At 45.6% G+C, this 57,671-nt stretch carries 59 protein-coding genes, 1 other RNA gene, 1 pseudogene and 3 other annotated features (2 of these 64 running past the window's edge); of the genes and pseudogenes, 55 read left to right on the top strand and 6 right to left on the bottom strand.

Annotated features, from left to right (window positions below; translation table 11 throughout):
- The 17 genes from QNH15_RS16960 to QNH15_RS16880 form a co-directional block, all read left to right on the top strand.
- On the top strand, nt 1-389 hold the 3' portion of the coding sequence (locus QNH15_RS16960; protein WP_283889427.1) for an SPOR domain-containing protein. Its footprint begins 631 nt before the window's first position; only the last 389 of its 1,020 coding nucleotides appear in the window; its start codon lies beyond the left edge, outside the window; it ends in the stop codon at nt 387-389.
- 231 nt (nt 390-620) lie between these two features.
- Entirely contained in the window at nt 621-1,208 is a 588-nt protein-coding gene (locus QNH15_RS16955) for a Maf family protein (protein WP_061972606.1), read from the top strand.
- A 32-nt stretch (nt 1,209-1,240) separates the two neighbouring features.
- The gene (radC, locus tag QNH15_RS16950; protein ID WP_074440576.1) at nt 1,241-1,912 is read left to right on the top strand and encodes a RadC family protein; all 672 of its coding nucleotides are present in this window, start codon (nt 1,241-1,243) and stop codon (nt 1,910-1,912) included.
- Nucleotides 1,913-1,983: 71 nt separating this feature from the next.
- Nucleotides 1,984-3,024: a rod shape-determining protein gene (locus tag QNH15_RS16945; RefSeq protein ID WP_283889426.1), complete on the top strand. Its 1,041-nt coding sequence runs from the start codon at nt 1,984-1,986 to the stop codon at nt 3,022-3,024.
- A gap of 15 nt (nt 3,025-3,039) precedes the next feature.
- Nucleotides 3,040-3,915, top strand: a complete 876-nt coding sequence (mreC, locus tag QNH15_RS16940; RefSeq protein ID WP_283889425.1) for a rod shape-determining protein MreC — start codon at nt 3,040-3,042, stop codon at nt 3,913-3,915.
- The gene (mreD, locus tag QNH15_RS16935; protein ID WP_283889424.1) at nt 3,915-4,418 is read left to right on the top strand and encodes a rod shape-determining protein MreD; all 504 of its coding nucleotides are present in this window, start codon (nt 3,915-3,917) and stop codon (nt 4,416-4,418) included. The genes mreC and mreD overlap by 1 nt, the downstream gene beginning before the upstream one ends.
- A gap of 85 nt (nt 4,419-4,503) precedes the next feature.
- On the top strand, nt 4,504-5,178 hold the full coding sequence (gene minC / locus QNH15_RS16930) for a septum site-determining protein MinC (RefSeq protein ID WP_283889423.1): 675 nt from the start codon (nt 4,504-4,506) through the stop codon (nt 5,176-5,178).
- Nucleotides 5,179-5,197: 19 nt separating this feature from the next.
- The gene (gene minD / locus QNH15_RS16925) at nt 5,198-5,992 is read left to right on the top strand and encodes a septum site-determining protein MinD (RefSeq protein ID WP_283889422.1); all 795 of its coding nucleotides are present in this window, start codon (nt 5,198-5,200) and stop codon (nt 5,990-5,992) included.
- 141 nt (nt 5,993-6,133) lie between these two features.
- Nucleotides 6,134-6,883, top strand: a complete 750-nt coding sequence (locus QNH15_RS16920; RefSeq protein WP_283889421.1) for a M23 family metallopeptidase — start codon at nt 6,134-6,136, stop codon at nt 6,881-6,883.
- Nucleotides 6,876-7,733, top strand: coding sequence for a M50 family metallopeptidase (locus tag QNH15_RS16915; RefSeq protein ID WP_283889420.1), 858 nt, complete (start codon nt 6,876-6,878; stop codon nt 7,731-7,733). Before QNH15_RS16920 ends, QNH15_RS16915 begins: the two co-directional genes overlap by 8 nt.
- Before the next feature lie 38 nt (nt 7,734-7,771).
- Complete coding sequence (locus QNH15_RS16910; protein WP_283889419.1) at nt 7,772-9,262, top strand: Rne/Rng family ribonuclease; 1,491 nt, start codon at nt 7,772-7,774, stop codon at nt 9,260-9,262.
- A 52-nt stretch (nt 9,263-9,314) separates the two neighbouring features.
- Nucleotides 9,315-9,390: a sequence feature (ribosomal protein L21 leader region), on the top strand.
- 13 nt (nt 9,391-9,403) lie between these two features.
- A complete protein-coding gene (rplU, locus tag QNH15_RS16905; RefSeq protein WP_061972615.1) occupies nt 9,404-9,712 on the top strand; it encodes a 50S ribosomal protein L21 in 309 nt (102 codons plus the stop codon).
- A 5-nt stretch (nt 9,713-9,717) separates the two neighbouring features.
- Nucleotides 9,718-10,056, top strand: coding sequence for a ribosomal-processing cysteine protease Prp (locus tag QNH15_RS16900; protein WP_061972616.1), 339 nt, complete (start codon nt 9,718-9,720; stop codon nt 10,054-10,056).
- Nucleotides 10,057-10,097: 41 nt separating this feature from the next.
- Entirely contained in the window at nt 10,098-10,388 is a 291-nt protein-coding gene (gene rpmA / locus QNH15_RS16895) for a 50S ribosomal protein L27 (RefSeq protein WP_090234715.1), read from the top strand.
- Nucleotides 10,389-10,509: 121 nt separating this feature from the next.
- Nucleotides 10,510-11,061: a Spo0B C-terminal domain-containing protein gene (locus QNH15_RS16890; RefSeq protein WP_283889418.1), complete on the top strand. Its 552-nt coding sequence runs from the start codon at nt 10,510-10,512 to the stop codon at nt 11,059-11,061.
- A gap of 19 nt (nt 11,062-11,080) precedes the next feature.
- Complete coding sequence (obgE, locus tag QNH15_RS16885; RefSeq protein WP_061972619.1) at nt 11,081-12,364, top strand: GTPase ObgE; 1,284 nt, start codon at nt 11,081-11,083, stop codon at nt 12,362-12,364.
- A gap of 104 nt (nt 12,365-12,468) precedes the next feature.
- Nucleotides 12,469-12,912: an ACT domain-containing protein gene (locus QNH15_RS16880; protein WP_061972620.1), complete on the top strand. Its 444-nt coding sequence runs from the start codon at nt 12,469-12,471 to the stop codon at nt 12,910-12,912.
- Nucleotides 12,913-12,952: 40 nt separating this feature from the next.
- Here QNH15_RS16880 and QNH15_RS16875 read toward each other — a convergent pair whose 3' ends face one another.
- Nucleotides 12,953-13,471, bottom strand: coding sequence for a transcription repressor NadR (locus tag QNH15_RS16875; protein ID WP_283895617.1), 519 nt, complete (start codon nt 13,469-13,471; stop codon nt 12,953-12,955).
- Nucleotides 13,472-13,494: 23 nt separating this feature from the next.
- Entirely contained in the window at nt 13,495-14,634 is a 1,140-nt protein-coding gene (locus QNH15_RS16870) for an IscS subfamily cysteine desulfurase (RefSeq protein ID WP_283889417.1), read from the bottom strand.
- A gap of 99 nt (nt 14,635-14,733) precedes the next feature.
- On the opposite strand from QNH15_RS16870, the gene nadB reads away from it, so the two are divergent.
- The 12 genes from nadB to yajC all read left to right on the top strand — a co-directional run bounded on the left by nadB (nt 14,734) and on the right by yajC (nt 26,575).
- Nucleotides 14,734-16,308, top strand: a complete 1,575-nt coding sequence (nadB, locus tag QNH15_RS16865; protein ID WP_283889416.1) for an L-aspartate oxidase — start codon at nt 14,734-14,736, stop codon at nt 16,306-16,308.
- A complete protein-coding gene (nadC, locus tag QNH15_RS16860; RefSeq protein WP_283889415.1) occupies nt 16,262-17,146 on the top strand; it encodes a carboxylating nicotinate-nucleotide diphosphorylase in 885 nt (294 codons plus the stop codon). Before nadB ends, nadC begins: the two co-directional genes overlap by 47 nt.
- The gene (gene nadA, locus QNH15_RS16855) at nt 17,103-18,206 is read left to right on the top strand and encodes a quinolinate synthase NadA (protein WP_283889414.1); all 1,104 of its coding nucleotides are present in this window, start codon (nt 17,103-17,105) and stop codon (nt 18,204-18,206) included. Before nadC ends, nadA begins: the two co-directional genes overlap by 44 nt.
- A gap of 144 nt (nt 18,207-18,350) precedes the next feature.
- Nucleotides 18,351-20,408, top strand: a complete 2,058-nt coding sequence (locus tag QNH15_RS16850) for a LysM peptidoglycan-binding domain-containing protein (RefSeq protein WP_283889413.1) — start codon at nt 18,351-18,353, stop codon at nt 20,406-20,408.
- A complete protein-coding gene (locus tag QNH15_RS16845) occupies nt 20,395-21,387 on the top strand; it encodes a phosphotransferase (protein WP_283889412.1) in 993 nt (330 codons plus the stop codon). Before QNH15_RS16850 ends, QNH15_RS16845 begins: the two co-directional genes overlap by 14 nt.
- Nucleotides 21,388-21,474: 87 nt before the next feature.
- Nucleotides 21,475-22,071, top strand: coding sequence for a YhcN/YlaJ family sporulation lipoprotein (locus QNH15_RS16840; protein ID WP_283889411.1), 597 nt, complete (start codon nt 21,475-21,477; stop codon nt 22,069-22,071).
- A 186-nt stretch (nt 22,072-22,257) separates the two neighbouring features.
- A complete protein-coding gene (gene ruvA / locus QNH15_RS16835) occupies nt 22,258-22,851 on the top strand; it encodes a Holliday junction branch migration protein RuvA (RefSeq protein ID WP_283889410.1) in 594 nt (197 codons plus the stop codon).
- Nucleotides 22,852-22,864: 13 nt separating this feature from the next.
- A complete protein-coding gene (gene ruvB / locus QNH15_RS16830; protein WP_061972629.1) occupies nt 22,865-23,863 on the top strand; it encodes a Holliday junction branch migration DNA helicase RuvB in 999 nt (332 codons plus the stop codon).
- Nucleotides 23,863-24,060, top strand: a complete 198-nt coding sequence (locus QNH15_RS16825) for a DUF2905 domain-containing protein (RefSeq protein WP_170834309.1) — start codon at nt 23,863-23,865, stop codon at nt 24,058-24,060. The genes ruvB and QNH15_RS16825 overlap by 1 nt, the downstream gene beginning before the upstream one ends.
- A 43-nt stretch (nt 24,061-24,103) precedes the next feature.
- Nucleotides 24,104-25,165 carry a tRNA preQ1(34) S-adenosylmethionine ribosyltransferase-isomerase QueA gene (gene queA, locus QNH15_RS16820; protein WP_283889409.1) on the top strand — a complete coding sequence of 354 codons (1,062 nt, stop codon included), beginning with the start codon at nt 24,104-24,106 and terminating at the stop codon, nt 25,163-25,165.
- A complete protein-coding gene (tgt, locus tag QNH15_RS16815; protein WP_090234691.1) occupies nt 25,143-26,285 on the top strand; it encodes a tRNA guanosine(34) transglycosylase Tgt in 1,143 nt (380 codons plus the stop codon). The genes queA and tgt overlap by 23 nt, the downstream gene beginning before the upstream one ends.
- Nucleotides 26,286-26,314: 29 nt before the next feature.
- Nucleotides 26,315-26,575, top strand: coding sequence for a preprotein translocase subunit YajC (gene yajC / locus QNH15_RS16810; RefSeq protein WP_090234688.1), 261 nt, complete (start codon nt 26,315-26,317; stop codon nt 26,573-26,575).
- Between the two features lie 49 nt (nt 26,576-26,624).
- Here the strand turns inward: yajC and QNH15_RS16805 are convergent, their stop codons facing one another.
- Nucleotides 26,625-27,002 (bottom strand): TIGR04086 family membrane protein, encoded by a 378-nt coding sequence (locus QNH15_RS16805; protein ID WP_347343349.1) that lies wholly within the window; start codon nt 27,000-27,002, stop codon nt 26,625-26,627.
- 170 nt (nt 27,003-27,172) lie between these two features.
- Here QNH15_RS16805 and QNH15_RS16800 point away from each other — a divergent pair, with 170 nt between their 5' ends.
- The gene (locus QNH15_RS16800; RefSeq protein ID WP_283889408.1) at nt 27,173-27,847 is read left to right on the top strand and encodes a DUF421 domain-containing protein; all 675 of its coding nucleotides are present in this window, start codon (nt 27,173-27,175) and stop codon (nt 27,845-27,847) included.
- Nucleotides 27,848-27,873: 26 nt separating this feature from the next.
- Here the strand turns inward: QNH15_RS16800 and spoVB are convergent, their stop codons facing one another.
- Nucleotides 27,874-29,424 (bottom strand): stage V sporulation protein B, encoded by a 1,551-nt coding sequence (spoVB, locus tag QNH15_RS16795; protein ID WP_283889407.1) that lies wholly within the window; start codon nt 29,422-29,424, stop codon nt 27,874-27,876.
- 133 nt (nt 29,425-29,557) lie between these two features.
- Here spoVB and QNH15_RS16790 point away from each other — a divergent pair, with 133 nt between their 5' ends.
- The 11 genes and pseudogenes from QNH15_RS16790 (at nt 29,558) to QNH15_RS16740 (ending at nt 42,887) form a co-directional block, all read left to right on the top strand.
- On the top strand, nt 29,558-29,809 hold the full coding sequence (locus QNH15_RS16790; RefSeq protein ID WP_283889406.1) for a post-transcriptional regulator: 252 nt from the start codon (nt 29,558-29,560) through the stop codon (nt 29,807-29,809).
- A 195-nt stretch (nt 29,810-30,004) separates the two neighbouring features.
- Nucleotides 30,005-32,201, top strand: a pseudogene (gene secDF / locus QNH15_RS16785) (protein translocase subunit SecDF).
- Between the two features lie 77 nt (nt 32,202-32,278).
- Nucleotides 32,279-34,618 carry a single-stranded-DNA-specific exonuclease RecJ gene (recJ, locus tag QNH15_RS16780; protein ID WP_283889405.1) on the top strand — a complete coding sequence of 780 codons (2,340 nt, stop codon included), beginning with the start codon at nt 32,279-32,281 and terminating at the stop codon, nt 34,616-34,618.
- A 20-nt stretch (nt 34,619-34,638) separates the two neighbouring features.
- Nucleotides 34,639-35,151, top strand: a complete 513-nt coding sequence (locus tag QNH15_RS16775) for an adenine phosphoribosyltransferase (RefSeq protein ID WP_283889404.1) — start codon at nt 34,639-34,641, stop codon at nt 35,149-35,151.
- Between the two features lie 154 nt (nt 35,152-35,305).
- Complete coding sequence (locus tag QNH15_RS16770; RefSeq protein WP_283889403.1) at nt 35,306-37,486, top strand: RelA/SpoT family protein; 2,181 nt, start codon at nt 35,306-35,308, stop codon at nt 37,484-37,486.
- A gap of 19 nt (nt 37,487-37,505) precedes the next feature.
- The gene (dtd, locus tag QNH15_RS16765; protein ID WP_283889402.1) at nt 37,506-37,949 is read left to right on the top strand and encodes a D-aminoacyl-tRNA deacylase; all 444 of its coding nucleotides are present in this window, start codon (nt 37,506-37,508) and stop codon (nt 37,947-37,949) included.
- A 58-nt stretch (nt 37,950-38,007) separates the two neighbouring features.
- Nucleotides 38,008-38,181, top strand: coding sequence for a hypothetical protein (locus QNH15_RS16760; protein WP_061972646.1), 174 nt, complete (start codon nt 38,008-38,010; stop codon nt 38,179-38,181).
- A 75-nt stretch (nt 38,182-38,256) separates the two neighbouring features.
- Nucleotides 38,257-38,492, top strand: a binding site (T-box leader).
- An 86-nt stretch (nt 38,493-38,578) separates the two neighbouring features.
- On the top strand, nt 38,579-39,847 hold the full coding sequence (hisS, locus tag QNH15_RS16755) for a histidine--tRNA ligase (RefSeq protein ID WP_283889401.1): 1,269 nt from the start codon (nt 38,579-38,581) through the stop codon (nt 39,845-39,847).
- A gap of 14 nt (nt 39,848-39,861) precedes the next feature.
- Complete coding sequence (aspS, locus tag QNH15_RS16750; RefSeq protein ID WP_283889400.1) at nt 39,862-41,649, top strand: aspartate--tRNA ligase; 1,788 nt, start codon at nt 39,862-39,864, stop codon at nt 41,647-41,649.
- Between the two features lie 89 nt (nt 41,650-41,738).
- Nucleotides 41,739-41,916, top strand: a non-coding RNA gene (ssrS, locus tag QNH15_RS16745) — 6S RNA.
- A 203-nt stretch (nt 41,917-42,119) separates the two neighbouring features.
- Nucleotides 42,120-42,887 (top strand): tRNA threonylcarbamoyladenosine dehydratase, encoded by a 768-nt coding sequence (locus QNH15_RS16740; protein ID WP_283889399.1) that lies wholly within the window; start codon nt 42,120-42,122, stop codon nt 42,885-42,887.
- A gap of 29 nt (nt 42,888-42,916) precedes the next feature.
- On the opposite strand, the gene QNH15_RS16735 is transcribed toward QNH15_RS16740, so the two are convergent.
- Together QNH15_RS16735 and QNH15_RS16730 are read right to left on the bottom strand one after the other, a co-directional pair.
- A complete protein-coding gene (locus QNH15_RS16735; RefSeq protein ID WP_347343348.1) occupies nt 42,917-43,651 on the bottom strand; it encodes an RsfA family transcriptional regulator in 735 nt (244 codons plus the stop codon).
- A gap of 116 nt (nt 43,652-43,767) precedes the next feature.
- Nucleotides 43,768-45,102 (bottom strand): AAA family ATPase, encoded by a 1,335-nt coding sequence (locus QNH15_RS16730; RefSeq protein WP_283889398.1) that lies wholly within the window; start codon nt 45,100-45,102, stop codon nt 43,768-43,770.
- Between the two features lie 147 nt (nt 45,103-45,249).
- Here QNH15_RS16730 and QNH15_RS16725 point away from each other — a divergent pair, with 147 nt between their 5' ends.
- The 14 genes from QNH15_RS16725 to QNH15_RS16660 all read left to right on the top strand — a co-directional run.
- On the top strand, nt 45,250-45,957 hold the full coding sequence (locus QNH15_RS16725; RefSeq protein ID WP_283889397.1) for a YczE/YyaS/YitT family protein: 708 nt from the start codon (nt 45,250-45,252) through the stop codon (nt 45,955-45,957).
- Nucleotides 45,890-46,309, top strand: coding sequence for a cysteine metabolism transcriptional regulator CymR (cymR, locus tag QNH15_RS16720; RefSeq protein WP_061972664.1), 420 nt, complete (start codon nt 45,890-45,892; stop codon nt 46,307-46,309). Before QNH15_RS16725 ends, cymR begins: the two co-directional genes overlap by 68 nt.
- A 24-nt stretch (nt 46,310-46,333) precedes the next feature.
- Entirely contained in the window at nt 46,334-47,473 is a 1,140-nt protein-coding gene (locus QNH15_RS16715; protein ID WP_283889396.1) for a cysteine desulfurase family protein, read from the top strand.
- 37 nt (nt 47,474-47,510) lie between these two features.
- Nucleotides 47,511-48,635 carry a tRNA 2-thiouridine(34) synthase MnmA gene (gene mnmA, locus QNH15_RS16710; protein WP_283889395.1) on the top strand — a complete coding sequence of 375 codons (1,125 nt, stop codon included), beginning with the start codon at nt 47,511-47,513 and terminating at the stop codon, nt 48,633-48,635.
- A 106-nt stretch (nt 48,636-48,741) separates the two neighbouring features.
- The gene (locus QNH15_RS16705) at nt 48,742-49,383 is read left to right on the top strand and encodes a tetratricopeptide repeat protein (RefSeq protein ID WP_283889394.1); all 642 of its coding nucleotides are present in this window, start codon (nt 48,742-48,744) and stop codon (nt 49,381-49,383) included.
- Nucleotides 49,384-49,428: 45 nt separating this feature from the next.
- Nucleotides 49,429-51,729, top strand: coding sequence for an SF1B family DNA helicase RecD2 (gene recD2, locus QNH15_RS16700; RefSeq protein WP_283895613.1), 2,301 nt, complete (start codon nt 49,429-49,431; stop codon nt 51,727-51,729).
- 43 nt (nt 51,730-51,772) lie between these two features.
- Nucleotides 51,773-52,243 (top strand): PRC-barrel domain-containing protein, encoded by a 471-nt coding sequence (locus QNH15_RS16695; protein ID WP_283889393.1) that lies wholly within the window; start codon nt 51,773-51,775, stop codon nt 52,241-52,243.
- A gap of 23 nt (nt 52,244-52,266) precedes the next feature.
- On the top strand, nt 52,267-52,464 hold the full coding sequence (locus QNH15_RS16690) for a hypothetical protein (RefSeq protein WP_283889392.1): 198 nt from the start codon (nt 52,267-52,269) through the stop codon (nt 52,462-52,464).
- 10 nt (nt 52,465-52,474) lie between these two features.
- On the top strand, nt 52,475-52,660 hold the full coding sequence (locus tag QNH15_RS16685; RefSeq protein ID WP_283889391.1) for a DUF3918 family protein: 186 nt from the start codon (nt 52,475-52,477) through the stop codon (nt 52,658-52,660).
- Nucleotides 52,661-52,769: 109 nt separating this feature from the next.
- Entirely contained in the window at nt 52,770-53,852 is a 1,083-nt protein-coding gene (locus QNH15_RS16680) for an AI-2E family transporter (protein ID WP_283889390.1), read from the top strand.
- A gap of 25 nt (nt 53,853-53,877) precedes the next feature.
- Nucleotides 53,878-54,095: a binding site (T-box leader), on the top strand.
- Nucleotides 54,096-54,176: 81 nt separating this feature from the next.
- Complete coding sequence (gene alaS, locus QNH15_RS16675; RefSeq protein ID WP_283889389.1) at nt 54,177-56,813, top strand: alanine--tRNA ligase; 2,637 nt, start codon at nt 54,177-54,179, stop codon at nt 56,811-56,813.
- 61 nt (nt 56,814-56,874) lie between these two features.
- Complete coding sequence (locus QNH15_RS16670; RefSeq protein WP_061972686.1) at nt 56,875-57,147, top strand: IreB family regulatory phosphoprotein; 273 nt, start codon at nt 56,875-56,877, stop codon at nt 57,145-57,147.
- Nucleotides 57,147-57,575: a Holliday junction resolvase RuvX gene (gene ruvX, locus QNH15_RS16665; RefSeq protein ID WP_061972688.1), complete on the top strand. Its 429-nt coding sequence runs from the start codon at nt 57,147-57,149 to the stop codon at nt 57,573-57,575. Before QNH15_RS16670 ends, ruvX begins: the two co-directional genes overlap by 1 nt.
- 9 nt (nt 57,576-57,584) lie before the next feature.
- On the top strand, nt 57,585-57,671 hold the beginning of the coding sequence (locus QNH15_RS16660) for a DUF1292 domain-containing protein (RefSeq protein WP_061972691.1). 210 nt of this gene lie beyond the right edge of the window; 87 of the gene's 297 nt are visible here — the first part of the coding sequence; it begins with the start codon at nt 57,585-57,587; its stop codon lies beyond the right edge, outside the window.

The raw sequence follows: 57,671 nt of genomic DNA, 5'->3' as shown, positions 1-57,671 counted from the left end.
ATCAATTACAGGGTGTTGATGTGTGGCAGAAACAACTGGATGCCTCGTATTCCAACTTGAAAATCACGCAAAAAATGGATGAGCCTTTTATCGTTAACGGCAAGATTCTGCTGCAAAATGTGATCACACTTTCCCAGGTGCCTGAACTCAGTAAAAAGGCAAAAGCATCCATTAAGCAGGATTATGAAGGATGGAAGCAGTATGGTGATAAGCAGGATGAAAAATGGCCGTCGAAGCAGAAAAAAGCGGCAAAGGCTTATGAAATGCAAATCTCCACAGCTCTGGGTAAGCTGACCGGTACGCATTCAAAGGAAGTTGACTGGCAACTTCAGCAAGCAGTGCTCGACAGTTTCATTTCCTATACGAAGCTCCTCGATGCCTTAAAATAGAACAAATGAAAAGCCCAGAGATGATGTCTCGGGCTTTTTTTGTGAGGATAAATCCGACATTTTTTAAAAGATATTGTAAAATGAAGACATAAACAGGAAAGTATTGGCGAAAAACTAAAGGAACGAATATGAAACGGATTGGTTATTGTCTAACTGTGGAGATTTTGATATGCTTAATTCAGTCTCCTGTCAACAGACGGTACATAGCCGTTCATGTAAAAGGGTGATTAAATGAAACGCCTCATATTAGCCTCTTCTTCACCTCGAAGAAAAGAACTTCTTTCAATGAACCTTCTCTCGTACGAAGTTATTCCAAGTACTATTCAAGAGGTCATGGATCCCTCATTTTCACCTGAAGAGCTTGTTTGTTCGCTTGCCAGGCAAAAAGCGGAAGATGTATTCAGGCTGTACCCGGATCATGTCGTGCTCGGCGCAGATACGATTGTCGTGAACAATGGCACCGTTTTGGGAAAACCAGCGGGAAGAAAAGAAGCCATTGATGTTCTTCGTTCGCTGTCGGGCCGTACACACACTGTCTATACTGGGGTTTCAATTCTTGCAAAAGAAAGGGAACAGATATTTTTTGTCTCTACTGACGTTACGTTTTGGGAGCTGTCAGATGCAGAGATTGAAAATTATGTGAACAGCGGTGAACCGTTTGATAAAGCCGGCAGCTATGGGATTCAGGGGCTGGGCGCAAGGCTCGTCCAGTCGATCGCCGGAGATTTTTACAGCGTGGTGGGATTGCCCGTATCCAGAGTGGTAAGAGAGCTTGAAAGCTTTGGAATCAGCGCAGTCAGTCAGGAAGACGAAAAATAAGGAGGAATACGTAAGTGGCAGAAATACCGCTTATGATTCGTGATTATCCTGTTGAAGAACGCCCGCGTGAGCGAATGCTGACCAGCGGGCCGGGAACCCTGGCGAACCATGAACTTTTGGCGATTTTACTGAGGACCGGATCCAGAAGGGAGTCCGTTCTTCAGCTGGCAAACCGCATCATTCAGCATTTTGAAGGACTGCGCTTGTTAAAAGATGCAACAATAAGTGAACTGAAAGAAATTCATGGCATTGGAGATGCGAAAGCCGTCGAGCTTCTCGCAGCCATCGAACTTGGAAGGCGTATCAGCAGACTGCCGTTTGATGAACGGTTTGCGATCCGTTCGCCTGACGATGGCGCACAATATTTGATGGATGAACTCCGCTTTTTGCAGCAGGAGCATTTTGTCTGTCTGTATTTAAATACGAAAAACCAAGTGATTTACAAAAAAACGATATTCATTGGAAGCCTGAATTCATCGATTGTCCATCCAAGGGAAGTATTTAAAGAAGGATTCAAACGGTCGGCGGCTTCCATTATTTGTTTTCACAATCATCCAAGTGGTGATCCTGCTCCAAGCAGGGAAGACATCGAAGTAACCAAAAGATTAGTAGAATGCGGCAAAATGCTTGGTATAGAGCTTTTGGACCATATTATTATTGGCGATTTAAAATACGTAAGTTTAAAAGAAAAAGGTTATGTTTAACATTGTCATTTGCGCTTTTGTTAGCGTATAATCATATTTATGAGTTTTGCTTGATGAAAGGAGTTACATAAATGTTTGGTGGATTTTCAAGAGATTTAGGGATTGATTTAGGGACTGCAAACACTCTTGTTTACGTGAAGGGTAAGGGTGTTGTTGTGCGTGAACCTTCCGTAGTAGCATTGAGAACAGATACAGGGTCAATTGAAGCAGTAGGTAACGATGCAAAGAACATGATCGGCCGTACACCAGGAAATATTGTGGCGGTTCGTCCAATGAAGGATGGAGTTATCGCTGATTTTGAAACAACCGCAACCATGATGAAGTACTTTATCCAGCAGGCACAGAAAAACCGTTCTGTTTTTGCGAGAAAACCGAATGTCATGGTATGTGTTCCTTCGGGGATCACAGCCGTTGAAAAACGCGCAGTAGAAGATGCGACCAAGCAAGCAGGAGCCCGCGAAGCCTACACCATTGAAGAGCCTTTTGCGGCTGCAATTGGTGCCGATCTTCCGGTATGGGAGCCAACAGGAAGCATGGTAGTGGATATTGGCGGAGGTACAACTGAAGTGGCGATCATTTCCCTTGGCGGAATTGTCACAAGCCAATCCATCCGAATTGCCGGAGACGAAATGGATGACGCGATCATTCAGTACATTAAGAAAACCTATAATCTTATGATTGGTGAGCGTACAGCTGAAACTCTTAAGCTTGAAATTGGCTCTGCAGGCACAGCTGATGGTATTGAAAACATGGATATCCGTGGCCGTGACCTTTTGACCGGTTTACCAAAAACCATCACGATTACTGCTGAAGAGGTTTCCAGCGCACTGAGAGATACGGTAAACAGCATCATGGAGGCTGTTAAAGTTACACTTGAAAAAACCCCTCCTGAACTGGCTGCCGATATTATGGACCGTGGAATCGTGTTAACTGGAGGAGGAGCGTTGCTTCGCAACCTGGACAAGGTGATCAGTGAAGAAACCAAGATGCCTGTAATCGTTGCTGAAAACGCTTTGGATTGTGTTGCTGTTGGAACCGGACGTGCGCTTGAAAATCTGCACCTTTTCCGTTCAAAGGCAGGAATTACTTCCCGTTCGAAAACAAAGGTTTAAGAAGGTGTTTGGATCGTGCCACAATTTTTCTCGAACAAGCGGCTTATCATTCTTCTTGCGAGTATCATAGTTTTGGTGGCAATGATCGGCTTTTCTATGAAAGATCGCAAGGAATTAAGCTGGCCGGAACAATTTTTAAAAGATACGGTTGGCGTAAGCCAGTCGCTGTTTTATAAACCCGCTAACTCTATAGCGGGTTTCTTTGAGAACTTATCTGAAATGAAAAATATGTATTCCGAAAATAAGAAGCTGAAATCAAAGCTCGACGAGTATGCGGAGCTTTCTGTCAGCGTTCAAGATTTAAAACAAAAGAATCGAAGCTTAAAAGGCCAGTTGGAAAAGGAAGCGGAACTTACTGAATATCAAGTGAAGGAAGCGACCGTGATTGGGAGATCCCCCGACCGCTGGAACAAATTTATTTTTGTGAATCAAGGCTATAAAGATGGGGTGAAAACGGATATGGCTGTCGTTTCACCACAAGGCTTTATTGGAAAAGTGACCAGAGTAGCTGCTTTCCATTCTACGGTTCAGTTGATCAGCGGCAATGATCAGAACAACCAAATATCTGCAATCGTAGAAGGAAACAAACGCATTTTTGGTACGATTGAGGGCTATGATTCCAAAAAACAATCCTTGTTGTTTAAAGAGATACCTATCAACGCGTCCATTAAAAAAGGGCAGAAGGTGATCTCATCCGGGCTGGGTGAAGCTTTTCCAAGAGGTTTGCTGATTGGAACGGTTACTGATATTAAGGCGGATGAAACCGATCATACGAAAATCGCCTATGTTAAACCCGCTGCCGATTTGTATGATCTCAGCCATGTGACAATTCTTAAACGATCCATGCAGCAGTTGGATAAAAACGAATTTAAAGCAAAGGAGGAAGAATAATGAGCAGAATTCTTCTTCCTTTTATCACCTATATTGCATTTTTAGCGGAAAGCACGGTGATGCAGGTGCTGGCGCCGGAACATTATGGCTGGGATTTTTTAATGATTCCCCATTTTGCCATGGTGTTGATTATTTTGATGTCCTGCTATTTGAAACCATCGTTTGGTATTGTGTACGGTATGATTTTCGGGCTGTTCGCGGATTTGATTTATACCGACCTCATTGGGGTATACATGTTTTCAACCGCGTTGGTTGCCTATTTCATAGCTGTACTGTCCCGCTATCTTTTCAGTAACTTTTTTGTTACGATTTTATTGAGCATTTTGGGAGTTGCCGGCTTGGAATTTCTGGTATACGGTTTAAACTCTCTGATCGGGATAGCCGATGTGAAAATGGCTGACTTTTTCTACGACCGGCTTTTGCCGACGTTGATATTAAATGCTGTATTTACGATTATCGTTTTTTATCCCTTTGCTAAGCTTCTTAGAAAGATAGAAGGATAAAAAACGCTTTCTGAAAACTGATGGAATGAAAAAAGGATTCCACAATAAGTTGTCGAATGAAAGTATGTTGAGGTGAACGATGGCAATGGCACAAAAACTCCAACATAATGTAACCATAAAAGGTACAAAAGACGGTCTCGTTCTGCTATTGGATGACTTGTGTTCTTTTGAGCACCTTGTCGAAGAGCTGAATGATAAATTATCCGACGATCATGGGCAGTTGCTGAATGGACCGCTTATTTCAGTCATTGTCAAAACAGGTAACAGATATCTGACCGATCAGCAATCAGGGCTCATCCGCGAAATTATCGGGCAAAAGAAAAATCTCGAAATCAAGCGGTTTGAAACCAATGTCATTACGGTTGCCGAAGCGGAAGAAATGAAAAAAGAAGCACAGATCATGCGTGTTTCAAAGGTGGTTCGCTCGGGTCAGGTCCTTAGTGTGCAGGGGGATCTTTTGCTGATTGGCGATGTAAATCCCGGAGGTACAATCGTGGCAACAGGCAACATTTTTGTATTGGGTTCCCTGAAGGGGATTGCCCACAGCGGTTCCTCTGGCAACAGGGAAGCCGTTATTGCCGCTTCAGTCATGAAGCCCACCCAGCTCCGAATTGCCGATATGATCAACCGGGCGCCGGATCATTACCCTGAACACGGGCATGAAATGGAGTGCGCCTTTATTTCCGATGAGGAAGATCAGATCTTGATTGACCGGATCAGCATCGTACATAAAATCAGGCCAGAGCTGAATCGTTTATAGTAAGAAAGGGGAATGAATCATGGGAGAGGCAATAGTCATTACTTCTGGGAAAGGGGGAGTCGGGAAAACCACGACTTCTGCAAATATTGGTACATCCCTCGCCCTTTCTGGCAAAAAAGTGTGTCTAGTTGATACAGACATCGGTCTTCGCAATCTTGATGTTCTGATGGGACTTGAGAACCGGATCATCTATGATTTGGTCGACGTTGTGGAAGAACGCTGCAAGCTTCATCAGGCGCTCATCAAAGACAAGCGGTTTGAATGTTTATTCCTCCTTCCGGCTGCACAGACCAAAGATAAAAGCTCCGTTCAACCGGAACAAATGAAAAAGATTATCTCGGAATTGAAGCAGGATTATGATTATGTCATCATTGACTGTCCGGCAGGAATAGAACAAGGATTCAAAAATGCGGTAGCGGGCGCCGACAAATCCATTGTGGTTACCAATCCTGAAATTTCATCGGTACGTGACGCAGACCGCATCATCGGTCTTCTCGAGCAGGAGGATGTGGAAGCACCGAAACTTATCGTCAACCGTGTACGGAATCACCTGGCCAATAGCGGGGATATGCTGGATGTGGATGAGATTGTGTCCATTCTTGCCATCGAGCTCATCGGTGTTGTGGTGGATGACGAAAATGTAATTAAAGCAGCAAATAAGGGTGAGCCCATTGCGATGAGTCCGAGCAGCAAGGCTTCCATTGCCTATCGGAACATTGCAAGACGAATCCTTGGGGAATCCGTTCCCCTTTCCACCATAGAAGAGGAAAAAGGATTTTTTTCCAAAATCAAAACATTGCTTGGCATGAGGTAAACGACAGCCTTCACACGTGTAAGAAATGGATGACGCGTATGAAGGCTTTTTCTGTGCATGTCTGATTTCATGGCGCACAAAAGTCATAAGCCCCCCGGACAAGTCATATGATGTGGTAAACAAGATACGGGGGAATCAGGAATGAGAAATAGCGCAGATGAAATCCGGCGGAGATATGCAGACAAGATTGCCCGGGAGGAACAGGAACCGTTCAAGACCAGCCTTTACACGGGGCCATCCACTCCGGTTCAGGAGAAAAAGAAAGGTCCCCGGTTTAACGGTTCATTTTTTTTATTTCAGCTTATGGCAGGGGTGTGCCTGTTTTTGGGCGCGGGCATTTTGTTTAAAAACGATGGCCAGCAGGCCGTGAAGGGCCAGGAGATTGTCAAGAAAATGTATCATAATGAATTCCAGTTTGCTGCTGCCCAAAAGTGGTATGAAAATCAGTTTGGTAAACCGCTCGCTTTGCTTCCGGACAAACAGGCTGCACCGCAAAAAGAGCTTGCGGGCACTGAGAAAACGGACAATTATGCGGTTCCTGCTTCCGGAAAAGTCTACCAATCCTTTGAAGCCAATGGAAAAGGAATTATGGTAGAAACGGGAAAATCAATAAACGTGGATACCGTAAAAGAAGGATATGTCACATTTATCGGAAAAAAAGACAAACTTGGGAAGACGGTCATCATTCAGCATAGCAATGGCGAGGAATCCTGGTATGGCCACCTTGACAGCATTGATGCGAATGTGAAGCTGTACAGCTACATGGAACGAGAAAAACCGCTCGGAAAGGTGTCGCCTAGTGAAGACGGAAAAACAGGAAAGTTTTATTTTGCCATAAAGAAAGGAAACACCTTTGTTGATCCGAGCAAGGTGGGCATTCATTTTGAATAATGCATTTCTTCAGTTTTTGGCCAAAATACGGATCAATCCGCTCTTCTGGCTGACCATCGGACTTTCTATTATAACTGGTCACTTCAGGGAAATCCTGTTGCTGTTTTTCGCAGTGTTTATTCATGAGATGGGTCATTATGCGGCGGCCCATCTTTTTCAATGGCGTGTAAAAAAGATTGAACTATTCCCTTTTGGAGGGGTGGCGGAAGTGGAAGAGCATGGAAACCGACGGTTCTCCGAGGAGATTATTGTGACCATCTCTGGCCCCATCCAACATCTGTGGATGATGGCTGCTGCTTATCTTGCTTTGCAACTGGGGTGGTGGGATTCAACAAGCTGTGACTGGTTCATGAAGATGAACCTTACTCTTTTAGTATTTAATTTGCTGCCGATTTGGCCGCTTGATGGCGGGAAGCTCATTTTTATTGCAGCCACCAGCATTTTTCCATTTAAAAAAGCGCATACTGTATTTTTACTATGCTCCTTTTCCATGCTTCTCATCTTATTCCTTTCCTTCCTTCCAAGAGATCCATTTCATCTCAATTTGTGGATTGTAGCCATCTTTTTGGGGGTATCCCATTATATTGAATGGAACCGGAGACCCTATGTTTTTCTACGATTCTTGATGACCCGGTCAGAGGGGAAGGGGGATAAAGCATTGACCACGCCCATTCATGTTTCGCCCGATGCCGAACTATATGATGTTATCAGCCTTTTTCGCAAAGGAGTCCGTCATTTTATCGTGATTCAAACAAACGAAAAGAACAGAGTGGTCGAAGAAAAGCTTGTGTTGAACACCTTTTTTTCCTCCAATCAGGTCAGATGTGCAATCGGCCATCTTTTTCGTTAAAATGAAAAGCATCAGTGATGTTAGTGAGGATAATGTATATGAAGAGAATTATCATAAATGCCGTCACCCAAATGAAACGGATAGCGGTCATTGAAAATGGGAAAGTCGCAGAATTGCAGATGGAAGCAGTAGCGGGTCTTCCTGTACCCGGCAGCATCTACAAAGGCAGAGTTAAGCGTGTTCTGCCTGGCATGCAGGCGGCCTTTGTGGATATCGGCTCAACCAAAAATGGATTCATTCATCGTGATGATCTTTTATCTTATCAGCAGTCCCGGCTGTCTCCTGAAGAAAAGAAGGGGATGACTATCAGCTCTTTTGTCCAGGAAGGGGAGGAACTGATCGTACAAATCGTGAAAGAAGAAACGGATTCCAAGGGAGCCAGGTTGACTGGAATGCTTTCCATTCCAGGATCGCGCCTGGTTTTCTTGCCGAATGCGTCACACATTGGCGTTTCGAAAAAAATGAGCCGCAATGAAAAGGAAAAGTGGCGCCTGTATGGCCAAACCCTGGTCAGGGGAGAAGATGGTCTCATTTTCCGTACATCATGCGCAGGCCAACCAGAAGAAGAAATTGAGGCCGAGTTTAGGGGGCTCATTGAACGTCATCGCCAGGTTGAAAACTCGGCTGAACAAAAAGAAGCGCCGGCTCTCCTGCATGATGAAGCCGATTACCTGAATAAACTGATCCGCGATCACGGGTATGACGAAACGCTGGAAATTGTGATTGACGATGGTGCAGAGTTTAGAAGATTGCTGATGCTAGCCAAGCCATTTCCGTCTCTGCAAAAGAAAATCATCCTGTACAGCGGCAAAGAAAACATCTTTTCTTACTACGGTGCGGAAACCACTTGGGAAAAGGCCGTCCGGCCGCATGTCTGGCTGAAAAATGGAGGTTCGTTACGGATCGATTACACGGAAGCGATGACAGTGATTGATGTTAACACCGATAAGTTCACCGGAAAGGCGAGCCGAAGGGAAACCGTCCTGCAAACCAATCATCAAGCGGCAGAAGAAATTGCCAAGCAATTAAGGCTGCGAAATATATCAGGCATGATTGTGATCGACTTTATAACAATGGCAGAAGCGGAAGACCAAAAACAGGTGGAAGAAGCGCTGAAAAGGGCGCTGCAGGCAGACAGGGTAACCACCGTGATTCATGGCTTTACCCGTATGGGTGTATTTGAAATGACCCGAAAAAAAGAAAGACAGTCCCTCCACCATGCTTTAACGGAACCCTGCGGTATCTGCCAGGAGTCCGGAAGAGTGCTTTCGGCCAAAACGGTCGCGAATCAGGCCGAGATTGCGTTAAGAGAGTACAGGTATATGGATGAGGAAGCGTTATGGATTGAAGCGACTGCTGATGTTTTGTATCACTTAAAGGGTCTGCATGATGAAAATTTGCACCAGCTTGAGTCCAAGCTTTCCTTTGCCATTTTTTTAACAGAGTTCCGTGAAAAACAAACCGCTCCGTCTTTTACGATCCGGCATATCGGTTCGGCGGAAGATATACAGCAAAGAATAAAAAGATAAATTGACACAGGTGTATCGCACATGGTATGATTCTTCTGTTAGTTTATTGGAGCACCCGCTCCAACCGCACAGGAACAGGTTTCCAAGCTTTACATAAAGCACCTGTGATGGCGAGTCTGAGTTTACAAGGAGGTGCACGTGATGTACGCAATTATTCAAACTGGTGGTAAACAAGTAAGAGTTGAAGAAGGTCAAGCGATCTATGTTGAAAAGCTTGATGTGGAAGCTGGCGATGTAGTAACATTTGAGGATGTTCTTATGGTTGGTGGAGACAGCCTGAAGGTAGGAGCTCCTTTGCTAGATGGAGTAACTGTAACAGGTAAAGTTGAAAAACATGGCCGCGGACAAAAAGTGATCGTTTACAAGTTCAAAGCAAAAAAGAACTACCGTCGTAAACAAGGTCACCGTCAGCCTTACACTAAAGTAGTTATCGACAAAATCAACGGTTAATTCCCATGATTAAGGTAACCATTTACCGGGATGAACGGAAAAGCATTACATCGTTTTCCATGAGTGGACATGCCGATTCAGGGCCGTACGGACAGGATCTTGTTTGTGCCGGCGCATCTGCAGTTTCATTTGGGGCGATCAATGCGGTGGAAGTTCTGTGCTCCGTTACACCTGATGTGGAAACACATGAGGATGGGGGCTATCTGATTTTTCGCACACCGGATCATCTTGAAGACCATATCCATGAAAAAGTACAGCTTCTTCTGGAAGGTATGGTTGTTTCCTTACAAACAATCGAAAACGACTATGGTCGATTTATTTCTTTGCAGGAAAAGCAGGCATAATGCAGGCTTACTGTAAAACACCGAATGAGGAGGTGGGACGAATGCTAAAATTAAACCTTCAATACTTTGCTTCCAAAAAGGGAGTAGGTAGCACAAAGAACGGTCGTGATTCCATCTCTAAGCGCCTTGGTGCTAAGAGAGCGGATGGCCAAATGGTAACAGGAGGATCTATTCTTTACCGTCAGCGCGGTACGAAAATCTATCCTGGTACAAACGTAGGCCGCGGTGGAGATGACACTCTTTTTGCGAAAGTGGACGGAGTTGTTCGTTTTGAGCGTCTTGGACGTGACCGCAAACAAGTAAGTGTATACCCAGTTGCAAACGAAGCGTAAGAAGATAGCTCTAACCGGGTTGGTTAGAGCTTTTTCTTTTGCTTACAAGGTTGTGCAACCGGGAAATTTAGGTTAAACTGCCAGTGAAGCAGGGAAAGACACGTTAACAGGAGTGCAATGTATGAGTAGAGATTGGTCGACTTTAGAAGTATTGAGGCATGCCCGCCATGACTGGCTCAATCAGCTCCAGCTTATTAAAGCGAACTTGTCGCTCGGCCGGACTGAACGGGCAAACGAAATTATTGAAGAGATCATTCTTTTTTCTAGACATGAATCAAGCCTTATGAATTTAAAGGTTCCTGAATTGGCCGAATACCTGATCACGTTCAACTGGCTGAAACACCCCATTATTCTGGAAACCAGGGTATCCGGCGAGGCAAAGAATCTGTCTTTTGCAGAGAATGAGCTTCTTGATGTCTGCCGTTTCCTTTTTGATATGATAAGCCAAGCGGTCAGTCCGCTGGCTGAAAACCGGCTGGTCTTTACGATTGCGAACCAAAAAGACTTTTCCTCATTTATGTACCGGCTGACTGGCAGCATACATAACGAAGAAGCGGTTAAAAAAGGCTTTGAACATTTTCAGAAAACACATAAATTATTCGACATTATCGAAAGCTATATTCATTCAGATGAAGTATTTCTTGTATTACAGCTAGAAAACGCAAAGAACTAGTAAAAGGAGGCGAGCAAACATGTTCGTGGATCGGGTCAAGGTCTATGTAAAGGCAGGAGACGGCGGAAACGGGATGGTTGCATTTCGCCGTGAAAAATACGTACCCAACGGCGGTCCAGCCGGAGGGGACGGCGGAAAAGGCGCTAATGTGATTTTTGAAGTCGAAGAAGGGCTGCGCACCCTCATGGACTTTCGATTCAACAAGCATTTTAAGGCAACACGAGGCGAGCACGGCATGTCCAAAGGCATGCATGGAAAAAACTCAGAAGATATGATTGTTAAAGTTCCACCGGGGACTGTTGTAACCGATGCAGAGACAGGACAAGTTCTGGCTGATCTCGTCCACCATGGACAGCGTGCGGTTGTTGCCAAAGGGGGACGTGGCGGAAGAGGAAATACCCGTTTTGCGACGCCCGCAAACCCGGCACCGGAACTTGCTGAAAATGGGGAACCGGGTGAGGAAAGAGACGTTATATTGGAATTGAAGGTCTTGGCCGATGTTGGCCTGGTCGGATTTCCGAGCGTTGGTAAATCAACTCTATTGTCGGTTGTTTCTGCAGCCAAGCCAAAGATTGCCGAGTACCACTTTACTACGATTACACCAAACCTTGGTGTGGTGGCTGTGGATGATGGCCGGAGCTTTGTGATGGCTGACCTTCCGGGATTAATTGAAGGTGCCCATGAGGGTGTCGGGCTCGGACATCAGTTCCTGCGCCATATCGAAAGAACAAGGGTTATTTTGCATGTCATTGATATGTCGGGCATGGAAGGCAGAGATCCATATGAGGACTTTGTCAAAATTAATGATGAACTGAAACAATACAATTTACGGCTTACCGAACGTCCACAGATCGTTGTGGCCAATAAAATGGATATTCCTGGAGCAGAAGAGAACCTTGAAGCATTTAAAGAAAAGCTTGAGGAGGACATCCCGGTTTATCCCATCTCTGCTGTTACACGCCAGGGATTACGTGAGGTTTTGTATATAACCGCCAACCTTCTGGAAACGACACCGGAGTTTCCGATGATGCACGAAGAAAAAGAAGAAAGCCGTGTCCTTTACAAGCACGAAAAAGAAGAAGCCGGCTTTTATATCACGCGGGATTCCGCAGGGACATTTATTATCAATGGACCGAAGATTGAGCGTTTGTTCAAGATGACTGACTTTACACGTGATGAGACGGTTAAACGATTTGCCCGTCAAATGCGTTCTATGGGTGTGGACGAAGCATTGCGTGAAAAAGGTGCTCAGCATGGGGATACAATCCGTATCCTTAAATATGAATTTGAGTTTGTGGAATAGACTGCTGTACAAGCAGTCTGTTTTTTTTGTCTTTATGACATAGACATTTTGCAGTACCTTTGGATATACTGAGGGAAAGACCTGTTTTGGAGGTTATCGTACATATGAAGGAAAGGCAGTATTACATGGTAAGGGAAGACGTTCTCTCAGAATCCATGCAAAAAACACTTGAAGCCAAGTCTCTTTTGGACCGGGGCAAAGTAAAAACGGTGGCAGAAGCAGCGGAAAAAGTAGGTTTAAGCCGGAGTGCATTTTATAAGTACAGAGACGGGATTTTTCCGTTTCATACGATGATTAAGGAAAAGATTATAACCCTTTCTCTAAATCTCGAAGACCGGTCAGGAGCGCTTTCAAGCCTGTTGACCATTGTGGCATCGGTCGGCTGTAACGTTCTGACCATCAATCAGACCATTCCTCTTCAAGGAAGAGCCAATGTCACCTTAACGATTGAAACGAATGGGCTGCGCGGTGAGATCAACGAGCTGCTTGCCACGCTAAACCGGATGGAAGCGGTAGAAAGTGTGGAAGTGATTGGAACAGGTGCATAAAAAAGGAGAGTTGTTTAACAAAACAGCTCTCTTTTTTTGGTTAAGACAACAGATAACCTTTTTGTTTTAGCTCCCCGCAGGCGTTTTCGATCTGATCCTTCGATTGGGCTTCCAATGTATGAAGATGAATGCCTTCTGTCAAAGTACTGAGCAGTGCCGCATTAGTAGTCTCCAGTTTGTGTAAAAACTCCTCGACTTCTTTTCTTGTGCTAAGGAGCAGGGAGGCGGTCAGATCGCCATAAATCGGATGTTCGACAATGACATTTTTAACGGTTACGCCATGATCCACAATGGTGAATAACTCATCCATCGTGTCTTCCGGTGAATGATTGGAGACAATCAAATGAGTATGCGGAGCCTGTTTTTCCTCCGCCTTCAAATACATATATCCTTGTGAGGTGGCTATGATTGGTTCGTTCATGGCTTTTAGCAAGGATATATCACCGACGATTACTTGACGGCTGACGTTTGTTCTTCCCGCCAGATCACTGCCTTTGATCGGATGGCTGCTCTCCATCAGCCATTGCCTGATTAAATTTCTTCTTTCATCCCCCGGCATTTTTGGTGCCACTGTCACGTTCTTCAACTCCCTGTTTGTTCATAAAATCGTTCTGCAAGCTCTTGAAGGGCTTTGGCGAGAGTGGTTATCTCTTCGCGTGTGGTTTCCCTTCCTAATGTAATTCTCACGAGTTCATGTGCCTGATCCGCGGTACGGCCGATCGCCATAAGTGCTTTGGACGGTTCCTGCTGCCCGGCTTTACAGGCTGAACCAGTGGAAACGGCAATTTTTCTTCGGTTCAATTCCAGCATGGCGTACTGTCCTTCCATTCCTTCCAACCGGATCGGAAGAAAATGAGGCAATGTGCTCGCCGTCCTTTCCACGACCATTTGAACTAAGCCGCTGGTTAGCGAAAGAAATTGTGATATCAAATCATCAACATGTGTATTCCATTCTATCATATGGTTCCATTGATTGCTTGCAGCCGCAAGAAAAGAGATAACTCCCGGCGTATTGACCGTGCCTTGCCGGAAGCCCCGTTCGTGGGTTACACCCGTTAACAGCGGTTTGATAGACAGTTGTGGGGATATATACACTGCTCCCATTCCTTTCGGGCCGTGTATCTTATGAGCTGAAACCGTGAGTGCATCAAGATTCATTTCCTCTGCTTGGACCGGCAGTTTACCAAAGGTTTGAACACAATCGCTATGAAACATGATTCCATGTTCCTTTAGTATGTTTCCTATCATTTTCAAATTTTGAGTGATGCCAATCTCACTGTTTCCATGGGAGATCGTCGCCAAAATTGTATTGTCTTTTATGGATTGGCGAAGGGCCTCTTCGGTGATTTGACCGTATGAATCAACGGGAACTACTGTCACCTCAAAACCTTCATTCTCAAGAAAAGATAGGGTATTCATGACAGAGCTGTGCTCCATGGGGGAGGTCAGGATATGGTTTCCTTTTTCCCAGTTGCCCCGGGCCAGACTGGTCAGCGCCAAAAAGTTGCCATCAGAGCCCCCGCCCGTAAAATAGATACCGTCCTTTTGGCAGGAGAGCATCCGTGCGAGCTCAACACGGGCAAGATTGATCAAATCGGAAGCGTCCGTGCCCGGGTCATGGAGACTTGATGTATTTGCATAATACGAACCAGCGGTTTCCGCATAAGCGTGTATTGCCTCAGGTGACATGGGTGTTGTTGCTGCATAGTCCAAATAAATCATATGTTATCCCGCCTCTAAAAAAACTCTTGATATCAGTGTAGTTGTATGTAAATATAAATGTCAAGACACCTGTAAAGAAAACGAACGGGGGCTTAAAACATGAACGTACAGTTTACAGACGTTCTGGTCATTGGAACCGGAATTGCCGGTTTAATGGCAGCGGAATGTTTGCGTTCGCATAAGAATGTGACAATTATCACAAAGTCTTCTTTCCGAAACAGTAATTCCTATCATGCCCAGGGCGGCATAGCTGCAGCGACACAACAAGATGACCATTGGGCGGAACATTTTCTTGATACGATAAAAGCAGGAAGCTTTCACAACGAGGAAGCGCTGACTGAAATACTGGTAAAGGAAGGGCCTGAACTTGTTTCCCAGCTTGAGCAATGGAACGTGCCGTTTGACAGGAATCCGGACGGAACAGTATCACTGGGCAGAGAAGGAGGGCACAGAAAATCAAGAATCCTTCATGCGGGTGGCGACAGAACCGGTTCGAAGATGATTAAAACGCTGTTTAGACGCATTGCTGGTCATGTGACGATCAAAGAGAATGAAATGGTTGGCGATTTAATTGTTGAGGATGGCTGTTGCAGGGGTGCCTGGACCAAGCTGGAAAACGGAGAAGTAACGGTGTATAGAGCAGATGCAGTTATTCTTGCTTCCGGAGGAGCTGCCGGCCTGTACAGCGTTCATTCCAATGATGAAAGCATAACTGGCGACAGCATAGCCCTTGCTTATCGTGCAGGAGCTCTGTTATCCGACCTGGAATTTCTGCAGTTTCACCCAACCATGCTCTATACTCAGGGGAAATCGTTCGGACTTGTATCCGAAGCGGTCAGAGGAGAGGGGGGAATCTTGCTCACGGATCAGGGAGACCGGGTGATGAAAGGGATCCATGAGCTTGGGGATCTTGCACCGCGTGACATTGTGGCCCGGACGATCCATCAATCGATAAATCAGGGAAGGAAGGTTTTTCTTGATGTTTCGAACGTGAATAATTTCACAAATAGGTTTCCGACCATCACCAAGCAATGTAAACGTGCCGGAATCTCCTTAAAGGACGGATGGATTCCTGTATCGCCAGGTGCCCATTTCACAATGGGCGGAGCCGTAACCGATGAATGGGGACGAACGACAGTCCCCGGGCTGTATGCTGTGGGAGAAGCATCCCGTACAGGCGTTCATGGTGCCAACAGGCTAGCGAGCAATTCCTTGCTTGAAGGCGTTGTGTTTTCCAAACGGACGGCTTTGAACATTCTTGATGAACCTGGCGCAGCTCCAGTCTCAGCTCCCATCAGCTTTAATTTTATGCATACGAAATCTGCAGGATGGCTGCCTGAAAAAGAAGAGATAAAAGAAAAGATGACCAAGTACGCCGGCATTGTAAGGACTCCTGACGGTTTAAGCGAGGCAATAGCCTGGTTTGAGGAACATGAAAAAAGGACGCCGGACTTTGGATGTACCGTCCATGAGATGGAAGTGCTGAACATGCTGCAAACCGCGCAGCTTATCGTCACTTCGGCTTTTATGCGGAAAGAAAGCCGGGGAGGACATTACCGTACCGACTTCCCCGTCAGCAATGACCGGGAATGGCTGAAAAAACAAATTTACAGAAGGAAGGATTATCATGAACAAGCTGAAGCTAAAAAAACAGCTGCAGGAATTTTTGCTTGAGGACCTTGGAGAAGGGGATGTAACGAGTGGACTTTTGTTCCCTGAAGAAGAAATGACCGAAGCCAGGCTGGTTGCAAAAAAACCAGGTGTTTTTTCGGGAATGGATGTTGTAATCGAAGGTTATCGCCTGTTAAGTGAAAACTGTACTGTACTCCCAAAAGTCAAGGACGGAGATGTGATATCAGCCTGTCAAGTTTTGGCGGAAGTGAAGGGACCGGCCGCAGCGGTCTACAGCGGGGAGCGGGTTATTCTGAATCTCGTGCAGCGGATGTCGGGAATTTCGACGTTAACCCATAAGGCAGTAACCGCTTTGGACAGTTCGACCACTAAAATTTGTGATACACGCAAAACCACACCAGGTTTAAGGATGTTTGAGAAATATGCTGTACAGTGCGGGGGCGGATACAACCACAGGTTTGGTCTGTATGATGGTGTAATGATCAAAGATAATCATATCGAGCGTGCAGGAGGAATTACTGAAGCGGTAAGAAAAGTTAAGAAACACCTCGGCCATATGGTGAAGATTGAAGTGGAGACAGAAACACTTGATCAGATCAAAGAAGCAGTCAGCGCAAAAGCGGATGTCATTATGTTCGATAACCGGACACCCGAGGAAATTAAGAACTGGAAGGCCTTTATTCCGGACCATATCATTACAGAAGCTTCAGGTGGAATCACACTGGAAGATCTTAGCTCCTTCGGAAAAACAGGAGTGGATTTTATTTCTCTTGGGATGCTGACACATTCTGCAACATCCCTTGATATTAGTTTAAACATCAGAGGAGGGGTTAAGGATGAGCTTACTGGAAGCCTTCAAGCAGAAATCCAGCATTCCTGATCATTATTTTTCAATGACCGAAGAGGAAATGGCCGGAAGGGTACGTACAGTAAAAAAACAACTTGGCAATAAGCTGTTCATTCCTGGACACCATTATCAAAAAGACGAGGTCATACAGTTCGCGGACACAACCGGAGATTCGCTTCAGCTCGCCCAGCAATCCGCTCTGAACCGTGAAGCGGAATACATCGTATTTTGCGGGGTTCATTTTATGGCGGAAACAGCTGATATGCTGACAGAATCCCATCAAAAGGTGATCTTGCCCGACATGAGAGCCGGCTGTTCCATGGCGGACATGGCTGATATTCATCAGACGAAAACCGCGTGGGACCGCCTGCAGCATTTGTTCGGAGATACCATTTTACCGCTCACCTATGTGAATTCCACTGCTGCCATCAAGGCGTTTTGCGGAATGAATGGAGGCGCTACAGTTACCTCATCCAATGCGGAAAAAATGCTGGAATGGGCGTTTACGCAAAAGGAGCGCATCCTCTTTTTGCCTGACCAGCATTTGGGACGAAACACGGCCTATACGCTGGGTATCCCTTTAAGTCGGATGGCGGTTTGGGATCCGCAGAAGCAGCAGCTGGAATACGAGGGAGAATTGGATGATGTAAAGGTGATTTTGTGGAAAGGCCACTGCTCGGTACATGAAAAGTTTACGGTCGAAAATATTCAATTCCTCAGGCAGACCAATCCAGAGATGAACATCATCGTTCACCCGGAATGCACCCATGAAGTGGTACAGCTGTCGGACATGGCCGGCTCTACTCACTACATTATTCAGGCTATTCAAAAAGCACCTCCCGGCAGTTCATGGGCCATTGGAACAGAAATGAATCTTGTAAACCGTCTGAAAAACGATCATCCGGACAAAACCATCATTTCATTGAATCCAAACATGTGTCCGTGTCTCACCATGAACCGCATTGATCTCCCGCATCTTACCTATTCGCTTGAGCGGATTCTACAGGAAGAGCCGGGAAACATCATCACAGTGGATAATGAAACAACTGAATACGCTGTAAAAGCACTCCAGCGAATGCTGGTAAGAGCTTAACATTTAGCACCCTCCTGCCAAAGTCATACAGCTGATTTTCAGGGCATAAATTGGTAAAGGACCGACTACTGAAATAGGTAGTAGCACAATGCCCAGATTTTCATATACTGTAAAGAAATTTTGGCAGGAGGGAGTTTTGTTTACGTGAGAATTCATATCGTTCAAAAAGGTGATACTCTCGAAAAAATCGCCGATAAGTATAACATTCCATTAGAAGAACTACGACGGGTAAACGCCGGCACATCATATGGCGGAGTACTTGAAAGGGGATCAAAAGTTAAAATACCTTCTCCCGAAATACCGGCAGGCCGGGGAGAAAAAATGAAAATGCCGTTCAAGCTGCCGTCCAAAAAAGAGCAGCCAATGAAAAAAGAGATGCCCAAAAAGGAAATGCCGGTCGCCCCGGTTCAGGAAATCCCGGTTCCTGCTCCGCCACCGCCGCCGCCTAAACCAGCACCCATTCCCGCTCCTCCAAAAGCCGCTCCAATTATCCCGAAAGCAGAACCCAAATTCGTACCCAAGGCAGAACCAAAATTCGTTCCCAAGAATGAACCAAAAATGGCGCCGAAAGCAGAACCGAAAATGGCACCAAAGGCAGAGCTAAAAATGCCTATGAAGGCAGGGCCGATTATGTCGTTGAAACCGGCACTCGCAAAAAAGGATATGCCTTTTAATCCATTGCTGCCAAAGAAATCGTACAAAGAATCTTCCATGAAATCTCCGAAACCGCTGGCGCCGATGAGCAATAAGGATTTTACCGCATACATGGAGTCTTCCTCTTCTTCTCATATGAAATGGGGGCACCAACAGCAGATTCACCATCAGCCACCAAAGATGGATTTTGCACCACCAGTTTATATGTCCCCGCCAGCAGGTCTTACTCATGGGAAAGATGGCTTTGGTATGGGAAAACAAATGCATCCTTTTTTGGCAGAGGAATCCTCTTCTGCAATGAACCACATGTATTCTGGTGTTCCCCCTATGTTTGAGCAGCCGCAAGGCTATACCGCACCTGTATACGGGGGTGCAGGAGCGGGTATGCCTCCTTTTAGTGCAATGCCTGGACAGGGACAGCAGATGTATCCGTCCTATCAAGGGGGAGGAACACCTTCCATAGGTGGCCAAGGAGCCGGTCAAATGGGTTACGGCAGCATGCCACAGCAAGGTCAAATGAGCTCACAGCAGGGAATGCAAGGCCAGCAGTATGGAGGTCAGCAATACGGTGGCCAGCAATACGGTGGCCAGCAAACGGGCCAGGGAATACAAGGCCAGCAGTATGGCGGCCAGCAATACGGCAGCGGCCAGCAGACGGGCCAGGGAATGCCAGGTCAGCAGTATGGAGGCCAGCATTACGGAAGCGGTCAGCAGATGGGTCAAGGAATGCCAGGCCAGCAGTACGGAAGTGGCCAACAGATGGACCCGGGAATGTCAGGCCAGCAGATGGGTCAGGGAATGCCAAGTCAGCAATATGGAAGCCAGCAAATGGGCAGTGGCCAGCAGATGGGCCAGGGAATGATGCCAGGTCAGCAATATGGAGGTCAGCAGTACGGAAGCGGCCAACAGATGGACCCGGGAATGTCAGGCCAGCAGATGGGGCAGGGAATGCCAAGTCAGCAATATGGAAGCCAGCAGATGGGCCAGGGAATGATGCCAGGTCAGCAATATGGAGGCCAGCAGTACGGAAGCGGCCAACAGATGGACCCGGGAATGTCAGGCCAGCAGATGGGTCAGGGAATCATGCCAAGTCAGCAATATGGAAGCCAGCAAATGGGCAGTGGCCAGCAGATGGGCCAGGGAATGATGCCGGGTCAGCAGTACGGAGGCCAGCAATATGGCATGAGTCCGCAAATGAGCCAGGGAATGATGCCGGGCCAGCAGTATGAAGGCCAGCAATATGGCATGAGTCCGCAAATGAGCCAGGGAATGCCAGGTCAGCAGTACGGAGGCCAGCAAATGGGCCAGGGAATGATGCCGGGCCAGCAGTATGGCGGCCAATATGAAACCGGTCGTCCTGACATGTACGGAGAATATCCTCAAGACCACGGTTTTGAAACATATTATGGAGACATGACCGATCACGGGTCATTCGGGGGTTACGTACCAGAACGCGGGGAAGGGATGCAGGAACTGCCGAATCCATACTCAGAAGCGGATTACCGTGATGGCTCAATAGACAGCCAGGATCAAGATGAAGAAGAATAAAGAATACAGAGATGGTTTCAAAAGAAAGCGTCTCTTCTTGAGCAGTCTAACTGGAAAAGGACTGGATGTGATCAGTCACTATTTCGTAAAATACAATGTTTGCATTGTTGAAACCAAAGCTGGCGTTTATGTGCTAAAAGGGTTTTCCCGAAAAGATGAGTGCATAGAGCAGTTAAAGCTTTCCCAATGGTATTCTCAATACGATCATCCCATGATGGGGGTTTATACCACGTATCCAACCGGTAAAAACGTTCATTACTTTGATCACATGTATTGGGGGATTATGCCGTTTTATAAAGGTGATGAACTCGATCTGAACGATGAAAAAGATGTCAGGGACGGAATACATGCCATCCGAAAATTTCACGCACAAAGCATCTATACATCCGACAGTTATCTTTCACTTCTTTCGAGCTATTCACTTATTGAAAAGTGGACGAAGCGATTTAATGCTTTTAAGCGGAATAGTAAAAAACATTCCATTTCTGCCGAGATGGATGAAGCCTTTCAAGAGATGATAGCCTGGGGTAAATGGTCATTAAGCCATTTAAACCGAAAAGAACTCGAACGGATGGAACAGGAGGCGCGGAAGAAGGGGGAAGTTTGCCATGGTGATGTGGCTCCTCACAATTTTATGCGCAGAAGTGAAGACGACGTTATCTTAATTGATTATGACTTATTCTCCGTGGTTCCGCACGATTATGACATTCTTCAGTATGTGAACAGGGTCATGCCGTATTGGGACTGGGCGCCTTCCATTTTACAAAAGTGTGAGGATCCGGAGCTTGTGGCCTTGCTTAAAAAGAAATGGTTTTTAACCGCATTGGTTTTTCCGACCGATTTATACAGAGAGTGGAACCGGGCGTTTGAAGCGGGGAAGGAACAAATCAAAGAGATGACCATTTTTACAGAAGATGATCTTTCTTACCGGCGAAAGTTCATCAGGCTTATTCAGGAAGTAATCTCCAAAAAATCGTGATGCCAAAAATTATATGTCTTACCTTTATGTAACAGAGTAAAAAAAGCCTCCGACAGCCATTATAGTGGTGAAAGGAGGTTTTTTGCATTGAAACCAATACTAAGTGGATTAACGGTTCTAACATTGGCAGCAGGACTTGTGGGATGTAATACCAATAAAGGTGCACTTGACCGCAATGATAACGACGTGCGGCCGATCGGTTATTACAACAAGCAGGGTGACCGCGATGGGATGGACCGCAGCAAAGGTCCTGTAACCGATATGATGGATAACAACCGTACGGACAATAACGCGCCAAGGAATGTAGGATACGATCAAAACTATGATGGTGCCCTTGCCGAAAAGATCCGTGACCGTGTCAACCGTATGAACAATGTAGACGATGCTCATGTTATTTTGAATGATAACAACGTCATTGTCGGGATAGATACCAGCGAAAACAACAAAAAGGCCGTGGATCACAGGGTCTATAGAGAAGTAAAGAAACTGGTTCCCAATCGGGATGTTCGTGTAACAACGGATGATAACCTCGTCAATCGAATCAAAAATGTAGATAATAATCTTCAAAACGGCAAGACCACGCGCGAAGTCAGCTCCGACGTTAAAGGCATTATGTCCGACATCGGAAAAGCTGGCACCGACTTAGGGAATGCAGTGAAACGTCCTTTCGAAAATAACCGCTAGAGAACAGATTTTTCTGTTCTCTTTTTTTGTGGCTGTTTAAACGTTACTTTTGAAGAAATGTTCACACCTCTCTTTGGTGTTATTATCCCCGTTTAGACGGACTCTGTGATACAATACGGAGAGGAAACGTATGGTCGCTTTATACAGCGGCACAGCGCTTGTGTTGTTTAGAAGGAGAGAACATGATTGATTGAACACATAAACGGTAAAATTGTACATGTTTCAGCCGAATACACTGTGCTTGAAGTGAATGGTATCGGGTACCAGATTCTCTGTCCCAATCCATTTATATACAGGGTGGGGCAAACAGAAACCATATACACGTTCCAATATGTAAGGGAAGATGTGCTTGCTTTGTACGGTTTTAAAGCGCGCAAGGAACGTGATCTGTTTCTGAAACTGCTGAACGTGTCAGGAATCGGTCCAAAAGGGGCGCTTGCCATTATGGCTTTTGGCCAGCCTGAACAAGTCATCCGTGCCATTGAGGCCGAAGATGAAGCGTTCCTGGTTAAATTCCCCGGTGTAGGGAAAAAAACCGCACGACAGATGATATTGGACTTGAAAGGGAAGCTGTCGATTTTTACAGACGAACCGGCTGAAGGATTATTTGCGACTCCGGCGCCTGGCCATTCAGATCAGCTGGATGAAGCGGTGGAAGCATTAACCGCATTGGGATATGCCAAAAAGGAGATCAACAAAGTGCTGCCTTCGCTTAAAAAGGAAGATCTGACTACGGATCAATACATTAGGAAAGCGCTGCAAAAGCTAGTGAATCATTAGGGGCGTGATCGCTTTGGACGATAGAATTGTATCTGGAGAAAGCTCGAAGGATGATTTTTTTGAACTGAGTTTACGTCCGGAATACCTGCATCAATACATAGGTCAGGAAAAAGTAAAAGAAAATTTGAATATCTTTATCCAGGCTGCCAAAATGAGAAATGAGGCACTCGACCATGTGCTTTTGTACGGTCCTCCAGGGCTTGGTAAAACGACCCTTGCCTCTATCATCGCGAGGGAAATGAATGTCAATTTCCGGTCCACGAGCGGTCCGGCGATTGAACGGCCGGGTGACCTTGCCGCAATTCTTACTGCGCTGGAGCCGGGAGATGTTTTATTCATTGATGAAATCCACCGTTTATCAAGGGCCATAGAAGAGGTGCTGTATTCGGCAATGGAAGACTTTTGTTTGGATATTGTCATCGGGAAGGGAGAGACAGCCCGGTCAGTCCGTTTGGATCTGCCTCCCTTTACACTTGTAGGAGCCACTACCCGTGCAGGATCACTGTCATCACCGCTCAGGGACAGGTTTGGCGTTTTGGCCCGGCTTGAATTTTATACGGTTGAAGAATTAACAGAAATTGTAACCCGAACAAGCGGTGTTTTTAATATGAAGATTGATCTGCAGTCTGCGTCAGAGATTGCCCGGCGGTCAAGAGGAACGCCGAGAATAGCCAACCGGCTGTTCAAGCGTGTCCGTGATTTTGCCCAGGTGGACGGGACAGACACCATTACTTTGGGCCTGGCTGATAAATCGCTGGAGATGCTTCAGGTTGACCGTTTAGGATTGGACCATATTGACCATAAATTATTACAAGGGATCATCCATAAATATAAAGGCGGTCCTGTCGGTCTTGAAACTATATCTGCTACGATCGGGGAAGAATCGCATACGATTGAAGATGTGTATGAGCCCTATTTGCTGCAGATCGGTTTTATACAGCGTACGCCAAGAGGGAGAGTAGCCACAGCTCTTGCGTATGAGCATTTTAATTTGGAGGTGCCGCATCCTTAATGGGAATTTCCCGGTTGTTGATAATTATGGGAATCGTATTGATAGTGATTGGCAGCCTATGGACATTTGTCGGCAAACTGCCCGGCGATCTTGTATTTAAAAAAGGCAACACAACGTTTTATTTTCCGATTGTCACATCGATCATTGCCAGTATTGTTCTGTCTTTGATCATGTATGTGATCGGTCGTTTTAAATAAGGAGGTCCAAAAGACCTTCGAGTAAGAGAAACAGGAGAAGAAAATGGATATTAATATGTTTGACTTTGACCTTCCGGAAGAGCTGATTGCGCAAACTCCGTTAAAGGACCGAACAGCATCCAGGCTGATGGTACTTGACCCGGCAACCGGGAAGGTAGAACACAATACATTTAAAAATATTATCGATTACTTAAACCCGGGCGACTGCCTGGTGTTGAACGACACAAGAGTTCTTCCGGCAAGGCTTTTGGGTGAAAAGGAAGATACAAAAGCCAAAATCGAGATTTTGCTGCTGAAAGAAACAGGAGATGACACGTGGGAGACACTCGTGAAGCCAGCCAAACGCGTAAAACCGGGAACGACCGTTGTCTTTGGGAATGGTCTGCTGAAAGCCGTATGCACCGGGGAGACAGACCAGGGTGGCCGAACCTTTAAATTTGAATACGAGGGTATTTTTTACGAAATTCTTGATGCGTTGGGTGAAATGCCTCTTCCACCTTACATTAAAGAACAGCTGGAAGAGCGAGACCGTTATCAGACCGTTTATGCCAAGCACCAGGGCTCTGCTGCCGCTCCGACCGCGGGATTACATTTTACGGAATCTCTTCTTGAAGATATTAAGAAAAAAGGTGTTCATGTCACTTTTATTACACTCCATGTGGGACTTGGGACATTCCGGCCGGTATCGGCAGAAAATATTGAAGAGCATGACATGCATGCCGAATTTTATCAGATCACAAAAGGTACAGCTGAACTGCTGAACCATGTGAAAAAGAACGGCGGACGGATTGTATCTGTTGGCACTACATCCACCCGGACACTTGAAACTGTTGCAGGTAAACATGGTAAATTTTGTGAGGATTCCGGATGGACCGATATCTTTATTTATCCCGGTTATACGTTTAAAGCGATTGACGGAATGATTACGAATTTTCATTTGCCAAAGTCCACGCTGATCATGCTGATCAGTGCGCTTGCCGGCCGTGAACATGTCCTGAAAGCTTACAAGGAAGCCGTAAATGAACGATATCGATTCTTCAGCTTTGGGGATGCCATGCTGATTCTAGAAGGAGAGAACAAACATGACAGCAGCCGTCCGGTATGAATTAATCAAAACGTGCAAGCAATCGGGAGCGAGGCTTGGTAAAGTCCATACGCCACATGGTGTGTTTGAAACACCGGTATTTATGCCGGTAGGGACACTGGCCACTGTAAAAACAATGAGCCCGGAAGAGTTGAAAGACCTTGGGGCCAACATTATTTTGAGTAATACGTATCATCTGTGGCTTCGTCCGGGTCATGAAATCGTCCGAGAAGCAGGTGGTCTTCATAAATTTATGAATTGGGACCGTTCGATTTTGACCGATTCAGGCGGGTTTCAGGTCTTCAGTTTAAGTGATTTAAGAAAAATTACGGAAGAAGGCGTTCATTTCAGAAACCATTTGAACGGTGAAAAGCTGTTTTTAAGCCCGGAAGGTGCAATGGAGATTCAAAATGCTCTAGGTTCGGATATCATGATGGCATTTGATGAATGTCCACCATATCCGGCAGAGTACGAGTATATGAAGTCGTCCGTTGAACGGACAAGCCGCTGGGCCGAACGGTGTCTGAACGCCCATGAAAGGCCGCATGATCAGGGGTTGTTCGGAATTGTACAGGGTGGTGAATATGAAGATTTACGCCGTCAAAGTGCAGAAGATCTCGTATCCCTTGACTTTCCAGGATATGCTGTCGGGGGACTTTCCGTGGGTGAACCGAAAGACGTCATGAACCGGGTGCTGGAATTCACCACACCTTATTTGCCAGATAACAAACCAAGATATCTGATGGGTGTAGGTTCGCCTGACTCCCTTATTGATGGTGCCATCCGCGGGATTGACATGTTTGACTGTGTACTGCCAACACGCATCGCGAGGAACGGTACACTGATGACCAGTGAAGGAAGGCTGGTTGTCCGAAATGCAAAGTATGCCAAAGACTTCAGACCGCTTGATGAAAATTGCGATTGCTATACATGCCGAAATTACTCGCGCGCGTATATCCGCCATCTGGTCAAAAGCAATGAAACGTTTGGTTTCCGCCTTACGAGTTACCATAACCTTTATTTTTTGGTAAACTTAATGGAGCAGGTCAAGCAAGCGATCCGGGAAGACAGGCTGCTTGACTTCCGTGAAGAATTTTTCGAACAATATGGCTTTAATAAACCGGATGCGAAAAACTTTTAAGGTTTAACTAATTGAAAGGGGTGAAATAAATGGGTAGCTTAGGTTCTTTATTACCAATCTTGCTAATGTTTGTCATCTTCTACTTTTTGCTGATCAGACCTCAGCAAAAAAGGCAAAAGGCTGTGCGAACAATGCAATCCGGTCTGAAAAAAGGGGATCATGTTGTCACGATCGGCGGTCTTCACGGCACAATTGAAGTGCTGGAAGAAAACACGGTTGTCATCAAGTCCAAAGATGGTTCCGCATTGACGTTTGACCGCAATGCGATCCGTGAATCAAGAGAAGTATAATGAAAAGCAGAAGCGCCACCGCGTTTCTGCTTTTATTACGATTTGAACATTATTTATGACTGCTGACATTGACACCCATGATGGCTCCCAGCATACAAAGCAGCAAAAAGATACCGTGAAACAGGTATTGGGTGGAGGTGAATGTGGTTTGATAACCCAGATACTGAACCAAAAAAACGAATAAGGAAAAAAGAAGGGCGGTGCCTATACCGAGCATCATGCCTTTTTCTTTGCCTTTTTTTCCTGATAGAAAACCACCGATAAAAAGGGATAAAAAAGAAAGACCGGTGGTTACCCATTTCAAAGATACCTCTGTTAGTGACGTGAAGCGCAACAGAAGAGAAAGGATCAGACTGCTTATAATAATGGCAACCAATATGGCGGCAACTCCTTTTATCATTGCCGAAAACATATGCCTTGCATTCACCTGGATTCGTCCCCCTTTACATACAAGCCTTCCTTATAACCATATTCACTGTCGCAAAAAACAGAACCGGAAAAAAGACCATTATTTATTTCAATTACCAAAACCTACGCCTCATGTTCGCTCCCTGCCATGGTCAAACTAAGGTTGACTGAAAGAAGGGAGGGACTGCAATGGAATATTATACAATTGTGTTAAGGACCATTTTCGTCTACTTTATTTTAATTGGTGTGTTCCGCCTGATGGGAAAACGTGAAATCGGAAAATTGTCAGTTCTCGATTTTGTCGTGTCCATCATGATCGCCGAGCTTGCCGTTATCTCGATCGAAGACCCCAAAGTACCGATGCTTAAACATTTGATCGGAATCTTCGTACTGTTTCTTATACAAATTTTCCTTGCGTTCCTTTCTTTGAAGAGCAAAAAAGTGAGAGAAATAGTGGACGGGAAGCCTTCAATCATTATTGAGAACGGACACATAAACGAATCTGAAATGAAAAGGCAACGGTATAATTTTGATGATTTGCTTACCCAACTGAGAGAAAACAATGTGAGAAACGTGACAGACGTGGAATTCGGAATACTGGAATCTACGGGTAAACTTTCAGTGATTACAAAAGAGGACAGCGTGAAGACAGGTGATTCTGAAATTCCTTACAGTAACCTTCCTTTGGTATTTCCAGTGATTCTGGATGGGAAAATTCAGGAAGAGCACTTGAAAAAATTGGATAAAACCTCCCTCTGGCTGCGTCAGGAATTGCGAAAAATGGGGTTTAGGGACACAAAGAAAATTACGCTTTGCACAATCAATAAAAACGGAACCTTATATGTGGACCAAAAAGACGAGTAAGCAGTCTCCCGTTTGGGAAGCTGCTTTTATACCCATCGCTTAATAATGGGCAACTGCCTGAGATCGTCTCTTTTTATGAGCCGAAAGAAAAACAGGGTTGTAAGGTAGAGAATACCGGTAAGTAACAAACTGAAACAGATGCCAGGCACTTTTGAAAACTGTGGAAAGATATACGTATAAATAAAGTGGGAACCAAAACCAGTGATCAGGATCGACATTAAACCAAAGATAAAATCCTTTGCTTTTATAGAATAGCTGATGGCTTTTGCGACGCTTGCAAAATGAAGGAGCGTAACGACAACGATTCCCAGCACAATGGCCAGTGCCACTCCCATAATCCCGAACTCTGGCCGGGTGGCAAGTGCGAAGATGGCGGCAAGCTTGACGACAGAGCCAATGAGGCTGTTCATCATCGCAGCTCTGGCCAAATTCATGGCCTGCAGCACAGCCTGCAAGGGACCTTGAAAGTAAAGAAAGAAAAACAGTGGGGTCATCACCTTCAAATAGCTCGCCGAGGCCGGTGAATCATACATTAGATCCATAATGGGAACAGCATACACGTACATCACCACAGCGGCTATGCCCCCGGACAGCATGGAAAGTCGCAAAGCCTGATTCAGCCGATGTTCAATCAGGCCATACTTCTTATTGGCGTTGGCTTCGCTGATCGCAGGAACAAGTGATACGGATAACGAAAATGTGATAAATGTGGGCAAGAATAACAAGGGAATAACGTAACCGGCCAGTTCCCCATACTGCCTGGTGGCTGCGATTGCACTGACTCCGGCGATGGCGAGACTTTGTGCGACCACAATAGGTTCAAAAAAGTAAGAAACCGACCCGATCAGCTGGCTTCCGGTTGTAGGAAGGGCAATGCCAAGCAATTCTTTCAGCGTATCATGCCCGCTTTTCAACTGTTTGAAAAAGCCTTTTCGGACTTTCATGTTTTTTTTCAACTTAAACATGGAAAACATATAAAGGAGAGAAGCCAGTTCTCCGATAATTACGGAGATCATGGCTCCTGCCGCTGCAAATTCAACACCATAGGGTAGAAAAAAGCTGGTTAAAAGTGCAACAAGAGTAATCCGCACAATTTGTTCAATTACCTGTGAATAGGCGGAAGGACGCATGTTTTGCAGCCCCTGAAAATAGCCTCTCAGTACAGAAGATACGGCAATGATCGGAACCACGGGTGCAATTGCAATTAATGGATAAAAGGTTCTTTTGTCTGTAAAGAAATAGTGAGATAATATAGGAGCGGCTACTATCATGGCCGTCGTAAAGATAATGCTTAATACCCCTGTGATCGCAAGAGAGACGATCAGCACTTTTTTAATTTTCTTACGGTCTCCTTTTGCATCCGCTTCGGCAACCAGTTTGGAAATCGCAACCGGAAGGCCCATGCGTGTTAATGTAATGGCAAGCAGCATGGTCGGCACTGCCATCATATACAAACCAACGCCTTCCTGGCCCATGACCCGGGCCACCACAATACGATTAATAAAACCAAGGATCCTTGTGATCAGTCCCGCCAGTATGAGAAGGAGAGTTCCCTGGATGAGTGTTTGTTTTGACATTTTTGGGCCCTACTTTCTTTTCAGAAATGAAATCGACCGTCTGGCATCTGTGTAACCCATTTATATGGAGAAAAGGGACAAAGCATGACAAGTAGTTTCGTTCAAAAAAGAGAAAAAACGAGGTGAAAAAACGGTGAATGCCACGTCGTTTGAAGAGTTACAAGATCAGGTGGAACCCGCGTTAAAAAGCAAAACCGAAGAATTTCACTTTCTTGGCTATGAGAGCGTCACAAGCGAGGAAATCTGGGATTGCGTCATACAAAAAGCGCAAAAGAAAAAAGTAGAAGTAAGGCTTCACGTTCTTGTAGGTTTGATTCTCAATTTGTCGTTGACCGATTTTATGAATTGGCTGACGCTTGAAGCCTATAAAAAGGATGTAAAATAAGAGGCCATTGCATCGTGATGGTTTCTTTTTTTCTTTCGGGCAAAACAGGGATTGTGTAAGTTTTTACAAAGTTCACCTTATGAAATTGACAGAAAAAAACAACAGTCGATATAATGGGGAAGGTTGGACTCATTTTACATAATGGCTTCATTTTGTTTGTAAAGCAGTGTAGCAGCATGAAGGAGGAAAGGGATAATGGTAAAAAAGAACAGGATTGCCACGTTTATATTAATCCTGGCCGCTTTTGCGGTATTAATCGGTTTCACCACACCGCAAATCGTGAAAAACATTAAACTGGGTCTTGATCTGCAAGGCGGGTTTGAGGTTCTTTATCAGGTAAAACCGGCAAAAAAAGGCCAAAAGATTGATAATGATGTGTTAAAAAGTGCTGTACAGGCATTGGATCGCAGGGTGAACGTACTCGGTGTATCAGAACCAAATATCACCATCGAGGGTAAGGACAGAATCCGTGTCCAGCTCGCAGGGGTGAAGGATCAAAACAATGCCCGTAAGCTCCTTTCCACGAAAGCACAGCTGACGTTCCGCGATGTAAACGATAAAGTTTTGCTCGACGGTTCCGACCTTAAAGGCGGCGGTTCAAAAGTTACATATAACCAGCAAAACCAGCCGATTGTCCAGCTTACGCTGAAAGACGGAGACAAGTTTGGTGAAGTAACAAAAAAAGTGATGAATATGGGGCCTGGGCAAAATCAGCTGGTCATCTGGCTCGATTATGAAAAAGGCGATTCCTATAAAGCGGAAGCCGGGAAAAAAGACCCGAAATTCATTTCTGCTCCTTCTGTAAACAGCGTTCTTGACCAAAAACAGGTTGTCATTGAAGGGCGCTTTACACAGGAAGAGGCGCAAAATTTAGCAGATATTTTAAATGCCGGAGCGCTTCCGGTTAAACTGAAAGAAGTATATTCCACTTCAGTGGGGGCGAAGTTTGGGGAACAGGCGCTGCATGATACAATCTATGCGGGCTTTATTGGAGTAGCTATCATTTTCCTTTTCATGCTCCTTTATTACCGGATTCCTGGTCTTGTTGCCGTAATTACCTTAAGCATATACATTTACTTGATCCTGCTTATTTTTGACTGGATGAATGGCGTCCTGACCTTGCCGGGTATTGCCGCACTGATCCTCGGGGTTGGAATGGCTGTAGATGCCAACATTATCACGTATGAACGGATCAAGGAAGAACTAAGAAGCGGCAAGTCGGTGATGAGTGCGTTTAAAGCCGGAAACCGCAGATCATTTACCACAATCTTTGATGCGAACATCACAACAATCCTGGCCGCAGGAGTGTTATTTGCCTATGGTACAAGTTCAGTTAAAGGGTTTGCATTGGTACTTATCATTTCAGTGCTTGCCAGCTTTATCACAGCCGTGTACGGCTCCCGGGTGTTCCTTGGACTGCTGGTTAAAAGCAGATGGCTTGATAAAAAGCCAGGGTACTTCGGCGTGAAGGAGAGTGAAATCAGTGAGCTTTAATTACGACTTTGTCAAACACCGTAAGATATTCTTTATTTTCTCTTCAATTATTACCGTGCTGGGGATCGTATCTCTTTTGGTCTTTGGCTTAAACCTGGGCATTGATTTTGAGAGCGGATCGAAGGCTGAAGTCCAGGCGAAGACGTCCATAAACGCAGAGGATCTTTCTGACACGCTGAACAGTGCGGGGCTGAAGCCTGAAGAGATTCCGGTGCTCGCAGGACAAAACAACCAGCGTGCGTCCGTTGCATACAACAAAGTTTTATCAAAGGATGAAATTGCAAAGTTTAAAACAACGATAAAAGACAAATATGGAACAGAACCGAGTGTGAGTACGGTATCTCCGGTGGTCGGCCGTGAATTGGCCAGAAATGCCTTGATTTCCGTGTTGATCGCTTCGGTGGGCATCATCATTTATGTGGGCATCCGCTTTGAGTTCCTGATGGCCCTCGCTGCCATTATTGCGTTGCTGCATGATGCCTTCTTGATTATTGCGGTATTCAGCTTCCTTCGTTTGGAAGTGGACCTTACGTTTATTGCGGCGGTACTGACCATTGTCGGTTATTCCATCAATGATACCATCGTTACGTTTGACCGAATCAGGGAGAACATGAAGAAGACGAGAATCAAGAACAAAGACGTTCTCGCCGGAGTGGTCCACGACAGCATCAAACAGACGCTTACCCGTTCTATCAACACAGTACTGACCGTATTGGTGGCAGCGGTGGCGCTTTGGATCTTTGGAAGTGAATCCATCCGCAACTTCTCGATCGCTCTATTTATCGGTTTGATGTTCGGTATGTATTCTTCCATCTGTATCGCTTCACAGCTCTGGTTCGTTTGGAAGGCCAAACAATTAAAGAAACGAAACTTCAAGCCGGCAGACAGCCAGGCATAAAACAAACAATTTCATTATGGATTTCATTGTCACCTCTTAACCACTTTTGTATAATGAGTAGGTTAAGAGGTGATTTCATGTTACAGGCAAGAACGCGCTGGAACCTCCTGCCCGTTCCGGAAGAGCAGGCTTCTGCCTTATCTTCTGCATTAAAAATACCGGAACTGGTGGCAAAGCTGCTGGTTTCAAGAGGGATGGAGACCGTTGAAAGTGCAGAGCGCTTTTTATACAGCGGCCCGCAAGCATTTTATGATCCATTCATGCTGGATGGAATGAATGAAACAGTAAACAGGATTAAAACGGCCATAGAGCAAAATGAAAAGATTTTGATCTTTGGTGATTATGATGCGGATGGTGTCAGCAGCACATCTGTAATGGTATATACATTAAAGGCTTTGGGAGCCGATTTTGAATTTTACATACCGAACCGTTTTACAGAAGGATACGGACCGAATGAGCCTGCCCTCAGATGGGCGAGGGAGCAAGGTTTTACCCTTGTCATTACAGTGGATACAGGAATTTCGGCTGTTCACGAAGCGCAGGTCGCTAAAGAGATTGGTCTTGATTTTATCGTAACGGATCATCATGAACCGCCTCCTGTTCTTCCGGGTGCATACAGTATTGTTAATCCTAAAAAACCGGGCTGCCCATACCCGTTTAAAGGTTTGGCAGGCGTCGGCGTGGCATTTAAGGTTTCCCATGCACTTCTTGGAGAAGCCCCGCTGCACCTGCTTGACATCGCCTGTATTGGCACAATTGCCGATCTGGTGCCATTAGTGGACGAGAACCGGATTATTGCCAGGGAAGGCATTAAAGCACTGGAGAGAACCACCAAAAAAGGATTAAGAGCGCTTCTTGAAGTGGCCGGATTAAAGGATACGGTTTTAAACGCAGAACATGTCGGTTTTGCGATCGGGCCGAGGGTAAATGCCGCCGGCCGGCTGGATTCCGCTGTTCCTGCAGTTGAGCTTTTTACAACAGAGGACGAAGAAGCGGCAAAGATGCTCGCATCAGAAATCGATCAATTAAACAAAACCCGCCAGTCGATCGTTTCCGAAATTACGAAAGAAGCTGTTGAGGAAGTGGAACAGAACTTCCCTCCGGAGGATAATGCGGTTCTTGTGATCGCTAAAGAAGGCTGGAACCCGGGAGTCATCGGCATCGTGGCTTCACGTTTAGTGGAGAAATTTTATCGTCCGACGATCGTGCTAAGCATTGATTCGGAAAAAGGCCTCGCCAAAGGATCAGCAAGGAGCATTGAGGGCTTTGATATGTTCGAGAATCTGTCACTGAGCCGGGATATCCTTCCTCATTTTGGAGGGCATCCAATGGCGGCTGGTATGACGCTTGCAGCAAGTGATCTGGACGAATTGAGAAGCCGACTGAACCGCCAGGGCCGGGAGCAGCTGACAGAAGAAGATTTTAAACCGGTGACTGCCATTGATCTTGAATGTTCTCTGGATGAAGTTACCATTGAAACGATTGAGCAGATGAACAAGCTTGCGCCGTTTGGGGTCAATAATCCGACACCGCGGGTCTTGATTCCCGATGTGAACATCAGTGAAATCAAAAAGATTGGCAGCCAGTCCAATCACCTGAAAATCCAATTCTCAGATGGGAAGCATAAGCTTGATGCCATCGGATTTCACAAAGGTGAATTGATGGATGAGCTGAGCTATCATTCTCCGGTATCAGCTGTCGGAGAACTGTCCATTAATGAGTGGAACGGTTACCGAAAACCGCAGCTGATGCTCAGTGATCTTGCTGTGAGGGAATGGCAGCTGTTCGATCTCAGAGGAATAAGAGATGCACAAAAAAAATTGTTCTCTCTTCCCGAAAGCAAAGTGCTGATTATTGCGTTTGAAGAAGAGACGATGAAACACCCGGCGTTTTCGGAGCTTCAGGAGAGGATTTATCTTTATCCCCAACAAAAGGATCAAATGAATTTTGCCGGTAAATATGTTGTTTTTCTTGATGTGCCAAAAACAAGAGAAGAATTTTTTTATCTTCTTGAAAGCAATCCGGAGCCTGAACGAACCTATGTTATTTTTCATCAGGAAAATGACCAGTTCTTTTCATCTGTTCCGACGAGAGAGCAGTTCCGCTGGTTTTATGCCTTTTTAACGAAACGGAAGTTATTTGATGCCGCGCGACACGGGGAAGAGCTGGCCAGGCTCAAGGGATGGTCAAAAGAAGCCGTGCCTTTTATGTCAAAAGTGTTTTTTGAGCTGGACTTTGTTACAATAGAAAATGGTGTTATTACGATCAAGGATCGGCCTGAGAAAAAAGACTTGAAGCATTCAACTACATATAGGAATAAACTGGAGCAGGCTGCAATTGAAAACCAGCTCGTCTTTTCTTCCTATCAGGAATTGAAAAACTGCTTCCATCAGTCAAGGAAAGCCCCTCAGGCATAGATACAGGAGGAAAAAAGAAAATGGACTACAAAAAATATATATCCGTGGTGGAAGATTTTCCGCTTGAAGGTATTCGATTCAAAGATATTACAACCCTGATGCAGGATGGCGAAGTATATGCCAAAGCAGTGGATGATATCGCAGAATACGCAAAGGATCGAAATATTGATGTCATTGTGGGTCCTGAAGCAAGGGGCTTTATTGTTGGCTGCCCGGTTGCTTATAAATTGGGGCTTGGCTTTGTGCCGGTTCGAAAAGATGGAAAATTGCCGCGTGAAGTGGTAAAAGTAAGTTATGGACTTGAATATGGCAAGGATGTGCTTACCATACACAAAGATGCCATTAAGCCCGGCCAAAGAGTATTGATTACGGATGACCTTCTGGCAACAGGTGGCACAATTGGTGCGACTATTGAATTGGTAGAGCAGCTTGGCGGTGTTGTTGCCGGGATTGCATTCATGATCGAACTTACGTATTTGGATGGACGCGAAAAGCTATCTGGCTATGATATGTTTACGTTAACGCAATATTAAGATAGAAAGGGTGCTCTCTGTAATGGAGTACTCTTTCTTTTTCATATAGAATTGTAAATAAAGGAAATTCGACAATTTTCGTTTTTTACTTTACAGCTTCACGTTTTTTCAAGATAATAGAAGCACTATACAATTTTGACGTTAGGTGATTTTCATGACGATAGAAGAAGTATTAAAAAATGCAGAAAGCTATCTTTCCCAGGAAGATATTGAATTCTTGCGAAAAGCTTACGAATATGCAAAGGATGCACACGAAGGCCAATTCCGCAAATCGGGAGAGCCGTACATTCAGCATCCAGTTGAAGTGGCTGGTATTCTGGTCGATCTTCAAATGGACCCAGTCACAGTGGCTGCGGGTTTTCTTCATGATGTGGTGGAAGATACACCTATTACGCTGAAGGATATCAGCGACCGGTTTAATGAAGAAGTAGCCATGCTTGTTGATGGAGTCACCAAGCTGAAGAAAATCAAGTTTAAGTCAAAAGAAGAACAGCAAGCCGAAAATCACCGAAAAATGTTCGTAGCAATGGCCCAGGATATTCGCTGTATTTTGATTAAACTAGCAGACCGCCTGCACAATATGCGCACATTGAAGCATATGCCAAAAGAGAAACAGATTCAAAAAGCAAATGAAACCCTTGAAATTTTTGCGCCCCTGGCCCACAGGCTTGGTATCTCTACCATTAAGTGGGAGCTTGAAGATGTTTCATTGCGGTATCTGAATCCACAGCAGTACTACAGGATTGTAAACCTGATGAAGCAAAAGAGAGCGGAACGTGAGCAATATGTCGAAGAAGTGATGAGTGAGATCAACAGCCGTTTGTCAGAAGTGCAGATCAAAGCTGACATTTCAGGACGGCCAAAGCACATCTACAGCATTTACAGAAAAATGGTCAAGCAGAACAAACAGTTTAATGAAATCTACGATCTGCTTGCTGTCAGGGTAATTGTACACAACATCAAAGACTGCTATGCAGCTTTGGGTATCATCCATACGGCATGGAAGCCTATGCCCGGGCGTTTCAAAGATTATATTGCGATGCCAAAAGCCAATATGTATCAATCTCTTCATACAACGGTTATCGGTCCAAAAGGCGATCCGCTTGAAGTGCAAATCCGTACCATTGAAATGCATCGTGTGGCAGAATACGGGATTGCCGCTCACTGGGCATACAAGGAAGGCTCCAAGAAAGCCCCGGTTAACACGTTTGAAAATAAGTTAACCTGGTTCCGCGAAATTTTGGAGTGGCAGAATGATGTGGCAGATGCGGAAGAGTTCATGGAATCACTGAAAGTGGATCTATTCTCGGATATGGTGTTTGTCTTTACTCCAAAAGGGGATGTAATTGAGCTTCCTGCTGGCTCCGTGCCGCTGGACTTTGCCTACCGGATCCACACAGAGATCGGAAACCGGTGTATAGGTGCGAAGGTCAACGGAAAAATGGTGACGCTCGATTACAAGCTGAAGACCGGCGACATTATTGAGATCATGACGAGTAAGCATTCCTACGGACCAAGTCAGGACTGGCTCAAGATTACGCAAAGCTCACACGCGAAAAATAAGATCCGGCAGTTTTTCAAACGGGAACGCCGGGAGGAGAACGTCGCCAAAGGCAAGGAATTGATTGAGAAGGAAGTTATTGGCCGCGGATTTGACCTTAAAGATGTTTTTACACAAGAAAACATTCAAACGGTTATCAGAAAGTACAATTTTTCAAACGAGGAAGATATGTATGCCGCTGTCGGTTACAACGGCATAACGGGAGCCCAAATTGCAACAAGACTGACTGATAAGCTTCGCCGGAAAAAAGATCAGGAGCAGGAAAACAAGCAGCTTCTTGATGTGATTTCGGAATCCAAAAGTCTGCCGGCACCCAAGAAAACCGACTCAGGCATTGTTGTCAAAGGCATTGACAACCTTCTGATCCGTCTTTCCAAATGCTGCAATCCTGTGCCGGGGGACGACATCGTAGGCTATATTACAAAAGGCAGGGGTGTTTCCGTACATCGCATGGATTGTGTGAATGTAACGACCGGAGATGCTCAGGTCAGACTGCTGCCAGTAGAATGGGAAGGCAGCATTGAAAAACCGAAAAACTATAATGTGGATATTGAAATCAACGGGTTTGACCGCCGGGGTCTCCTGAACGAGGTCCTTCATGCTGTAGGCGAAACAAAAACCAATATTACTGCTGTTTCGGGAAGATCCGACAGAAACAAGATGGCGACGATCAGTATGTCCATTTCCATACAGAATGTGAACCATCTGCAAAAGGTAGTCGAACGGATCAAACAAATTCCTGATATATACGCGGTACGCCGTGTCATGCAATAAAGAAACAAAGGAGAGCGACATGCGAATAGTTTTACAGCGGGTAACAGAGGCTTCTGTTACCGTAGACGAAAAAGTCGTGGGCCAAATTGGCCACGGCTTGTTGCTCCTTGTCGGAGTAACGCATGGAGACACAGAAAAGGATGCGGAATTTCTTGCTGAAAAAGCGGCCAATCTTCGGATTTTTGAAGATGAACAGCAAAAAATGAATCTCTCGTTGCTCGATGTCGGGGGATCTATTTTATCCGTATCGCAATTTACCTTGTACGGTGACTGCAAAAAGGGAAGGCGGCCCAACTTTATGAATGCTGCCAAACCCGACCAGGCCAGAACGCTGTATGAGACGTTTAACGGAATGCTCAAGGAAAAAGGCATTACGGTTGAAACCGGCATTTTTGGGGCGATGATGGACGTGGCGTTCACGAACAGCGGCCCTGTCACCCTGATCCTCGACAGCATGGAATAAAACTTATAAAACCTTCACCTTTTGGAAAAGCTAAAAAAAAGGTGAAAGGAAGATTTGGATGCGCAACGGAGAAAAAGGAGAACATGTACATGCCCCTGTGAATCAACTGATGGGCATTGAATTTCATGATTTTATCCAAAAGGAAGCTTCATCAAGCAATATGGAACTGGCAGAGGAATTTGGAGTTCCGCTTCGCAGCGTGATCAGCCTGCGCAAGAAGATGAGGCGGTAGCCATTTTTGAAAAAATTTCGGAAAAAAATATTGACATTGTTCTTCAGGATGCGTAAGATAAATAACAATTCAATGAAATGACCAGTGACGGAGAAAAGTAGGTAAACCCCACATCGCCAGAGAGGAAGTGCCGCAGGCTGAGAGCACTTCTGCATGATGATTTAGTGAAAGACACTCCTGAGGTTTCAATTCGAACGGAAAATGAACCATACCCCAGTAGAGTTGGACGCATGCAGGCGTTACTTGCATTTGAGCGGAAGCGTATGCTTCAACCAGGGTGGCACCGCGGGTATGTAACTCCCGTCCCTATTATTATCACGATAATAATAGGGACGGGAGTTTTTTATTTTTCTAATCAAATGAAAATGAATGATGACTGATACAAGGAGGATGGGCGATGGGATATCAAATTCCAAGAGGAACACAGGATATTTTACCGGGAACCGTTGAGAAATGGCAGTATGTAGAGAACAAAGCTAGAGAGATTTGCAGCAGGTATAACTATAAGGAGATTCGGACACCAATCTTTGAACATACCGAACTCTTTTTGAGAAGTGTCGGGGACACAACGGATATTGTCCAAAAAGAGATGTATACCTTTACGGACAGAGGTGAAAGAAGCCTTACACTTCGGCCGGAGGGAACGGCAAGCACAGTGAGATCCTATGTGGAAAACAAACTGTTTGGGCTCCCTCAGCAGCCGACCAAGCTATATTATATCGGGCCGATGTTTCGCTACGAGCGGCCGCAGGCAGGGAGATACCGTCAGTTCGTTCAGTTTGGCATTGAAGCCATGGGAAGTGACGATCCATCCATCGATGCAGAAGTAATGGCGCTGGCCATGGATGTTTATAAAGAACTTGGGTTAAAACGTCTGCGTCTGGTTCTGAACACATTGGGTGATAAAGAGAGCAGGAAAGCGCACAGAGATGCGCTCGTGGCTCATTTTGAACCACGTATCGGCGAGTTTTGCCATGATTGCCAAAACCGTCTGCAAACCAATCCCCTCAGGATTCTGGACTGTAAGAAGGACCGTGATCACGAACTGATGAAGACGGCTCCTTCCATTCATGATTATCTGAATGAAGAATCAAGAAATTACTTTGAAACAGTAAAGTCGACGCTGACAGCGATGGGTATTGATTTTGTGATTGATCCGACACTTGTTCGGGGATTGGATTATTACAATCATACCGCTTTTGAGATTATGAGTGATGCAGAAGGCTTTGGTGCGATTACAACCTTAAGCGGCGGCGGCCGATACAACGGATTGGCTGAAGAAATTGGCGGACCGGCTACACCGGGGATCGGATTTGCGATGAGCCTTGAACGTTTGCTGCTGGCCCTTGATGCAGAAGGGGTAACACTTCCCATTGAAGATTCACTGGACTGCTATCTGGTCGCGATGGGAGAATCGGCAAAAGAGAAGGCACCATCCATTCTGTATCAACTCCGTAAAGCAGGCTTGAAAGCAGACAAAGACTATATGGATAAAAAAATGAAAGCCCAGTTTAAAGCCGCAGACCGGACAAACGCCAAGTTTGTTGCCGTGCTGGGTGACGATGAACTGGCCAATGGAGTCATCTCCGTGAAAGAGATGGAATCCGGCAATCAGACTGAAGTTGAGCTTGAAGAAGTAACACAATATATTTTGAAGCAAATTTGAGGAGGAGTTTCAGCATGGCAGAAAGAACGCATCAATGCGGAATATTGAATGAACAGCATGTCGGAGAGGAAGTCATCCTTAACGGCTGGGTGCAGAAGAGAAGAGATCTTGGAGGATTGATTTTCATTGATCTTCGCGACCGTTCGGGTCAGGTACAGGTAGTCTTCAGCCCGGAGGTGTCCAAGGAAGCACTCGACATTGCTGAAAAAGTAAGAAGCGAATTTGTGTTGAGTGTAAAGGGGACTATTGTTTCCCGTTCGGAAGGAACCGTGAATGAGAATGTACCAACCGGCAAAATTGAAGTTTTGGGAAAAGAACTTCAAATCATTAACAGTGCCAAAACGCCTCCATTCTCCATTTCAGAGGACAATGACATTAATGAAGACGTTCGCCTGAAATACCGCTATCTTGATTTAAGAAGGCCGGCCATGCAGGATACGATGAAACTCCGCTATCGTATTACAAAAACGATTCGCGATTTTCTTGATGCTCAGGAGTTTATGGAAATTGAAACACCAATGCTGACAAAGAGTACACCTGAAGGAGCACGTGACTATCTTGTGCCAAGCCGTGTGCATCCGGGTCACTTTTATGCTCTTCCTCAGTCACCGCAACTGTTTAAACAGCTTTTGATGGTTTCTGGATTTGAACGTTACTTCCAGGTTGTCCGCTGTTTCCGTGACGAGGATTTGCGCGCAGACCGTCAGCCTGAATTTACTCAAATTGACATTGAAACATCTTTCCTCGGTCAGGAAAAACTTATGGCTATGATGGAAGAACTGATGGTACAGCTTGCTCAGGAAGTCCGCAGCTTTTCGGTTCAAACGCCGCTTCCTCGTTTAACTTATGCAGAAGCGATGGACCGCTATGGATCAGACAAACCTGACACTCGTTTTGGAATGGAGCTGCTTAACGTTTCCGAGCTCGTAAAATCATGCGGTTTTAAAGTTTTCGCTTCAACAGTGGAAGGCGGCGGAGAAGTTAAGGCGCTGAATGTAAAGGGCCAAGCAGCGAACTATTCTCGTAAGGATATTGATGTTCTCACCGATTTCGTCAAGCGGTATGGAGCCAAGGGCCTTGCGTGGCTGAAGCTGGAGGAAAACGAGCTGAAAGGCCCGATCGCCAAGTTCTTCAATGAAGAAGAACAGCAGGGATTGATTCAGGCTCTTGAAGGAGAAGCCGGGGACCTGTTCCTGTTTGTGGCTGACAGCAAGCAGGTAGTGGCCGATTCTCTTGGAGCACTTCGCTTAAAACTCGGTAAGGACTTGAACCTGATTGATGATAGCCAGTTGAATTTCCTTTGGGTGGTAGACTTCCCGCTTGTTGAATTTGACGAAGATGCAGACCGCTATGTCGCTCTTCACCATCCATTTACGATGCCGAAGGATGAAGATCTAGAGCTCCTTGAAAGCAATCCTGGAGAGGTTCGTGCGAAGGCCTATGACTTGGTGCTGAACGGTTATGAACTTGGCGGAGGATCTCAACGTATCTATCAAAGAGACATTCAGGAGAAAATGTTCAAAACCCTCGGATTTACAGAAGAGGCTGCAAAAGAAGAGTTTGGCTTCCTCATGGATGCCTTTGAATATGGAACGCCTCCACATGGAGGAATAGCACTTGGATTGGACCGTCTCGTCATGATTCTGGCCGGTAGGAACAACCTGCGCGACACCATTGCTTTCCCGAAAACGGCAAGTGCCAGCGACCTTTTGACCAATGCTCCATCCACCGTCAGCGAGAAGCAATTAAACGAACTTCACCTGGCTGTAAAACTTGGTGAAGAAGCTGGACAAAAGGCATAGGAAAGAAGTTGGAACTGTTAGAAAATTTAAATAATGAGGGTGTATTCTCTTGTCTTACCCTATTGGATGTGATATGATTTATTCCAATAAGAGTCCTGATGTGTTCGTTAATACCGAATGTTTTGAGCCAACACTTTTTAATCGGGAGCTGGTGTTTTGACAAAGCGTGCATGCCTCCTTGCAGGGGACGCATTAATTGCCGAACAGGGCACCCACCTGCGAGAGCAGGTTCAAAACTTAGGAAGTGACGGCACAGTTGGGACTCTCATCAGCATTATTTAAAATGAATGTAAATAACAGCCCGGACGAATGTCCGGGTTTTTTGCTGTTTTTTGGCTTTGCTTATGAATAACAGTTGTACTCATTGTAAAAATGGGATATCCTTTTTAAGGACTAATGAAAGTACGATTTTTGAACCTATAGGAGTTGTGCTGTGAAACAACTTCTTTTTATAGAAAGGAGAAAGACAAATGTTACATCAATTTTCCAGAAATGAGCTGGCCATCGGAGAAGACGGGCTGGCTGCTTTAAAAGGAAGTACCGTAGGGATTCTGGGCATAGGAGGGGTAGGATCATTTTCAGCCGAAGCGCTGGCAAGAGCAGGTATCGGAAAACTGATTCTCGTAGACAAAGATGTAGTGGATATCACTAATGTGAACCGGCAGATCCATGCGTTGCTCTCCACGGTGGGCCAATCGAAAGTAGAGCTTATGAAACAGAGGATTGCAGATATTAATCCGGAGTGCGAAGTTATCGCACTTGAAATGTTCTATACTGAAGAAACGTACGAACAATTTTTTGACTATGATTTGGATTTTGTTGTGGATGCTTCAGATACGATTACGTACAAAGTTCATCTCGCCAAAGAGTGCCTGAATCGAAAAATACCGATCATTGCAAGTATGGGTGTGGCCAACAAGCTGGATCCAACACGGCTTCGCATCACCGATATTTCCAAAACCAGCTATGATCCAATCGCCAGGGTGGTGCGTCAGCGCCTTCGAAAAGAAGGAATCCATAAGGGAGTCACCGTTGTGTTCTCGGATGAAATTCCTGTTCAGATCAGAGAAGAAATCCGAGAGAAAATTGTGCCGGAAAATGCGCCGGGAATCAGGAAGGCAAAAATGCCTCCATCCTCAAACTCCTTTGTTCCGTCGGTTTCCGGATTGTTTATGGCCGGACATGTTGTAAACACCTTACTTGAAAGCCATCAAATCAAGATTAACCGAATGCATTAAAAAAAGAAGGGCTCACATGAGTCCTTCTTTTATTTTGCAAGTTTTTCCAAGTTTCCGTTCTTATCCATGCGGAAGCTTTGGTTGTCGCCGGCATCATCCTGCAGGAGAACCATTCTTCGGGCACGATCCATGATTTCCAGGAGTGCCTGGTAGTCTTCTTTCATTCCAGCGAATTCTTTTTCAAGTGTGTTCAGCTGCGACGACAATTTTTGGTTTTGGTGAAAAAGGTCCTCATTCTGGCGCTTCAGGGCTGTATTTTCATCCTCCATACGCCCGCTGGCAAGACCGTTACGGTTAATATCAGAAAGATAACGAATAACTTCATCAAGCGTTAATGACTGTCCTTGAGATTGATAGGTTGTTTGAACCTCAGGAACATCCGGCTGATAGGATGGTTCCTGCAAGGAACTTTGTATAGCCGGAGCCGTATACGGCGTTTTAAAGAACTCTTCAGGATGATATACTTCATCATCCGCAGGCTTTGGCGGTTTAACGATGGTTTTCGGCTTGTTTTGCTGTCCCTTGGCAAGGGCTCTCTGTCGTTCCTTACGCTGTTTTTTCGCAATCTTTAACGCTTGTTCGTATTTTTTCCGGACAATGGCATTCCAGCGAAAGCCGACAGCAGCGCTTGTGCGTTCAAGTTTATCGCCAACCTCTTCAAAGGCATGAAGCTGTGTGCTGCCTTCTCGGACATGGCGCAAAACCGTCTCGGCAAGCAGAAGATCATCTTCCTCTGACCAGGCGTCCTGTCTTATTTTCATCATATATATCCTCTCCTTGATTCATAAAGTACGAGTTTATGTTCTCATTTTGAGCAAAAGAAGAGGATTCTATACGTCATTTCAAAAATTTGCTAGTTTGCCTTAACAGAGTGATAGATTTAGGTTTCTTTGCGCTTCCGGTCATTAAAATAATCAAGCCGCTTCTGAATATTTTTTTCAAACCCTCTGGGTGTGGGATCATAAAATTTCTTGTTCTTTAAATGGTCAGGCAAGTATTGCTGGACCACATATCCGTCCGGGTAGTTATGAGGGTATTTATATTCCTTGCCATGTCCAAGCTCGCTCGCACCCTTGTAATGGGCATCACGCAGGTGGATGGGAACCTGGCCGCTCTTTTCATTTTTAACAGCTTGCATGGCTTTATCGATCCCCATGATGACTGCATTGCTCTTGGGAGCTGTTGCAAGGTAAACAACGGCTTCCGCCAAAGGGATGCGTGCTTCGGGCATTCCGACAAAATCCACTGCGTAGGCTGCAGCCTGTGCAACGAGAAGAGCGTTTGGATCTGCGAGTCCGATATCTTCTGCTGCATGAACGTAGATTCTTCGGGCGATAAATCTTGGATCTTCGCCTGCATAGATCATTTTGGCCAGCCAATAAAGGGCGGCATCCGGGTCAGAACCCCGGATACTCTTGATGAATGCCGAAATCGTATCGTAATGATTATCGCCCTTCTTGTCATACTGCAGCACGCGCTGCTGAATGCTTTCTTCCGCGATCCCGAGGGTGATGCGGATTTTCCCTGATGAATCGGGTTTGGTGGTGAGTACGGCCAGTTCCAGTGCATTCAAGGCGGTCCTTGCATCACCATTTGCGACAGAGACAAGATGGGAGAGGGCGTCTTCCTCGATCTCAATGTTGTATTTTCCGTAGCCCCTCTCGGTATTTTCGAGTGTCCGGAGAAGAACGTTGCGGATATGGTCATCGGTCAGGTGTTCAAACCGGAACAGCCTTGACCTGGACAGCAGGGCGGGATTGATTTCGAACATGGGGCTCTCTGTGGTGGCGCCGATCAGAATGACAGTGCCATCTTCCACAAAGGGAAGCAGCGCATCCTGCTGGCTTTTATTGAACCGGTGAATTTCATCGATGAACAGAACTGTTTTCTTCTCGTCCATGACCAGCCGTTCTTTGGCTTCCCCGGTTACCCGTTTGATGTCTGCCACTCCTGATGTAACAGCATTCAACTGCTCGAAGAAGGCAGATGTGGAATTGGCAATGATTTTGGCCAGCGTGGTTTTGCCAGTGCCTGGTGGGCCAAAAAATATCATGGGTGTCAGCTGATCCGCTTCAATGGCCCGCCGCAGTAGTTTCCCTTCGCCAACAATATGTGATTGTCCGATAAATTCCTGTATGGATCGGGGGCGCATCCGGCTTGCAAGCGGCCCCATGGTTTTATTTTCATAAGATTGATGGTCACTGAATAAATCCATAATTTCCTCCTGTACTAAAGAACCTTAACCCGTTATGACTGGTAACCAAAAGGTACTATACCGGTCATTTGAATGCAAGAATTAGCTTTTTCGTGCTATAATAGTTTGGGTTTATGTGCAAAAATGGACAAAGGGAAGGAAATACTAATGAAAATAGTTAATCCCGATGCAAAGCCTTTCTTTGTCAAATGGCTCGTATTTTTTATGGGACTCGTTCTCTTGTCATTTGGCGTCTCGCTGATGATTAAAACCAACCTCGGAAGCGCGCCCTGGGACGTTTTACATATTGGTTTGTATTATCAATTCGGATTGTCGATTGGCACCTGGTCCATCATAATGGGGTTCCTGATTCTTGGAGCTACTTCCTGGCTAACGAAAAAATGGCCGCAGGTGGGCGCTTTTCTTAACATGATTTTTGTTGGGATTTTTATTGATATCTTTATGGCTATTCCCTTCTTCAAAACACCCGAGTCGGTCATTGGCGCGATTGCCATGCTTGCGGCAGGCCTTGTTATCAATGGGTTTGGAATGGGATTTTACATCGCATGCGATTGTGGTGCCGGTCCCCGTGACAGCTTAATGCTGGCATTAACGGAGAAAACGGGAAAGAAAATTTCACATATCCGGCTGGCGATGGAACTATTTGTTTTAACCGGAGGTTGGCTGCTTAAAGGGCCGATCTCACTTGGAACCATACTGTTTTGTGTCACGATCGGGAGCATTGTAGGATTTACGCTTCCGGTTTGCAGAAAAATCGTTAATTATTGGATAGAACGGAGCGTGTATTATGAAAATCTCAACAAAAGGACGATACGGGTTAACCATCATGATGGCTTTGGCAAAAAAGCAAGGTGAAGGGCCGATTGCTTTAAAATTGATCGCAAAAGAACATAATTTGTCTGAGCATTATTTGGAACAGCTGATTTCTCCCCTTCGAAACGCGGGTTTAGTTAAAAGCATCAGGGGAGCATACGGCGGCTACATTCTGGCCCAGGATGCCAAAGAAATTACAGCAGGTGACATTATCCGTGTGCTTGAAGGCCCGATTACTCCGGTAGAACTCATGGATGATGAAGAGCCGGCAAAGCGGGATCTTTGGATAAAAATCCGCGATGCCGTAAAGGATGTTCTTGATAATACAACCCTGGATGATTTGGCAAACTATGAAGGAGATGCCAGCCAGGATGCATACATGTTTTATATCTAGTCAACTAAGAAAGAAGGTGGTCTAATGGACCTTATATATGTAGACCATGCCGCAACTTCACCGATTCATCCCGAAGTGGTTCAGGAAATGATGCCTTATTTTACTGAGTACTTCGGAAATCCTTCAAGCATTCACCAGTTTGGCAGAAAAACGCGCCAGCTTCTGGATGAAGCAAGAAGAATGGCTGCGAAAAGTATTGGTGCGGCACCCAATCAGATCATGTTTACAAGCGGCGGCACCGAGGCGGATAACGCGGCTATTTTTGGGATTGCCTATGCCAACAAGGAACGCGGCAACCATATCATTACCACTCAAATTGAGCATCATGCCGTGCTTCATGCATGTGAGGAGCTGGAACGGCAGGGCTTTGAGGTAACGTACCTTCCCGTTGATGAAACGGGAAGGATTTCATTGCAGAATGTGAAGGAAGCACTGCGTGAGGATACCGTGCTTGTCACGATCATGTATGGCAATAACGAGGTCGGTACGGTTCAGGATATACCGGCCATAGGTGAACTTCTTGAATGCCATCAGGCCTATTTTCATACCGATGCGGTTCAGGCCTATGGCGTTCTGCCACTGAATGTGGATGAACTGAAGGTTGATCTGCTCAGCATATCAGGACACAAAATCAATGGACCAAAGGGGACCGGTTTTCTTTATATCAGGGAAGGAGTTGCGATTGCACCTTCATCCTTCGGTGGAGAACAAGAGCGGAAACGCAGAGCAGGAACAGAAAACGTGGCGGGGATTGCCGGCCTGGCGAAGGCTATTTCTATTATGATGGAACAAGGTGCAGAGAAAGCTGCTGCGTATCTGGCGTATAAGGAAGCAATGCTTGCAATTTTAATAAAAGAAGACATTAATTTTCAGGTCAATGGCGATCCGGAGCATGGACTGCCTCATATCTTGAATGTCAGCTTTCCTGGCGTGAAAACAGAAGTGATGCTTGTTAATCTTGACCTCGCGGGAATTGCAGCATCGAGCGGTTCAGCCTGTACTGCAGGTTCGGTCGAGCCGTCCCATGTTCTTACGGCGATGTTTGGGAAGACAGAGCGGACAAAGAATTCGATCCGTTTCAGCTTTGGTTTAAACAATACGAAGGAGCAAATTGAGAAAACAGCGTACGAGACAGCAAAAATAGTGAAACGCCTGCAAAAATGAGGTACACTCTCATTTGTAAAGAAAGGGGGGTGATGAAATGTCAACAAGACACGAAAAATCACCTGCAGAAACAAGAGTCGTCATCGGGATGTCCGGTGGGGTCGACTCCTCTGTTGCGGCATTGATGCTTAAACAGCAAGGATATGATGTAATCGGCATCTTTATGAAAAACTGGGATGATACCGACGAGTTCGGGGTCTGCACCGCCACTGAAGATTACAATGATGTCATTGCTGTAGCCAACCAGATCGGCATACCTTATTATGCGGTCAATTTTGAGAAAGAATATTGGGACAAGGTATTTACCTATTTCCTTGAAGAATATAAAGCAGGAAGAACACCAAATCCTGACGTGATCTGCAACAAGGAGATCAAATTTAAAGCATTTCTGGATCATGCGATGAGTCTGGGGGCTGACTTTGTGGCAACCGGCCATTATGCGCGTGTAGCCGAACAAGACGGCGAAGTAAAAATGCTGCGCGGCGTGGACGAAAACAAAGACCAAACCTATTTTTTGAATCAGCTCTCCCAGGAACAGATTGAAAAAGTAATGTTTCCGATCGGAGAATTGAACAAGCCTCAAATCCGTCAAATGGCTGCAGAAGCAGGATTGGCAACAGCCAAGAAAAAGGATTCCACAGGAATTTGTTTTATTGGAGAACGTGATTTCAAAGATTTTTTAAGCAATTATCTTCCGGCAAAACCCGGTGAGATGCGAACCCTCGATGGTGACTTCAAAGGAAAGCATGATGGTCTGATGTACTATACCATTGGCCAGCGGCATGGCCTCGGGATCGGTGGAAGCGGCGAACCCTGGTTTGTTGTCGGCAAGGATTTGACCGAAAATGTTTTGTTTGTGGAGCAGGGCTTTGATCATGAATCGCTCTACAGTGAGAGCCTGACCGCTGTTCAGCCAAGCTGGATGAGCAATAAGCCAATGGAAAAAACATTCCATTGCACAGCAAAATTCAGATACCGGCAGCCCGATAAAGGAGTAACCGTTAACCTTCTTGATGACGGAAAGCTGCATGTGGTCTTTGATGAACCACAACGTGCGATTACACCCGGACAGGCGGTTGTATTCTATGATGGAGACATCTGCCTTGGCGGTGCCACCATCGATGAAGTAATCAAAAACGGCGAACCTATTTCTTATCTGTAAAAAGATAAAAACCAGTCCATGTATGATCGTGGACTGGTTTTTTCTTCAAGAACAAATTTTTGTTATACTTTAAACAGTATAAGGATTCAGGAGGAAACAAAAACAAGTGGAACAGGATTATTTAAAAAAGGGAAAACTGGAAGAAACCGCACGAAAACTGGAACAGCAGATTGAACAGGAGCCGGATAATCCGGTCCTTTACATCAATTACGGAAACCTGATTTCCGCTGTTCATGAGTATGAAAAAGCTATTGCTTTTTTTGAAAAGGCGCTTCAGCTTGATCCCGAGGCAGGTACAGCATGGTACAGCATGGGGATCGCGCTCTATGAGCTTGAACGGTATCCGGAGGCAGCACACTGTTTTCAGCAGGCATTGCAAAAAGGAATCCAGGAAGGCGATGTCTATTTTATGCTCGGCATGTGCTACGTTCAGAATAACGAACAAAGGCGCGCGCTTCCGCACTTTTTGCGTGCCACAGAACTGGACAGCAATGACGTGGAATCGCTATTTCAGTATGGACTCTGTCTCGCTCAGATGGAACAGGTCAATGAGGCTGTAGACGTGTTTCAAAGGGTGACCGCAAACAATCCAAAGCATGCGGATGCGTTTTATAACCTTGGAGTAGGCTACGTCTATTTTGACAAACCGCAGGAGGCACTCGAGGCTTTTAATCAGGCGCTGTCTATCCAGCCGGATCACTACCTTGCAGCGAATGGCAAAAAAAATGTGGAAAACATACTGAACTAAGAGCTGGTTTAATGCCAGAATTATTATGAAGTCAGGAGACAAATGATGGATAAACAGTCTTCTTTCGATTTATTCGATGAACAAGCAAAATATGTAAAGGGCACGTTGATTACAACTATTTTTTTTAATAAGGAAAACCTGTACACCGTAGCCCGCATACGTGTTCATGAGACTAATGAGGCGTATGACGAAAAAGAAGCCGTCATTACCGGGATCCTCCCGCCGCTTTACCAGGATGACCGTTATATTTTCTTTGGGCATTTTAAAGAACATCCAAAGTACGGCAAGCAATACCATGTAACGCAATTTCGCAAAGACATACCACAGACGAAGGAAGGTATGGTTCAATATTTATCGGGTGATTTGTTTCATGGCATTGGCAAAAAGACGGCACAGGCCATTGTGGACCATCTGGGAGAAAATGCGCTATCTTCCATTCTGGAAAATCCCGATGTTCTCAATGGAATTCCGCAGTTGAATGAGGAAAAGGCGAAAAACCTGTACGATGCTCTCGTTGAACATCAGGGTCTCGAACAAGTTATGATCACTCTGAATCCCTTTGGTATAGGACCTCAGCTGTCCATGAAAATTTACCAAACCTATCAGGAAGAAGCCCTTCATATTATCCAAAACAACCCGTATCAGCTCATCTACGATATTGAAGGCATCGGTTTTCAGCGGGCAGACGAACTCGGAAGAGGGATCGGACTGTCCTATAACCACCCTGAAAGAATCAGAGCGGGCTGTCTTTATGTTCTTCAGGAAAGGGGAACCGATGCAGGGCATGTTTATCTGCCTGCAGACTTTGTGCTGGATGAAGTGAAAAAATTGCTGACAAATGGGGAAGCGCCTATTAGTGACAGCGATATTTTCCGTGAAATCGAAGCGCTTCGGGAAGACAAAAAAATGATGATGGAAGAAGACCGGCTGTATTTGCCGTCTCTTTACTTTTCCGAAAAAGGGCTGGCTGAATCGGTAACAGGAATTGCCGGACAGGAAGAATATAAAGAAGCGTTTCCGCAGGCGGAATTTTTAAAGGCGTTGGGTGAGCTTGAAGAGCGGCTCGGTATTCAATATGCCCCTTCGCAAAAACAAGCGATTGAAACGGCCATTTTTTCGCCGCTTATGGTTCTTACAGGAGGACCTGGAACCGGGAAAACAACGGTCATTAAAGGGATCGTGGAAGTCTATGCGGAGCTTCATGGCGTTTCGCTTGATCCAGCCTCATATAAAAAAGATGAGCCGTTTCCGGTGCTTCTTGTTGCCCCGACCGGGCGTGCCGCCAAACGGATGTCGGAATCAACAGGCATCCCAGCATTCACCATCCACAGGCTGCTCGGCTGGAAGGGCGGAGCGGGCTTTGAACATACCGATGAAAATCCGCTTGAAGGCAAACTCCTGATAGTGGATGAAATGTCCATGGTGGATATTTGGCTTGCGCATGCCCTTTTTAAAGCAGTGCCCGGAAATATTCAAGTGGTGATTGTGGGAGATGAAGATCAGCTGCCTTCTGTCGGTCCCGGCCAGGTATTACGCGATTTCATTTCTTCGAAAGTCATACCGACGGTTGAATTGAAGGATATATACAGGCAGGCCGAAGGGTCTTCCATCATTGAACTCGCTCATCATATGAAAAACGGTGTTCTTCCAAACGACCTTGCAAAGAGAAAGTCGGACAGAAGCTTCTTTTCATGCCAGACCCATCAGGTGATGGAAGTGGTTAAGCAGGTGTGTCAAAACGCGCGTCAAAAGGGATATACGGCCCGGGATATTCAGGTACTCGCCCCCATGTATCGCGGGAACGCGGGCATCGATATCCTGAATCAAAAACTACAGGAATTATTTAATCCGCCTTCACCGCAAAGGCGCGAACTAAACATCCAGCAGGTAGTTTATCGGGTCGGAGATAAAGTGCTTCAGCTCGTTAACCAGCCGGAAGACCTTGTGTACAACGGGGATATGGGTGAAATAGTATCGATCATTTATGCTAAAGAAACAACGGACAAAGAAGACCAGCTCGTTGTGGCGTTTGATGAAGTGGAAGTGGTTTATACACGCTCTGATTTTCATCACATTACTCACGCCTACTGCTGTTCCATCCATAAATCCCAGGGGAGTGAATTTCCCATTGTCATCATGCCTGTTGTAAAAAGTTATTTCCGTATGCTGAGACGGAATTTAATTTATACCGGCATTACAAGGAGTCGGGAGTTTTTAATCCTGTGCGGGGAAGAATCTGCTTTTGAACTGGCAGTCCAAAGAAATGATGAAGCGTCCAGATTTTCCCGTCTGAGGGACCGGCTGACTCAATATCAGATGGAAAACCTTTCAAGCATGAATCCCTGACAGAGGTGGGATGATAAGGATGTTCGGAAGGGTGGGGGTTACTTTGCGAACATTTTCATTTTTAAAAGGGAAAAAAGCTGTTCTTTCGGCTAACCGAAAAACCATCGGTAAAGTCGAAGATATACTGACAGATTCAAGGGGAAATGTGCTGGGCTTCATTTTATGCGGAAACAGCCTTTTCTTCCGGAAAGCGTATCTGCCGTATGCGTCAGCCAGGATTCAGGAGGAGGACTCCGTTCTGCTTTGCAGCTGCAGACCATCCAGGGTGCCTTCCTATTCAAAAGGAACATTCCGGATGGAAAAACATCCTTGCTGCCTGCTGAAGCAGGCTCTCTTATCCAAGGATGGAGAGACAGAAGCGGTGGTTGAGGATGTATACTTTTCAAAGGATTGGGGCAGGATTGTAGCCATTGAGGTATCAAAAGGATTGTTTTCGGACTGGACGGATGGACGATCGCTGATTTATTCGCATGAGCCGTTGCATATCGGAAAGCAGTCACTTTTTGTACGATAGTGCTATAAAGGAGGACCCCACATTTGAAATGCCCCAACTGCAGCCGTAAGGATATCGGCAAGATCGGCGCTAATCAGTATTATTGCTGGAACTGCTTTATTGAATTATCCATTGTAAATGGCACACTGTCCCTTCACCAGGTGGAAGAGGATGGCAGCTTGACCTCGCTGGATGATCTGTTTGAGGATCAAGATTTGTCCTACAAGGCGGATGTCCAATAAGCAGGCTAACTTGATAAAAGGGTTGGTGACTTCAATGAACAGCTATATAAAACCCGTACTTGCCCTCGGTCTTTGGGCAGCTATCTACGGAATGAAATCCCGGAAAAACGGGATGAGCTTTATGGGGATGGATGATATTCTGTCCTCAAAACGCGTACGACGACTGCGTAAAAGACTGGCAAAAGCCATTTATTAATGAAAAGAAAGTCCATGCTTAGAAGCATGGGCTTTTTTGATGGGTTGAGCTTTTCCTTTTCTTACATGAAAAATGGACAGGAGGAAACAATAAGGGAGGAGGTGATACCATGCAGCGGGAGAATTACATAAAGTGGATCATCCGTTTATCTCTTCTCGTTTTGCTGTTTCTTTGCGGCTGGCTGCTGTTGAAACTGGCCCCTTTTTGGGCTCCTGTTCTTACGATTCTAAAAGCCGTGCTGTTTCCTTTTTTTATTGCCGTTTTCATCACCTATTTACTTCATCCGCTGGTGGAAATACTTCATCGGAAGGGCATGCCGCGCAGCATATCCATTTTGTGCATTTACCTGCTTTTTTTCGGCGGAACTGGTTATGCCCTATACAAAGGAATACCCTATATGATCCTTCAGATCAGGGAATTGGCGTCTAATCTTCCCACCATATCAAAAACGTATCAAAGCTGGCTGCTTGAAGTGGATCATCATACAGCAAGCCTTCCGAAATCCATTCACCTCAGAATTGAGGATTATATTCATTCAGGTGAACGTTATTTGCAGAAAAGCGCAGCCAATGTCATTGGCTCTATTAAAAAACTTGTGGATTATTTTTTTGTACTCATCATTATTCCTTTCCTTGTTTTTTACTTTTTAAAGGATATTGACGGCATTAAACGGGTATGCTGGTACTTGACGCCGCAGAAGTGGAGAAGAGAAGGAAGACAGGTTCTCAAGGAAATTGATGGTTCGCTGGGAGGTTACATCCGGGGGCAATTATTTGTGGGAACGCTTCTTGGGGCTGCCGCTATGCTTGCACTGTGGCTCGCCGGTATGCCGTATCCCATTATATTGGGGATTATTATTGCTATCACGGATATTATTCCGTATTTTGGGCCCATTCTTGGCGCTGTACCGGTCATCTTCATCGCGTTTACCATTTCTGTTAAAATGGTTCTCATTGTGGCCGGCATCATGCTGGTTTTGCAATTCATCGAAGGAAACATTTTGGGTCCGCTGATCGTGGGGAAAAGCCTTCACATCCATCCCGCATTGATCATTATGGCGCTGCTGGCTGGCGGTGAAATCGGAGGGGTGGCCGGGCTGATCCTGGCTGTGCCTGTGTTTTCAATCATGAAGGTTATTATTGTGCATATACGGAACCACCGGCTGCGAGCCAAGATTGACAAGATGCCCTAGAAGGAATTATACTACTGCTAGATAAAGCAAAACGATGATGGAGATAAGTATGTTTTGACCCTTTTCCAAGAGAGGAAACCCCCGGCTGTAAGGTTTCTAAAAGGAAAGACAGAAAGCTACTCCCGAGTGCAGTTAATCCCTGCCGGTGAAACCCCGTTACGGTTTACATAAGGTGATGATTTCGGTGTTCAGCTTAAATCATAACCAGGGTGGTACCGCGTGATAACAACTCTCGTCCCTGATGCAGAATCAGGAACGGGAGTTTTTTATTTTGGCAGAACAGGGCGCTACCGCTTTTTCTAATAATGAAAGGAGAGTGGAAAGATGAAAACTTTAACGTCTGCTCAAGTAAGACAAATGTTTCTTGATTTTTTCCAGGAGAAGGGCCACAGTGTGGAGCCGAGCGCTTCCCTTGTGCCTTATGAAGACCCGTCACTTTTGTGGATCAACAGTGGGGTTGCTACCCTTAAAAAGTATTTTGACGGCCGGGTGATTCCGGAAAACCCGAGAATAGTTAACGCTCAGAAATCAATCCGTACGAATGACATTGAAAATGTGGGGGTTACCGCACGCCACCATACGTTCTTTGAAATGCTCGGAAATTTCTCCATCGGTGATTATTTCAAAAAAGAAGCGATCATCTGGGCCTGGGAATTCTTGACCAGTGAAAAATGGATCGGTTTTGATTCAGAGAAACTCTCAGTCACTATCCATCCGGAAGATGATGAAGCCTATGAGCTTTGGAACAAAACCGTAGGGGTGCCGCCAGAACGCATTATTCGTTTGGAAGGGAACTTCTGGGATATCGGAGAAGGGCCAAGCGGACCGAATACAGAAATTTTCTACGACCGAGGAGAAAAATACGGCAGTGATGCAAATGATCCTGAGTTGTACCCGGGTGGGGAAAATGACCGTTACCTCGAAGTATGGAACCTGGTATTTTCCGAGTTCAACCATAATCCAGACGGAACGTACACACCGCTTCCAAAGAAAAACATTGATACCGGAATGGGACTCGAACGGATGGTCTCTGTTATTCAGGACGTTCCAACGAACTATGACACGGACTTGTTTATTCCGATCATTCAGCAAACGGAAAAGCTTTCTGGCAGCAAGTATGGCCAATCAAAGGAAGCGGATACCGCGTTCAAAGTGATTGCTGACCATATCCGTACCGTTGCCTTTGCTGTATCTGACAATGCACTTCCATCAAATGAAGGCAGAGGGTATATTCTACGCCGCCTGATCAGAAGAGCCATTCGCTTTGCGAAGCAGATTGGACTTGACCGTCCGTTTATGTTCGAACTTGTTCCAACCGTAGCAGATATCATGGTGGACTATTATCCGGAAGTAAAAGAAAAAGTGCCGTTTATCCAGCGCGTCATTAAAAACGAAGAAGAGCGATTCCATGAAACCATCAATGAAGGACTTGCGATCCTTGAAGAAGTCATCAAAAAGGAAAAAGCAGCCGGAAGCAGCACAGTTTCAGGTAAAGATGCCTTCAAGCTTTATGATACGTTTGGCTTCCCGTTTGAACTGACTGAAGAATATGCTGCAGATCATAACATGGAAGTCGACCGTACAGGATTTGAAAAAGAAATGGAAGGCCAGCGTGAGAGAGCCCGTTCGGCACGTCAGGATGTGGATTCCATGCAGGTGCAGGCCGGTGTGTTAAGCGACATCAAAGCACACAGCGATTTTGTGGGCTATGACGAAGAGCAGAGCACATCAAAAGTATTGGAAACCCTGCAAAACGGAGAGCGCATCGATATCCTTGCCGAGGGAGAAGAAGGCCAGGTCATTCTTGACATTACTCCGTTTTATGCGGAAAGCGGAGGCCAGGTTGCTGACCAGGGCACGATTACAGGCGAAGGACTGGAGCTGTTTGTTAAGGATGTTCAAAAAGCACCGAATGGACAAAATCTCCATACCGTCGTTGTAAAACAAGGAAACCTTCGCAACGGAATAGAAGTTGTCGCTCAGGTTGATACTGAAAAACGTGCGGCTATTGTGAAAAACCATACGGCTACCCACCTGCTGCATCAAGCGCTGAAGGATGTTCTCGGTACTCATGTGAACCAGGCAGGTTCCCTTGTGGCACCTGGAAGGCTTCGATTCGACTTTTCCCATTTCGGCAGCATTTCACAGGAAGAAATCGACAGCATTGAAGATATTGTCAACCAGAAGATCTGGAAGACCATTTCTGTGGATAAAATGCAAAAGCCGATTGAGGAAGCAAAAGCGATGGGAGCGATGGCCTTATTCGGTGAGAAATACGGAAAAGTGGTTCGAGTCGTTCAAATTGGCGATTACAGCCTGGAATTATGCGGCGGCTGCCATGTGCAGAACACCTCGGAGATCGGCCTCTTTAAAATTCTTTCAGAGACTGGCATTGGTGCCGGTACAAGAAGGATTGAGGCTGTAACCGGACAGGAAGCCTATCAGGTCATGAAGGGACAAGTCCAGACACTGCGTGACTCTGCAGCTTTGCTGAAGACCAATGCAAAAGAAGTTCCGAGCCGTATAGAAGCGCTGCAGCACCAGGTGCGTGAGCTCCAGCGGGAAAAAGAGGCATTATCCGCGAAGCTCGGCAATTTCGAAGCAGGAAGCCTGATCAACGAGAAAGTGGAAATCAATGGTGTTCCGGTGATCGTGAAAAAGGTTAATGCTGCGGACATGAATGGTCTGCGCTCCATTGTTGACGATTTGAAAAATAAACTTTCAAGTGGAATTGTCGTACTTGGTGCGGTAAATCATGATAAAGTGAATATTGTCGCGGGAGTAACCAAGGACTTGATCCCAAAAGGCTATCACGCAGGAAAACTTGTAAAAGAGGTGGCTTCACGCTGTGGCGGAGGGGGCGGTGGCCGTCCGGATATGGCGCAGGCAGGTGGAAAAGACCCTGAAAAACTTGATGCTGCCCTGGAATACGTAGCAGAAGCAGTGAAATCTGTTTCCTAATCCCCCTATTAAGGGTACAATGAGGATATAAAGGGAGAAGCTAGAGAAAGAGGTGTTGGCCGTGAGTTCTATGGACAAAACAATGAAGTTTAACTTTCATGACGATTCAATGGATCCCAATGTCCAAAAAGTGCTGTTTTCAGTGTATGAGGCACTTCAGGAAAAAGGATACAATCCGATCAATCAGATTGTAGGCTACCTGTTATCAGGAGATCCAGCTTATATTCCCCGCCACAAGGATGCAAGAACCATGATTCGAAAGATTGAGCGGGATGAACTGATTGAGGAACTGGTTAAATCCTATCTTGACACAAAGAAAGAGGATTCTCTCTGATGACCCGGATTTTGGGACTGGATGTAGGATCCCATACGGTAGGAGTGGCTGTGAGCGATGAGATGGGCTGGACAGCTCAGGGAATCGAAACGGTCAGAAGGAAACCGCATCAGCCCGATGAAGTTTTTGAACGTATTGGCGATTGGATTAAACAGTATGATGTGAAAGAAATTGTGGTCGGCTTGCCCAAAAATATGAACGGATCCATTGGTCCGAGCGGGGAGGCGTGTCAGGAATTTGCCAATAAGGCAGAAGCCAGGTACGGGCTGCCTGTGGTATTATGGGACGAGCGTCTGACGACGATGGCTGCTGAAAAAATGCTGATTTCTGCTGATGTCAGCCGGAAGAAGAGAAAACAGGTCATCGACAAAATGGCCGCGGTTTTAATCCTTCAAGGATATTTGGACAGCCGTCAATTAAAAAAATGAGGTGATCAAATGGCAAACGAAGAAAAAGAACACATTATTATCCCAGGTGAAAACGGAGAAGAGAATCTATTTGAAGTGCTGATGACGATTGATGGC

Origin of the sequence: Fictibacillus enclensis (assembly GCF_030123385.1) — a bacterium.
GTDB classification, from domain to species: Bacteria; Bacillota; Bacilli; order Bacillales; family Fictibacillaceae; genus Fictibacillus_C; species Fictibacillus_C enclensis.
Note: the sequence above shows the minus strand (reverse complement) of the source record. Positions and strands in the feature narration are given on the sequence as shown.

What these genes read in the sequence shown, in the direction of transcription:
- rplU (WP_061972615.1), top strand. Translation starts at nt 9,404, where the DNA reads ATGTACGCAATTATTCAAACTGGTGGTAAACAAGTAAGAGTTGAAGAA.
- QNH15_RS16880 (WP_061972620.1), top strand. Translation starts at nt 12,469, where the DNA reads ATGAAGGAAAGGCAGTATTACATGGTAAGGGAAGACGTTCTCTCAGAA.
- yajC (WP_090234688.1), top strand. Translation starts at nt 26,315, where the DNA reads ATGGGTAGCTTAGGTTCTTTATTACCAATCTTGCTAATGTTTGTCATC.
- QNH15_RS16890 (WP_283889418.1), top strand. Translation starts at nt 10,510, where the DNA reads ATGAGTAGAGATTGGTCGACTTTAGAAGTATTGAGGCATGCCCGCCAT.
- QNH15_RS16910 (WP_283889419.1), top strand. Translation starts at nt 7,772, where the DNA reads ATGAAGAGAATTATCATAAATGCCGTCACCCAAATGAAACGGATAGCG.
- minC (WP_283889423.1), top strand. Translation starts at nt 4,504, where the DNA reads ATGGCACAAAAACTCCAACATAATGTAACCATAAAAGGTACAAAAGAC.
- QNH15_RS16845 (WP_283889412.1), top strand. Translation starts at nt 20,395, where the DNA reads ATGAAGAAGAATAAAGAATACAGAGATGGTTTCAAAAGAAAGCGTCTC.
- QNH15_RS16740 (WP_283889399.1), top strand. Translation starts at nt 42,120, where the DNA reads ATGTTACATCAATTTTCCAGAAATGAGCTGGCCATCGGAGAAGACGGG.
- queA (WP_283889409.1), top strand. Translation starts at nt 24,104, where the DNA reads ATGGATATTAATATGTTTGACTTTGACCTTCCGGAAGAGCTGATTGCG.
- tgt (WP_090234691.1), top strand. Translation starts at nt 25,143, where the DNA reads ATGACAGCAGCCGTCCGGTATGAATTAATCAAAACGTGCAAGCAATCG.
- dtd (WP_283889402.1), top strand. Translation starts at nt 37,506, where the DNA reads ATGCGAATAGTTTTACAGCGGGTAACAGAGGCTTCTGTTACCGTAGAC.
- ruvX (WP_061972688.1), top strand. Translation starts at nt 57,147, where the DNA reads ATGACCCGGATTTTGGGACTGGATGTAGGATCCCATACGGTAGGAGTG.
- QNH15_RS16760 (WP_061972646.1), top strand. Translation starts at nt 38,008, where the DNA reads ATGCGCAACGGAGAAAAAGGAGAACATGTACATGCCCCTGTGAATCAA.
- nadA (WP_283889414.1), top strand. Translation starts at nt 17,103, where the DNA reads ATGAGCTTACTGGAAGCCTTCAAGCAGAAATCCAGCATTCCTGATCAT.
- radC (WP_074440576.1), top strand. Translation starts at nt 1,241, where the DNA reads ATGATTCGTGATTATCCTGTTGAAGAACGCCCGCGTGAGCGAATGCTG.
- QNH15_RS16730 (WP_283889398.1), bottom strand. Translation starts at nt 45,102, where the DNA reads ATGGATTTATTCAGTGACCATCAATCTTATGAAAATAAAACCATGGGG.
- mnmA (WP_283889395.1), top strand. Translation starts at nt 47,511, where the DNA reads ATGTCAACAAGACACGAAAAATCACCTGCAGAAACAAGAGTCGTCATC.
- aspS (WP_283889400.1), top strand. Translation starts at nt 39,862, where the DNA reads ATGGCAGAAAGAACGCATCAATGCGGAATATTGAATGAACAGCATGTC.
- QNH15_RS16955 (WP_061972606.1), top strand. Translation starts at nt 621, where the DNA reads ATGAAACGCCTCATATTAGCCTCTTCTTCACCTCGAAGAAAAGAACTT.
- QNH15_RS16680 (WP_283889390.1), top strand. Translation starts at nt 52,770, where the DNA reads ATGCAGCGGGAGAATTACATAAAGTGGATCATCCGTTTATCTCTTCTC.
- QNH15_RS16800 (WP_283889408.1), top strand. Translation starts at nt 27,173, where the DNA reads ATGGAATATTATACAATTGTGTTAAGGACCATTTTCGTCTACTTTATT.
- mreD (WP_283889424.1), top strand. Translation starts at nt 3,915, where the DNA reads ATGAGCAGAATTCTTCTTCCTTTTATCACCTATATTGCATTTTTAGCG.
- cymR (WP_061972664.1), top strand. Translation starts at nt 45,890, where the DNA reads ATGAAAATCTCAACAAAAGGACGATACGGGTTAACCATCATGATGGCT.
- QNH15_RS16870 (WP_283889417.1), bottom strand. Translation starts at nt 14,634, where the DNA reads ATGATTTATTTGGACTATGCAGCAACAACACCCATGTCACCTGAGGCA.
- QNH15_RS16920 (WP_283889421.1), top strand. Translation starts at nt 6,134, where the DNA reads ATGAGAAATAGCGCAGATGAAATCCGGCGGAGATATGCAGACAAGATT.
- recD2 (WP_283895613.1), top strand. Translation starts at nt 49,429, where the DNA reads ATGGATAAACAGTCTTCTTTCGATTTATTCGATGAACAAGCAAAATAT.
- QNH15_RS16715 (WP_283889396.1), top strand. Translation starts at nt 46,334, where the DNA reads ATGGACCTTATATATGTAGACCATGCCGCAACTTCACCGATTCATCCC.
- QNH15_RS16725 (WP_283889397.1), top strand. Translation starts at nt 45,250, where the DNA reads ATGAAAATAGTTAATCCCGATGCAAAGCCTTTCTTTGTCAAATGGCTC.
- QNH15_RS16945 (WP_283889426.1), top strand. Translation starts at nt 1,984, where the DNA reads ATGTTTGGTGGATTTTCAAGAGATTTAGGGATTGATTTAGGGACTGCA.
- QNH15_RS16900 (WP_061972616.1), top strand. Translation starts at nt 9,718, where the DNA reads ATGATTAAGGTAACCATTTACCGGGATGAACGGAAAAGCATTACATCG.
- minD (WP_283889422.1), top strand. Translation starts at nt 5,198, where the DNA reads ATGGGAGAGGCAATAGTCATTACTTCTGGGAAAGGGGGAGTCGGGAAA.
- QNH15_RS16775 (WP_283889404.1), top strand. Translation starts at nt 34,639, where the DNA reads ATGGACTACAAAAAATATATATCCGTGGTGGAAGATTTTCCGCTTGAA.
- nadB (WP_283889416.1), top strand. Translation starts at nt 14,734, where the DNA reads ATGAACGTACAGTTTACAGACGTTCTGGTCATTGGAACCGGAATTGCC.
- QNH15_RS16735 (WP_347343348.1), bottom strand. Translation starts at nt 43,651, where the DNA reads ATGATGAAAATAAGACAGGACGCCTGGTCAGAGGAAGATGATCTTCTG.
- hisS (WP_283889401.1), top strand. Translation starts at nt 38,579, where the DNA reads ATGGGATATCAAATTCCAAGAGGAACACAGGATATTTTACCGGGAACC.
- QNH15_RS16770 (WP_283889403.1), top strand. Translation starts at nt 35,306, where the DNA reads ATGACGATAGAAGAAGTATTAAAAAATGCAGAAAGCTATCTTTCCCAG.
- spoVB (WP_283889407.1), bottom strand. Translation starts at nt 29,424, where the DNA reads ATGTCAAAACAAACACTCATCCAGGGAACTCTCCTTCTCATACTGGCG.
- obgE (WP_061972619.1), top strand. Translation starts at nt 11,081, where the DNA reads ATGTTCGTGGATCGGGTCAAGGTCTATGTAAAGGCAGGAGACGGCGGA.
- nadC (WP_283889415.1), top strand. Translation starts at nt 16,262, where the DNA reads ATGAACAAGCTGAAGCTAAAAAAACAGCTGCAGGAATTTTTGCTTGAG.
- rpmA (WP_090234715.1), top strand. Translation starts at nt 10,098, where the DNA reads ATGCTAAAATTAAACCTTCAATACTTTGCTTCCAAAAAGGGAGTAGGT.
- alaS (WP_283889389.1), top strand. Translation starts at nt 54,177, where the DNA reads ATGAAAACTTTAACGTCTGCTCAAGTAAGACAAATGTTTCTTGATTTT.
- QNH15_RS16875 (WP_283895617.1), bottom strand. Translation starts at nt 13,471, where the DNA reads ATGCCGGGGGATGAAAGAAGAAATTTAATCAGGCAATGGCTGATGGAG.
- QNH15_RS16825 (WP_170834309.1), top strand. Translation starts at nt 23,863, where the DNA reads ATGGGAATTTCCCGGTTGTTGATAATTATGGGAATCGTATTGATAGTG.
- recJ (WP_283889405.1), top strand. Translation starts at nt 32,279, where the DNA reads ATGTTACAGGCAAGAACGCGCTGGAACCTCCTGCCCGTTCCGGAAGAG.